This is a genomic window from Nocardia sp. JW2, from assembly GCF_051843015.1.
Lineage (GTDB): Bacteria > Actinomycetota > Actinomycetes > Mycobacteriales > Mycobacteriaceae > Nocardia > Nocardia coubleae.
Map to the genome: position 1 here is coordinate 1 of NZ_JBPXLK010000018.1, position 56,873 is coordinate 56,873.

Sequence of the window (56,873 nt, forward strand, 5' to 3'; positions counted from 1 at the left end):
GCCCCCCCCCCACCACCGTCGGCTCAGGCGCTCGCCAGAATGAAGTCGGCGGCCTGCTCGCCGATGAAGATCGCCGGCGCGTTGGTGTGCCCACGGATGATCAACGGCATCACCGAGGCGTCGGCCACGCGCAGACCCTCGACACCGCGCACCTTCAGATCCGGGCCGACGACGCTGGCCGCGTCGGTGCCCATCCGGCAGGTGCCGACCGGGTGGTACAGGGTGTGCGAGAACTTCTCGATGGTCAGCGCGATCGTCGCCTCGAGATCATCGGGTGCCTGCGGCGGGTAGATCAGCGGCCCGAGTGTGCTCTTGAGCGCCGGCTGGCCCGCGAGCCCGGCGCACACCCGCAGACCGGCGGTCAGCGCGGCCAGGTCGGCGCCGTCGGGGTCGGACAGGTAGCGCGGATCGATCACCGGCTTGGCGGTCGGGTCGGCCGAGGCCAGACCGATCCGGCCACGGCTGCGCGGGCGCAACAGGATGGACCCGAGCACCACACCGTGCTCGGTCGCCTCGACCAGGCCCTCGTGATAGAACGGCGCCGGCGCGTAGATCAGCTCGAGGTCGGGGTGCTCGAGCTCGGGTTCGCTGCGCACGAAGCCGTACGCCTCACCCACATTGGAGGTGAGCATGCCCCGGTGCCGCACCAGATAATTCAGCAGTTCCAGCGGCTTCTCCGCCGTGTACAGCGAATCGGACTCCACGCTGTAGCCGAGCGCGGCGATCAGATGGTCCTGCAGATTGGCGCCGACCTCGGGGGAGTGGGCGACCACGTCGATGCCGTGTTCGGTGAGCTGTTCGCGGTCACCGATGCCCGAAAGCTGCAGCAGCTGCGGGCTGTTCACCGCACCGCCACACAGGATGACCTCCTTGGCGGCGGTCACCACGTGGGTCTGCCCGTCGTGCAGGAACTCGACACCGGTCGCCTTGGTTCCCTCGAACAGCACGCGGGTGGCCAGTGCCTCGGCCCGCACGGTGAGGTTGGCGCGCTTCATCGCGGGCCGCAGGTAGGCGTCGGCGGTGCTCCAGCGCCTGCCGTCGCGCTGGGTCACCATGGTCTGGGTGAAACCTTCGGGCGCCGGACGATTCGCGGCCTCGAGTTTGTGGCCGGCCTGCCGCGCCGCCTCGAGGAAGGCATGGGTGGAGGCGCGCGGGCTGCGCTGCCGCTGCACGTGCAGCGGCCCCTTCGCTCCCTCGTCGGGGAACTGCGCGTCCTGCACGTTCTCGATCTTGCGGAACTGTTCGACGGCCGAGGCGAAGTTCCACTTCTCGCCCGCCAGCAGCCCCCATTCCTCGTAGTCGGCGCGGAAACCGCGCACCCACATCATCGCGTTCATCGACGACGAGCCGCCGAAGGTCTTGCCGCGCGGCCAGTAGATCCGGCGGTCACCGAGCGCGGGCTGCGGTTCGGTGGAGTAGTCCCAATCCCGTTCGCTGCGGAACAGTTTCGAGAACGCCGCCGGAATATGGGCGAACTTGTCGTCGTCGGCGGGCCCCGCCTCCAACAGTACGACCGTGGTGCCCGCGTCGGCGCTGAGCCTGTTCGCGAGCACCGCCCCCGCTGACCCGGAGCCGACGATCACGTAATCCGCGGACGTCCCACCTGCTTGCACTGTCCAACTCCGATCCTGCACTGCATCTGTCGTAGCCAACACGGATACACCCGAGGCCCGCGTGAAAACACCGCGAGCACAGCCTGACTCGGCGTCGGGCCGGGTGCTGCAAGCAGCGTACTGACAGTCGGCGTCTGGTGGGATTCAGTAGGTACCGGCCGCCGCGGCACGACCCGCGCGGCGACCGTAGAAACTGCCGTCACCGAGCGATGCCCCGCTGACATAACCGCCCGCGCACAGCCCTGAGGTACACCGACCGGCGGCGAACAGCCCGGGAATCGGTTCCCCGCTCACGTGCAGCACCCGCGAATCCAGATCGGTGCGCAGCCCGCCGAGGGTGAATCCGGCGGTGAAACCGCGCAGATCGAACCCGGCCAGCGAGCCCTCGATCGGGCGCACCCACTCGGGCTTCTTGCCGAGCAGGGGATCGCTGCCGTTGGCGGCGTGCCGGTTGTAGGTGGCGACCGTCGTCTGCAGCGCCTGCTCGGGCACACCCATTTCGGCCTCGAGTTCGGCGACCGTCTCGGCGACCCACTTGGGCGGGAACCGGAAGAACGGGGTCGAACTCTCGGTGGCGAGGGCCTCCTCGAGGGATCGTTCGTCGAGGATCAGGAAGGCCTCGTTCTCCTGCCGCAACAGGGTGGCCTGGCCGATCCGGCCGGGATAGGTGTCCTCGGCGATGTAGCGCTGCCCGCGCCCGTTGACGAGGATGCCGCGCGCCATCATCTGCGGGTCACCGAAGATCGCGACCTCGCTGGCGTCCATATGGGCCAGTTCGGCGCCCAGCGCCTGCGCCAACCGGATGCCGATGCCGTCGTGCTCTTCGATGGCCGCGCCGGGGCGGCCGCTCAGCTGCGGGGTGTAGCGATCGATCATCTCGGTGTCGTAAGCGAAACTGCCGGTCGCCAGGACCACACCGCGGGCAGCCCGGACCGTGACCGGCTTACCGAACCGGGTCGCGAGGAGGCCGACCACCCTGTCGTCGGCGTCGACGATCAGCCGCCGGATGCGCGTGTCGTATTCGACGGCGACACCGAGCTCGGCGACGGTGTCGGCCAGTGGCTTCATCAGCATGTAGCCGCCGCTGCGTTCGCCGATCTTCTTGTCCGCCAGCTGCGGAACATGCCCGCGCGGTGCGGGTTTGGCGATGTCGAGGAACGGCGCCGCGTTCTCGCCGCCGGAATACATCAGGCCCTCGTCGTGCGGCGGCTCCCAGCCCGGCTCGCCCCAGAACTCCTCCTTGAACGGCACACCGCAGTCCACGAGCCAGTCGTAGTGTTCGACACTGCCTGCGCAGTAGTCGGCGATCTTGGCGGCATCGACGCCGGGGCCGAGCGCGGCGGTGAGGAAGGTGGCCATGTTCTCGGGGGTGTCGTCGAAGCCGAGCGCACGCTGCAGCGCCGTCCCGCCGCCGAGGTAGACGAAGCCGCCCGCCAGCGCGGCGGCCCCACCCCAGCCGCCGGTGCGTTCCAGGATCAGTACCTTCGCACCCGCGCGCGCGGCTTCGATGGCGGCACACACTCCCGCGATGCCGTAGCCGGCGACGACCACGTCGACCTCGAAATCCCACTGGTCGACGGTGTTCTCGCGCAGCGGCCGGACGGTGTCGGTACGCGGGCTGTTGTCGGTCACGGCTGCCTCCGGTGGTGGGTGTGTACCGAAATGGTGCCGCGTGGAGGCCAACAAAACAAGAACGTGTTACAGAATTCCCGTCCAGCGGGACACGGATTTCGGCTCGCGGCTCCGGTACGGTGGCGATCGAACCCACGTCGAGAAGAATCTGGTGGTGCACACGTGAGCGCGAACATTCGGGACATCGCGGTAGAGACCCTGGCCGGCGAGCCGACCACGCTGGGCGAACTGGCGGGCGACAAGGCCGTGCTGCTGGTGAACGTGGCCTCGAAATGCGGGCTGACCCCGCAGTACAGCGGCCTGGTCGACCTGCAGAAGAACTACGGCGAGCGCGGTTTCACCGTGATCGGTGTGCCGTGCAACCAGTTCATGGGCCAGGAACCCGGCAGCGCCGAGGAGATCCAGGAATTCTGCTCGGTCACCTACGGTGTCGACTTCCCGCTGCTGGCGAAGACCTCGGTGAACGGCGACGACCGGCACCCGCTGTACCAGGTGCTCACCGAGACCCCCGACGCCGAGGGCGCGGCCGGGGACGTGCAGTGGAACTTCGAGAAGTTCCTCATCGCCCGCGACGGCGCGGTGGCCGCGCGGTTCCGTCCGCGCACCACGCCGGACGACCCCGAGGTCGTGCGGGCCGTCGAAGCCCAGCTCTGAATTACTGCGCGTTGGCGAGCAGCGCGTACTGCGCTGCCGCCTGCTTGCGCACGGCCCCCGCTTCCGGCCCGCTCACGAACCCGCCGTAGTTCCGGTAACTCACGTAGCAGCGGGCCACCGCCGGTGTGTTGCCGGACGCCCGGCGTTCGGCGCAATACGCACCGGGCACCGCGTCCGGCCCCGGGATCTCGCGCGCCGCGTCGCTGAGCGTGTCGCGCCAGGTCGTGCCGAAGGCGTCCGCGCCCGCCTGGTCGCGGAAGCGGAACAGGGTGGTGGTGTAGGAGTGGGCGACGCTGTCGACGCCACCCCGATCCCAAGCGGCGGCCAGTTCGGCCGGTTCGCTCGCCCGGTAGTGCCTGCTCGCGCGGCCGGTCCACGCCGCGTATTCGCGTGAGGAGATGGCGATGCGCTGGTTCGGCGGACCGGGAACCAGGGTGCGGCGCAACAGGTCGTCCGGGTCGCGGGGCAGATGGGCGAGCTGTTCGGGCGCGGTCGGGGTGAACTGATCGAGCAACGGCACCTGCGCGTCGAGGACCTGGGCGACCCGGCGGGCCAGCGCGTCCACATCGGGGGCCGGGTGCTGCAGGAACAAGCTGACCACGATCTCACCGTGCGCGAAGAGCGCGCCGATCGTCTTGATGCCCGGCCGCCAATGTGCGTGGGCGCCGGGGTATCCCGGAATCGACACCGGCCGGTTGTCCGGGCTCACCGCGAAATCGGTCGCGGCCAGATCGCGTGCGGCATCGGCGGCCGTGCTCTCCCCGGGGAATCGCATCAGGACCACCCGGGTCACCTTCGCGTCGGTGTCGATGGCGGGGACATTCTTGTCGAAGGCCCGGCTGCCCTGGGCGATGTCGAACGCGACGATCATCCGATGTCGTTCCAGCGTGGGCAGATTGACGTTCGAGGCGGCCGAGGTGTCGACCACGCGGCGCGGGGTGTCGAGCACGTCGGTGCCCCAGTTGTAGGTGAGCGCCGGATCGAGATCCTGCGGAAACACCACCGCGCCGCCCATCCGCAACCCTTCGAGGATCGGGCCGTCCGCCGCGGTGCGACCGATCTCCACGTCGGCGGGCACGGTCGTGTAGCTGCCCACGTCGAGGTTGCGCACGTCGAGTTCGCCGGGTGTGGCGGTGCCGGAGACGGTCGTGCAGCCGGCGAGCAGGGTGGCGAGCGCCCCGAGGGCGACGCGTGTTGTCACAGTGGTGCGGTGGCGAGCCATTGCTCGATCATCTCCTGATGGGTGTGCCCTGGCCAGTACACCTGCAACAACACGCTCGAATGGGGTGTGGCCTCGAACTGCACCAGCAGCCACGGCCCGTCGGACCCGGTGAACTTCCGCACGGTCACCGGCCTGCCGTACCGCGACCGCAGCTGTTCGTTCGCGCCGCTCGGCAGGGAGGCGACATACCGGTCAGCCGTCGCGGCGTCGGGGTAGGCGAGTACCTGCACCTCCAGTTTCTCCCGGTCGGTGCAGTTGAACCCGTTGTCCCACAAGGCATCTGGATTCTTCGTCGCGAAACTGCACCGCAGGTCCCGATACCCGGTGCTGTCCGGACCGGCCGGGAGCAGATCGGGGAACAGGGCGATGATGGGGCGACCTGCCGCCCAGGAGTCCGTCGTGGTTGTCGTCGGCGCGGCGGTGGTGGTGCTGGGGGGTGTGGTGGTGCCGGTGGTGTCGCGGGATGACCAGAGGATTCCGGCGACGACGGCGGCGACCACCGCGAATGCCGCGGCGGACCATCCGACGAGCGCTCGCCTGGATGTGCCGGGAGACGCACTCGAGCCGGTCGGCAGGGGGGAGTGCTGTGCGTCGACAAACCGGGAGGGTGTGGTGGGCACGGGGAGATGCGGTGCGGCATTTCCGCCGAGCGGTGTACCGCTGAAACGGGGATGCTTTTGTGCACTGGGATCGGTTGACGGGGCGACACCACGACTGAGTGCTGCTTGTGCGGCGTCGACCATCTCGGTACAGGTGGCGAACCGCTGTCCAGGATCCTTGGCCAGCGCCTTGGCGAACACGGAATCCATCGCAGGCGGCAGGCCCGGCGCCCGTTCGGTAACCCTCGGCACCGGCTGCATCAAGTGTGCGCCGATCAGTGCGCCCGCCGTAGTCGCGGTGTAGGGCGGCTGTCCGGTCAGCAGGTGGAACAGCGTGCAGGCGAGGGAATACTGGTCCGCGCGTGGACCGGCCGGCCGCCCGTCGAGGTGCTCTGGTGCGGCGTAACGCAGAGTCGCCACCACCGCGCCGGTCTGGGTGAGCGCGGTGGCCTCGTCGACCGCCTTGGCGATACCGAAGTCCGTGAGCAACACCTGCTGCGTTCCCGGAATGCCTTCGCGCAGCAGGATATTCGCCGGTTTCACATCACGGTGCAACAATCCCGCCGCGTGCGCGTAGTCGAGTGCCGCCGCCGTCGACCGGGCGATGTGCAGCGCGTGTTCCGGCGCCACCGGCCCCGCCCGCAATGCGGTTTCCGCGTCGGACCCCGCCACGTACTGCATCGCGATCCACAACCGCCCGCCGTCGCTGCCCCGGTCGTGCACGGCGACGATATTCGCGTGGTCGAGCCGCCCCGCGAGTTCCGCCTCCCGCTCGAACCGCCCCCGGAACACCGGATCAGCCGCGAACGAGGAATGCAGCAATTTCAGCGCGACCAGGCGCGGCAACCGGGGGTGCCCGGCCGCGTAGACACTGCCCATCCCACCCGACCCGAGCACCCGCTCGATCCGATAACCGGCGAACATGTCCCCGGCCCTGAGCTCGTGCATGCCTGCAAACCTAGCTCAGGGACCGCCGTCCTGGAGCCCGCCGCCCAGCCCCCGATTACCGCGCCGTCGAGATACGTTCCCTACCAAGCGAATAGATCCTCTAGGCTGATTCCGGAAAGGCACCCGTCCGAAATCACGGAGGAATCCGATGTCGCACGCTTCTGCCGCTTACCCCAGCTCCGTGCCCGTCGGAGTCGACACGACTCGGGCGAGTATCGCTCGCGTGTACGACGCCGCCCTCAACGGCAAGGACAACTACGAGGTCGACCGCGCCGTGCTGGCCCAGGTCCGCACCGTCGCCCCGCAGGTCAACGATCTGGCCTGGGCCAACCGCGATTTCCTCATCCGCGTGTGCCGCTTCCTCGCCAGAATGGGTGTCGACCAATACCTCGATCTCGGATCGGGATTACCCACGGCGGAAAACACCCATCAGGTCGTGCAGCGGGTGAATCCCGAATCGCGCGTGGTCTACGTCGACAACGACCCGTCGGTGCTGGCGCACGGGAAAGCGCTGCTGGCGAGCAACAGCCGCACCCACATCGCCGAGGCCGACATCTTCGCGCCCCTCGATGTCCTCGGCAACGAGATCGTGCGCACCGAGTTCGACTTCACCCGCCCGATCGCCCTGTTCCAGATCGGCACCCTGCACCACTACCTCGGCGAAGACGCCCCCACCCTGATGCAGACCTACATCGACGCCCTCCCGGCCGGCTCCTTCATCGCCATCGCCCACTTCCACGACCCCGAAACCCCCGACTACAGCGAACTGGCCAAGAAGATGGAAGAGAAGTTCATCCACAGCCCCATGGGCAGCGGCCGCTTCCGCACCCGCACCGAAATCCAGGCCATGTTCGGCACCACCACCCTGATCGAACCCGGCCTCGTCCGCTGCGACGACTGGTGGCCCGACGGCCCCCACCTCACCCCCCTCTCCGACGTCCGCCACTGCATCCTCGGCGGGGTCGGCCAGAAGCGCTAGCGAGGTGTTCCTCGCATTCAGGCACGCGGTTGAAAACTCGACTCTCGGGTCAGGACTTTCAAACATCCGCTCATGCCGCGACCCGTGCGTTCACGAGGGTCGGGATCGGCTTATGCCCGACACTGCTGTCCGATGGCGGCGCAAGCGCTGAGGTCCCACGCTTCGGGGTGCATTGGTTCACTGACGTGACCGTAGCGGTCCGGTCCGATTGATTCGGGTCGCCATCGGTGCGGGGCGACCAACCCGGGGGTGTGTAGGTGGTAGCCGGTGAGCATCAACGCGATGTCATGATGCGTGCGTGGGTGGTATGCGATCCCGACTGCGCGCAGGGCCTGCGCGGCCGATGTGATGTCGTGTCGAAAACGTCGGCGGTGATGTGGGTGAGCACCAGCCATGTCCGCGCCGGTAGCGCGTGGACCAACGCCGCGATCATCGACGGCGCGTCCTCGATGAGTTCGGCAGTGCCGGACAGTATCAACGCTATCGGCGCCGACATGTCGAAGGTCGTGGCAATGGCCTCGACTACGGCGGTGGTGTCGGTGAGGTCGACTTCCGCGGTGCGGGCGCGGTGCCCCGCCATCAGGGCGCGGGCGTGGTTGGCCGCGAGCTGGTCGTTGTCGATGTAGAGCGTGCGCGCGCTGCTGGTGTGATCTTCTGCGATGTCGTGGATATTCGGGGTATGTGGGAACCCGCACCCGAGCTCGGCGAACTGGGTGACCCGGTGGTGGTTCAGGAGATGGGTGACGGCGCGGCGGGCGAATCGGCGGGATTCGGTGATCGCGGGCGTGATCTTGTTGGCCAAGTTTTTCGGCGACCACGTCATCGACGGGGTAGTAGTCCTTACCGCCGAGCAAGGCGGAGTGAACGCGAGCGCTGTTGGGGCTGGACGGGTCCAACATGACGCGCTGTGGGCGGTCTGTTGTGCTCACTTGTTGTCGCTTCCTCCTGCGCGGTCGGCAAGTTTGGGCCCCGGAGATTGCGGCATTACCGGGGATTCGATTCCGGGGCCGCCTTCGTGCTGCCAGCCGGGTGAGTGTCGTGTGGTCTCACCGGGGCGGCGCGAAGGCCATTCGATCGGTCGGTGTTTCGGTGCGGTCGTGCAGGTCAGGGCAGTAGATACAAGCGTTCGTTCGGAAGCCGCGGAAGCCCGGTGCAGCGGCCGGAGACGACAGCGACGGTGCAAGACCGGCGGACGGCGATGTCTTGAACAAGCACGAAGGCGGCGGTCAGACAAGCCACGAAATCTATTCGTACACTGGCGAACTGGACCGTAAGCCGGATATCGGGCTCATGAGGGTGTGGCGACCTGCCGCCGGTGTTCATCGGGGGTGCCGCCCGGGTAGGCACGCACGAGCACATTCGATCACAACCGCTCCGGACGGCCGGAAGGCGCTGATAGCCGGTGAGACCCATGTGCGGACCACCAGTGCGTCCGGCACCGGGGACGGCAAGGCGATGTCACCTTCACGGATCACGACCACACGCGCGGTCCAGAGCTGGGCGATCTCGGCGGGGTCGCCGGTAGGTCGGATATCCGATCGCACGAGGAACGTCCACATTCCCGCCCGCGGGTGGCCGATGATCGGCAACGGTGTGACCCCACGGATATCGAGTGCGGTTTTCACTCGTCGTGCCAGATCGGCAGGCATCATCACTGCGCCGACCATTCCTGCTCGCATCGTTATCCGGCCCGTCTCGGGGTCGACGACGGTCGGCAGCGAGCACACGCGCCGATAGAACTCACATCGCGCGCGAGGCGTCTCAACGAATGATGCAGGACCAGAGCGCATTTGGCTCATGAGTGATCAGCCGCCGCGTCGGTGGGCGGGGTGGCCGCCCCGGTTGGCATGGCTCCCTCGGCCGGGCTCGGCGCAGTAGCGACCCATCCGGCTTCCCGCATCGCCTCGAGCAACGCCACAAGGTCGGCCAAAGCTGGTCGACGGCCGGGAGTTGGGGGAGCGAGGCTGCTCATCGGATCACCTGCCGTTCTGGGCGGCGTTTCCCGGCCGAAATCTGCCACTCCCCGCGCCGGTTGCGGAAAGCGTCGCCTTTGTCCCGCAGAGTGTTCAGTACGCGGACGACACGCCACTTCGGCGCGTTCAGGTTGTGAGTGATCGTGTCGGCGGTCAACATCCCGCCCGGCTGAAGCAAAGCGAAAATCTCGGTTTCGAGAGTGTCAGTCATCGGTCCATATCGGTGCCGGAAGCGCCTGAAAAATCCAGGCATAAGGTCAGTGCTGCCGATGCTGGTGGGCTGCTGCATACGTGTCCTCCTTGCGGCCGATGTGTCGTTCGGATTCGGCCAACAGACGGGATGTCGGCCATATGACTTCGGTCGTTGGCGCCAACTCGGAGTCAACTTTGTCGGCCCGGTCGGTATGGTGTCGACGCCTGCACTGTCTTATCCGCACCGTGCTTGAATGATCTGGTTTCTTCTATGGCTCATCTCCGCTACGATCAGCGCAAACCGCCGCAGTATGACGAGGGGTATAGCGTGGGGACAGTGCTCAAGGCTTTACTTCAGCAACGACACATCCAGACAGTTTCCGCATTCAACCGCGAGTACGACGCGGCAGCCTCGAAGATCGACTCATCCGCCATCGGAGCCGGACCGAAGAAGGCGCAGTTCTATCGATGGCTGTCGGGAAATATCTCGACCCTGCCGTATCCGCATCATTGCCGAGTACTTCAGGAGATGTTTCCCGGGTGGAGCATCGAAGAGTTGTTCTCTGTTTACACGGAGGGCACCGATCTGCCCCCACATAAGATGACGGTCGCACCACCATCCAGTTCCGGCGCTCGCCAAATCTCTGACATCGAGAGCGTCTTTGCGCGGCGCGCCGACTTCTTGAAAGCGATCCCACCGCAAGAGCTGTTCCGTGAAGCCCGCACGATTGATCTCGTCGGCCTGTCTTTGAACATCCTTTGTCAACAGTGCTCGGATACCGAAATGCGACGAATGATGCTGAATGGAACCACGATACGCTGCTTGTTCCTCGATCCGAACGGGTCGAATATCACCGAAAGAGAACATGAGGAAGGTCATGCATCAGGCGCGTTGGTGAATCTGACGAGACTCAACATTCATATGTTGCAGCGAGTTCAGTCCAGTGGGACAACCGAGACGGGCGGTGGGATCGAGATCCGCGTCTACGATGCACCGGTACGCTTCAATTTGTGTATTATCGACTCGGAAATATGCGTGATGCAGCCATACCTGCCTTTCGCTCGTGGCCTTGAATCGCCTACATTTGTGTCCAAGAAGAAGGGGGTCGAAGGAACCTTCCAGACTTTCGCAACAGTATTCGAGGAAATGTGGAGAAAGGGAACGGAACCCGCAATTGAGTACAACCAGGGAGTCACTGCTTGATATCGCACGCCGTGCAGTCTCCGGCGGTGTGTCGATTCTGGAGTCGAAAAGGGTGGGTTCGGTTTCGTCGAAAGGTGACCGCGACTTTGTTACGGATGTCGACGTAGCGATACAGGAGCACATTCGCCGGTTTCTCGCTGTAGAAGCTCCGCACATAGCATTCCTCGGCGAAGAGGGCGACCACCAGCATCACCGTTTGGATGAGACAGCCTTCTGGGCTCTCGATCCCATAGACGGAACGTCGAACTACATTCATGGAATACCACTCTTTGGCATATCCCTTGCACTGTTCGAAAATCATGAGCCGACGATCGGTGTTATCAGCATGCCCACGTTGCAACGCGAATATTATGCGGCTTCGGGAATGGGCGCCTACCGGAATGGCAAACGTATCCACGTCGGGACGTCATCACGACTCTCGAAATCGATCATTTCGATCGGCGACTATGCCGTAGGGCAGGATGCGGCACAGCGAAACCGTCCACGACTTTCACTGACGGCGCTACTGGCCGCTCGCGCCGAGCGGATCAGGATGTTCGGATCGGCCGCCTTCGACCTCGCCTGTGTGGCCGACGGCAGCACAGACGGATGCGTCATTCTGTCGAACAATCCGTGGGACATCGCCGCAGGCGCGGTCATCGTGCGCGAGAGCGGTGGCGTGGTCTACGACTCAGACGGCAGCGCACATAATTCGAGTTCACGTCACACGATCGCGGGGAACGACCTGACAGCAAAGGAACTCGTCGCATTGGTGGGGCAAGCACACGCCGAAGCGGGCTGACAATCGTCGGGGTTGTCGGTTGCCCAGGTAGTCCTGTGCTTACGCAGCCCTTGTCTCTTTGGCGATGACAGCTGGGGAGGGTAGTCGACGGCTGGGCCGCCCGCGAGTGTGCGCTACTGGGGGAGTGGGTTCGCGGCGCACGAAGCGGCTGACGCCCGTTCTCGGCTGCGCGGTTCTGGCGCATATGGCCTTTATCCCGTCGAAGCCGAGGTCGAAACGCGGTTCGGCGACACTGTCTATTCACCTCACGAATACGCCCCCGCCGGGCATTGAGGAATCCGGCGAAGGGCGCCTCGATGACGCGTCGCGCATGCGGTAGGCTGCGGAGACCACCTGTGTGGTTGCCAGGCGATTCGCTGCGCAGCACAGCCGCTGCGTCGGAAGAGAGTAGATGTGAAGGGCACCGAGGGCAGATCCAGTGCCGAGGGCGCGGCCTCGAAAGTCGTCCGGCTGCCCAGACGACCACGGCACAGCCCGCAGGACCTCGATGATCCGCGTCGTCGCCCCTGGTACTCACCGCCCGTCTACGATCCGGCGCCTACCCGCCCGGTGACCCGTGCGGAATTGCAAGCCGAAACCGGAACGTGGTCGGCCGACGCGGAGTCGCAGCATCCCGTCGACGGCAGCCCCGCACACGAGGCCGATGTCATCGACCTCGCGGCGTCGCGGCGCAAGCGGTCGGGGGATTCGGCGCGCGGTACCCGGCCGAAGATGATGCCGCGTCGCGTCGGGTCCGGCGAGGGGAAACAAACCGTCGCCGACACCTCACCTCTGCCGAGAACTGATCGGTAACAGCCCGCGGAGCATTCGCGTTCCGCCTGGGGCTCCAGCGAAGCCGTTCGAGCCCGAAATCGTTAGCACAACTAGATAACTCACGGAAATGCAATCCTCGGGTACGATCACCGCGGGGGAGCGCGAGATGTCCGATGGTCTGCTTAGTATGTCGCAGGCGACGGCAGCTTCGGCTGCCTCACCAAGCGAATTACGACCATCTCCAGGGGATGAACCTTGATCGACATCACACCGCACCGCACCCCGCGTCGCCGGTCCGCCGTGACCGCGGTCGTCGCGGCCGCCGCACTGTGCGCCGCCCTCGTCACCGGCTGCTCGACCGACGACTCGACCACCACCGCGGCTCCGCCGACCGGCGCACTGCCCGACGGCGCGCAGATCGTGAAGGAGTCGGCCAAGACCACCCAGACCCTGCGCACCGTCCACCTGAACATCGACGTGAAGAACCTGCCTGACCTGCCGGTGGAAACCGTCTCGGCCGACGTCACCAACGAGACCCAGGGCACGGGTGCCGCGATGGGTGAGGCGAAGGTCAAGATCAAGCCTGAAGACCCGTTCACCGAGGCGAAATTCCTTGTGGTGGACAAGGTTCTCTACACCGAGGTCAGCGGTCGCTACGTGCCCGCCGGTCCGGCCGAGAAGGTCTACGATCCGGGCGTCATCCTGGACAAGGACAAGGGCATCGCGAACGTGATCGCCAACATCCAGAACCCCAAGGCCGAGGCCCGCGAGGTCATCGACGGCATCAACACCGTCAAGGTCAGCGGCACCATCGACGCCGCGGTGATCGACCCGATCGTGCCCCGCATCGGCCAGAACGCCGGCACCATGCCGATCACCGTGTGGATCCAGGACGTCGCCCCGCCCGCCTCGGATTCGACCAAGCCCTCGGAGGCCGCCTCCACCGGTGACGGCCCGAATCTCGTTCGCGCCGTGGTGAAGAAGGACCAGGGCGAGGTCACCGTCGGCCTGTCCAACTGGGCCAAGCCGGTGAACATCGTCAAGCCCGCAGGCTGATCCTCACCCGCACACGCACCCGACAGCCCACACCGGTCCGGGATCGCGGAATCCGGCACATCGTGCCGCTCCGCCGACCCGGACCGGTGTGTCGTTGGGTCGGCCGATAAGAGAACTTTCAGCGAGATGCAAGGCGCCGCAAGGACTATACGTGTCGGGACGCTGGTCGGCAGGCACACGCATCGACCGCCGTTCGGACACGAAGGAAGCACTGATGACGATCGATGATCGACCTGATGAACAGGAGCGCGAGCTCCCGCCACCACCCGGCCCCGGAGGGCGACCGCCCGTCAACAACGTGTGGGTGTATAACGGCAAAGCCTACGACCTGAGCGAGTGGATCTCCAAGCATCCGGGCGGTGAATTCTTCATCGGCCGAACGAAAAACCGCGACATCACCTCGATCATCGGTTCCTACCATCGTGATCCGGAAAAAATCGCGCGGATGATCGAGCGTTACAGCCTCAATCGTAATGCCACGCCCGAGGACATCCACCCGAAGAACAATGCCCCGGACTTCCTCTTCAAAGAGGGTTTCAACAGCTGGGACGACACCCCGAAGTACAAGTTCGACGACAAGAACGACCTGCTGCACGCGGTGAAGGCCCGGATCAAGGAACCGGAGCTGGCCGCGCGGTTGAAGCGCATGGATCGCCTGTTCGACATCGTGGTCGCGTTCCTGATCTTCGCCTACTTCGCGGTGCAGGGCCTGCGGCTCTACGACACCAGCTGGATGCCGTTGCCGGTCTTCGTGATCGCGATGGTGCTGCTGCGCAGTTCGCTGGCCGGCTTCGGCCACTACGCGATCCACCGCGCGCAGAAGGGCTGGAACAAGTACGCGGTGAACGCCTTCGACATGAACTATGTCGCACTGTCTTTCGTCACCGCCGACGGCCACGCCCTGCTGCACCATCCGCACACCCAGAGTGAAGTCGACATCAAGAAGAACGTCTTCACCATGATGATGCAGGTCCCGCGCCTGTACCGGGTGCCGATCCACACCGTGCACAAGTTCGGGCATCTGTTGACGGGCATGATCATTCGCCTGCTCGATGTCTGCCGGCTCACCCGCAAGGTCGGCATCAAGGACATGTACGGCACCTGGCGTGGGGCGCTGCCGCACTTCATCGGATCGTTCGGCATGCGGTTCCTGCTGGTCGCCGAGTTCGTGGCCTTCGCCGTCGCGGGCGACTTGCTCGCCTGGGCACTGCAGTTCGTGATCACCCTGTGGATCAGCACCTTCATGGTCGTCGCGAGCCACGACTTCGAGGTGCCGACCGAGGAACTGCACACCGAGACCGAGGACTGGGGTGTCAACCAGCTCGAGCAGGCCTACGACCTGACCGTGGTGGGCAACAAGTACGTCGACTGCTTCCTGTCGGCGGGCTTGAGCTCGCACCGCGTCCACCACGTTCTTCCGTTCCAGCGCAGCGGTTTCGCCAATATCGCCACCGAGAACGTGGTGCGTGAGGAAGCCGCGAAGTTCGGGGTGGAATGGCTGCCCGCGAAGAGCTTCTTCGGTGATCGACTTCCCAAGCTGTGCCGGACCTACCTGCTCGCGCCCTCGGACGAGGCCAAGCAGAACCGGTGGGGACTGGTGCGTGAACACTGCGCACCCACAGCGCTGAAGACCTGCGTCACCTACACGGTGCAGGGCTTCACCGGCATCGGAACCGTCTGACCCGGCCGCCGCCACGTCTTCTCTGTCTCGAAAGGAATTGTGCCCGTGTCTGTTTCCATTGATGAAGGTGTGCGTCGACCACACGGTCCGCTGAAGACGGCCGACGTCGATCGCGGGCACGATCTGCTACCGCCGACGCCGCCCACGACCGTCGGTGTGATCGAGGCCGTGGCGACGGGCTCGCCGCGGCGAGTGGTCGAGCAGGCCGTCAACGCCGGACGCGTGGCCGAACTGTTCTCCGATCCCGTTCAGCGGCAGCGCATTCCACGGATCTACGAGAAGACCAGGATCGACACCCGACATCTGGCGATCGATCCACTCGCACCCGATTTCCTCGAGTTCAGCAGGCGCCCCGGCACCATCCGGGAGCGGATGAATCTGTTCTTCGAGCACGCCGCACCGCTCGCGGTGGACGTGGCCCGCCGGGCGGTGGCCGGTTTGGCGAACCCGGCCGAGGAGATCGGTCAGCTGATCTTCGTGACCAGCACCGGGTTCATCGCCCCGGGCGTCGATGTCGCGGTCGTCAAGGAACTCGGCCTCTCGCCGACCGTCAACCGGATGATCGTGAACTTCATGGGCTGCGCCGCCGCGATGAACGGCATCCGGACCGCAGTCGACTTCGTGCGGGCGCATCCGGACAAGAAGTCGATGGTGCTGTGCATCGAATTGAGCTCGGTGAACGCCGTTTTCGACGACGACGTCAACGACGTGATCACCCACAGCCTCTTCGGCGACGGGTGCGGCGCGGTGGTGATCGGCGCCAACCAGGTGCACCAGCCGCTGGCGCCCGGCAGTGTCGTGATCCGCGACAGCTTCAGCCACCTGTTCGACGACGCCGAAGACGGCATCGTGCTCGGAGTGAAGGACGCGGGCATCACCTGCGAGCTGGCGGCGAGCTTGCCCGACTACATCTACCGCGGTGTCGACCCGGTGGTCACGCAGGTGCTGGCGCGCAACGGTCTCGACAAGGACGATGTCGACCTGTGGGCGATCCACCCCGGTGGTCCGCGCATCATCGAGGAATCGGCCCGGTCGTTGGGTATCGCGCCCGAGTCGGCCGCGCCGAGCTGGGCTGTGCTCGCCGAGCACGGCAACATGCTGAGTGTGTCGCTGATCTTCGTGCTCGAACGCATGATCGGCGAATCCGATTCGGCGGCACCTATTTCCACCGGCGTGGCGTTCTCGTTCGCGCCCGGTGTCACCCTCGAGGGCATCGTGTTCGATGTCATCCGCAGCTGAGAGTCCATCATGCAATTGCTCCGTTTTCTCGCCGCGCTGTCGCCGGCCAGGATCGCGGCCGTGGTGGTCGCGGGCCTGATCTGCGGCGCCGCCAACACCTATCTGGTGACGTTGATCAACGCGGCGGTCTCGCCGAAACCGCCGCCGGACGACCTGATCACCCGGTTCGTGCTGACCGGCCTGGTGATCCTGGTCAGTGGCGTGCTCTCGCAGGTGCTGCTGATCCGGCTGTCGCAGGACGCCATCTACCGGTTGCGCAGCGATCTGAGCTCCGGGATCGTCGCCGCTCCACTGGAACACCTGGAACGGCTCGGCATGCATCGCCTGATGGCGACGCTCACCGAGGACGTGCGTTCGCTGTCGCAGGCGGTCACCGCCATTCCGGCGATCTGCGTCGACGTGGCGACCATCGTGGGTTGCTTCGTGTTCCTGGCAGTGGTGTCGGGGCCGATCTTCGCGGTCACCGTGGCCGGTACCCTCGTCGGGATCGCCTGTGTCGAAATGGTTCTCAAGCGGGTGCGCGGGATCTACCGTGAGGCTCGGGAGAACGAGGACGCGCTGCTGCGCTCCTTCCAGGCCGTCACGCTCGGCATCAAGGAACTCAAACTGCACCGTGGCCGCCGCCGCGACTTCATGGACCGGCATCTGCTCGGTTCGGCGGGCACCCTGCGCGACCAGAACACCGACGCCGGGTCGAAGTTCTCCTACGCACAGGGTTTCGGTCAGGCGTTGCAGCTGGCCACCATGGCGCTGATCCTGTTCGTCCTCGCCGCGGCGCTCGACCTGCCGCGCGAGACGATGTTCGGGTACGTACTGGTGACCACGTTCCTGGCGATGCCGATGCAGAACTTCATGCACCGCATTCCCGATCTGCTGCGCGGTGACGTGGCGCTGGCCAAGATCCGGGCGATGAACCTGTCGATGACGACGATGCACAACGAGGACGAACTGCCCTACGTCGAGCGTCCGCCGGCGGGACAGGCCAAGCTCGAACTGTCGGACGTGACCTACGTGTACCGCTCCGAAGCGCCGTCGCCGGTGCCACCGCCGCCCGGCACACACCCGGGCGGGATGCCGGCGCATCCGCCGCGTCCCGGTATTCCGCCGCGCGGGGCCAACGGGCATCCCGGTGGTCCGCATCCGGCGCATCCCGGCGCGCGGCCCTCGGCCGGTCCCGATGTGAACGGCAAGAACTGGGTCGACCACGGCGCCACCGATGTGCGGCCGGTGCCCTTGGGTCCGCCGCTCGAGCTCGACGAGTCCGGTGAGGGCGGGTTCCGGCTCGGGCCGATCGACCTGGTCTTCGAACCGGGCCAGATCACCTTCATCGTCGGCGGTAACGGCAGCGGGAAGTCGACGCTGGCCAAGATCATCACCGGTCTGTATGTGCCGCGCACGGGGTCGTTGTCGCTCAACGGGGAGAGGATCGACCACGACAACATCGAATGGTTCCGGCAGAACTCGTCCGCGGTGTTCACCGATTTCCATCTGTTCGAGGACTACCTGGGCTTCGACCGGCCGGGGATCGACGCCGAGGTGCGGCGGTATCTCGAGGAGCTGCAGATCGCGCACAAGGTGAGTGTGGAGGGCGGGCGCCTGTCGACCGTCGACCTGTCCCAGGGGCAGCGCAAACGCCTCGCCCTGCTCACCGCGCTGCTCGAGGACCGGCAGATCTATGTGTTCGACGAGTGGGCCGCCGATCAGGAGCCGAGGTTCCGTGAGGTGTTCTACCGGGAGATCCTCACCGATCTGAAACAGCGCGGGAAGACCGTCATCGTGATCACCCACGACGACCGGTACTTCGACTGCGCCGATCAACTGGTGAAGCTCGACTTCGGGTTGGTCGCGGCGTAATCGCCTGTGCCCCGGTCGATTCGTCGATCGGGGCACAATTGTGTCCGGGGTTCAGGCGATCTCGCGGTGCGCGGTGACGACCCGTCGCATGGGCGGGCGGTCGACCAGGCTGACCTCCGAAGGTGTTCGGCGCCAGCCGGTTTCGCAGGGCAGGAACTGGACCAGGCCGATGCCGGAGTCGCGGATGCCGAGGCGGTCGAGCAAGGTGGCGACCACCTGACGGCTCATCACCGCCAGTTCGTGGGTAGGGCGGTTGCGGTGCACGCGGATGCCGAGGTCGACCTGGGCGATGGCGGACAGACCGTGGCGCTGCCAGCAGTCGAGCAGGATCCCGATCTCGGCGCCGTATCCGCCGGCCAGGGGGACATCACCGAGGAAGGCCCGGGTGACGGCGTATTCGCCGCCCAGGGGTTGCACGATCTCGGCCAGCGCGGGTGCCAGCGCGGTGAGCAGCGGCCGCGCGACCAGCTGGGTCACACGGCCGCCGCCGTCGGCGTCCAGTTGCGCGCCGGTGGTGATCGGCCGCCGGTAGAAGCCCTTCACCAGCGTGATGCCGGGTTCGGTGAGCAGCGGGGTCAGCAGGGCAGGCACGAACAGCGGATCGGGTGCCACGAGGTCGGCGTCGAGGTACACCAGCAGGTCGCCGGTCGCCACCGCGAGCGACCGCCACACCACCTCGCCCTTGCCGGGCCTGGGCGGCACTCCCGGCATCGCCTCTTCGAGGGTGTAGGCGGCGGCGCCCGCCGCCCGCGCCCGGGCGACGGTGCGGTCGGTCGAGCCGGCGTCGAGCACGATCAGTTCGTCGATCAGACCACCGAGCAGTGGTCGCACCGACGCCACGACCCCGGCTACGGTGTCCTCGTCGTCCAGGGCGGGGACAACCACCGAGACCCGGCGACCCGACTTGCGGTCGATGAGCTCACGGACGTCCATATCGATCAGTGAACGTCAACGACCGAGCGCCTGCCAGCGATGCGGCGACATCTTGTGACCGGAGCCAACGGCGAGGTCGGAGTAGCTGGTGAAACGGACAGCGCGGCGCGGCGGACCGGTACGGTTGGACTGTTCGCCGTCGACGGCGACGACCGGCGAGTGGAGGAGCGGACGTCATGAGTGCGACGGTGGTCGAAGTGGCGAAGGGATCGAAGACCGATCTCACCGACGGACGCTACACCGTCCGCCTGGATCTCGACGGTCCCGCGGGCGCGGTCGACGTGTCCGCGGTCCTGGTGACCGCCGACGGGAAGGTGCGCTCCGACGCCGACTTCGTCTTCTTCAACAACCCGTCCGCTCCCGGTGTCCAGCTCGAATCGGATGCTGTTGTCTCCGTCGACCTTTCGGCGATTCCGGCCGAGATCCACCGGGTGGTCATCGCGGGAAGTACCGAGGCACAGGGCATCCGGTTCGGTGAGGTGACGGGGCTGCGGGTGTCGGTGACCGGCAGCGGGCAGGCGCTGAGCTTCACGCCCGCCGGACTCGATTCCGAGACCGTCCTGCAGGCGGTCGCACTGTACCGCCGGGGGAGTGGGTGGCGGCTGGACGCGATCGGCCAGGGTTACAGCGCCGGTCTCGCGGCCTTCGCGACCGAGCACGGAATCACGGTCGACGACGAGGTCGTGGAGGAGTCCGCGCCTGCGCTCGCCACACCGCAACCTGTTGCGGCGCAGCAGAACCCGACCATCGATCTGCGCAAGGTCGATGTGGTGCTCACCAAGGACTCGCCGGACAAGCGAGCCACCATCGACCTCCGCAAGGGCGGTGCGGGCCACGTTCTCACCGTCGGCCTCGAATGGGACGGTCGCGGCGCGAAATACGACAGCAACGGCAAGCCGACCGAATTCGGCACCGGCGACCTGGACGTGTACTTCTTCTGCCGCAACGAACTCACCGGCGACTATGTCGTAATCAGCGGTGAGAAGGGCCACCAAGGCGATCTGAACGTCTGGCCGCACATCCACCACCAGGGCGACAGCCGTGGTCCCGGGGCCGGTGGCCTGCCCGCCACCGAACAGGTGGTAGTCCGTCCCACCGAGAACGGTGACCTGCTGCTCAATGTGTACCAGTCCGTCGACAACGGTGCGGGTGCCATCGATACCTTCGGCCGCCCGCGAGTTCGGGTGCGCTACGGGCGCCCCGGGCCCGACGGACTGCCCGGGCCCGACGCGGATCAGATCACCGTCGTCATCGGCAACGGCAAGAACTCCTTCTGGGCGACCGTCGCCCACATCGACGTCCGCGACGGCATCCTCACCGTCGACGGAACCACCAGGTACAGCCGGGCTTTCAGCGAACGCATGCCTGTCCTCGACACCGAGGGCACCTGGGTTCGCGCCGCCAAGAACGGACCCGTCGGCCGCAGCAAATCCAGCAACGGCCTGGGCCTCAGCCGCTACGAAGGTCAGTGCCCCGCACCGCGCTGAGCTGTCCGGTGGTTCCGCCGGAGGCTTCCACGCGGGCGGGCCGTCGGCGTTTTCGCTGGTGAGTCGTAGGCTTGGGCCATGGCATCCGACACCGAATCATCGTTCGATATCAAGCCCCGCTCGCGCGATGTCACCGACGGGCTCGAGAAGACCGCCGCACGCGGCATGCTCCGCGCGGTCGGCATGGGGGACGAGGACTGGGTGAAGCCCCAGATCGGGGTGGCGTCGAGCTGGAACGAGATCACCCCGTGCAACCTGTCGCTCGACCGGCTGGCCGACGCCGTGAAGGAAGGCGTGCACGCGGGCGGTGGGTACCCGCTCGAATTCGGGACCATCTCGGTGTCCGACGGTATCTCGATGGGCCATGAGGGCATGCACTTCTCGCTGGTCAGCCGCGAGATCATCGCGGATTCCGTCGAGACGGTCATGATGGCCGAACGTCTCGACGGGTCGGTGCTGCTCGCCGGGTGCGACAAGAGCCTGCCCGGCATGCTGATGGCGGCCGCCCGACTCGACCTGGCCAGCGTGTTCCTCTATGCGGGATCGACGCTGCCGGGCAATCTCGACGGCAAGGACGTCACCATCATCGACGCCTTCGAAGCCGTCGGCGCCTGCATCAAGGGACTCATCAGCCGCGAAGAGGTCGACCGCATCGAGCGCGCGATCTGCCCGGGCGAAGGCGCGTGCGGCGGCATGTACACCGCCAACACGATGGCCTCGGCGGCCGAAGCGCTCGGCATGAGCCTGCCGGGGTCGGCGGCGCCGCCCGCCCCCGACCGCCGCCGCGACGTCTTCGCGCACCGGTCCGGGGAGGCCGTCGTCGAGTTGCTGCGCAAGGGGATCACCGCGCGCGACATCATGACCATGCCTGCCTTCGAGAACGCCATCACGGTGGTCATGGCGCTCGGCGGGTCGACCAATGCGGTGCTGCACCTGCTGGCGATCGCCCGCGAGGCCGGGGTGGACCTCACTCTCGCCGACTTCAACCGGGTCGGTGACAAGGTGCCGCATCTGGCCGACCTGAAACCGTTCGGCCGCTACGTGATGACCGATGTGGACCGGGTCGGCGGTATCCCCGTGGTGATGAAGGCGCTGCTCGACGCGGGTCTGCTGCACGGTGACGTCATGACCGTCACCGGCAAGACCATGGCCGAGAACCTCGCCGACATCGAACTCGGCCTCGACGGCGACGTCATCCGGCCGCTCGACCGGCCTATCCACCGATCCGGCGGGCTCACCATCCTGCACGGCACGCTGGCGCCCGAAGGGGCGGTGGTGAAGAGCGCGGGCTTCGACTCCGATGTGTTCGCCGGGACGGCACGGGTGTTCGACGGGGAACGCGCCGCGATGGACGCGCTGGAGAACGGCAGCATCGTGGCCGGTGATGTGGTGGTCATCCGCAACGAAGGTCCCAAGGGTGGCCCGGGGATGCGCGAGATGCTCGCCATCACCGGGGCGATCAAGGGCGCGGGCCTCGGCAAGGATGTCCTGTTGCTCACCGACGGCCGATTCTCCGGTGGCACAACGGGTTTGTGTGTCGGGCATGTCGCGCCGGAGGCGGTCGACGGCGGCCCGATCGCATTCGTCCGCGACGGCGACCCGATCGTCCTCGATGTCGCCAACCGGCGCCTCGATGTGGAAATCGACCCGGCCGACCTCGCCGCCCGCAAGGTCGGCTGGGAACCCGCTGCTCCCAAGTACACCTCCGGTGTCCTCGCCAAGTACCGCAAGCTGGTGAGCTCGGCGGCCCATGGAGCCGTCACGGGATGACGCCGGACGAGGTTCGCCTGCTGGCGCTGGGATTCGAGGGCGCGACCGAGCGAGACCATCACGGTCGGCCCTCATTTCGCAGGCGAACCATTTTCGCGACTCTGCCCGACGACGAACACCTGCGTGTGATGCGCCCCGAGGCAGGCATTCGTGAGGCGGTCGCGGAATCACCCGCCTGGTGCGCCGAGTCGTGGTGGGGCAGAAAGCTCGCCGCGGTGCAGGTGACCCTGGCGGACGCCGCACCCGAACTCGTCGCCGAAATGCTGGGTGACGCGTGGGACGCGGCCGGCTGACCTGCGATCAGCTGATCGGGAGGTTTCAGCGCGCGCCGACGATGCGCAACGCCATGTTCGCGTAGCCCTCGGCGATGTCTTCGGGGCTCCAGTCGCCGCCGTCGCGGTACCAGCGGGCGATGTCGATGCCGAGGGAGAGCAGGGCGACCGCGGCCATGCGCGTGTCGGGCACGTCGAACGCGCCGGTGGCGACTCCGCGTTCGACGAGGTCGCGGATCTCCTGGTCGATCTGGCGGCGCAGGCCGCGGATCTCCGCGTAGTGCTCGGGGGTGAGCGCGGAGAGTTCGTAGTTCACGATCCGGGCCCGGGTGTGGCCGCGCACATGGTGTGCCGCGAAGTCGTGGACCACGGTGCGCAGGGCGAGCGTCGGGTCCTCGGTCGACCGGATGGCGGCGCGGACCAGCTCGAGTGACTGCTCGTGCCCCGCGCGCGAGATCACGTACAGCAGTTCCTCTTTCGACTTGTGATGCACATACACCGCCGCCGGGCTCATACCGGCGGCCGACGCGATATCGCGCGTGGTCGTACCGTTGAAGCCTTTTTCGGCGAACGCGTCGATGGCTGCCTCTAGGAGGCGTGCACGGGTGGCATCGCCTCGGGGCTCGATGGTCTCGGTCATTTCCGCGCCATTATCTCGTCTCGGAGGATCGCGGCCGGTGCCGGGCCATGTGACGTGGCCGACACCTTTCGGCCTGTCATCAGGGTCGGCGCCCGAGTCGCCGAGAGTAGCGGCCTGGGGGGCGGTGCCCGACCGTTTTCCCATCCTCGCACCGGGTAGGCGGTGTACGAGGAAAGGAGGACCCCATGCATGAGCCGAAGGAACCGTCCGGTGACCGCTACGACCCCACCCAGGACCCGGATGCCGACCCGGACATGATCCAGCCACCCGACCGCCTCACCCCGCAGCCCAGTCAGGCAGAAGGAGAGGACGACGAGTCACCGTCCGAACGCGGTGGATAAGCTGTCGGACAAGAGTATTCGCGCTCAGGATCGCGAGGGGACGGGGGACTGTGATCGGCCGCCCCCTGCTCTACATCGATTCGTGTGTGAATCATCGCGGTGAAAGGCGAAGAGTTGAGCGTGGATCTCGAGGGTGCGATACGGGCGCTACACGATGACCTGGCCGCCTGGCTCGGGACCGAGGCGCCGGACTCGGTTTTCGACCGTTTCGCGGAGGCGCAGGATGCCTCGTTCTCCATGGTGACCACCACCGGACAGGTCCTGAACCGCGACGAATTGCTGGCCGGGCTGCGATCGGCGCGTAACGCCCAGCCGGGGTTGCGTATCACCATCAGCGAGATCGAAGTGCTGTCAGCGGACGATGCCATGACGGTCGTGCGTTTCCTCGAATCGCACGACCATGCCGGTGTGGTCTCCCGGCGCCGGGTGCTCGCGGTTCTACGTCCGGAGCCCGACGCGGTGCGCTGGTGGGCCCTTCAGGAAACCGACGTACCCGACTGACCCGCCCAGAGGCACAGCCCACGGGCTCACGTAAGCACACCTTCATGTAGGTTGAAGCTGTCGACTTGCTGAGCTACTCTACGCGCATGCGAAAACCTACTACAGGGCGTAGTAATTACGGTGCCACCACGGGTTTCTCGCGGCGAGCCCTGATCGGTGGGGCCGTCACGGTGGCCGGTGCGGCGACGGCGGGCGCGGTGATCGGGCGGGGTGCCGCGCCGGATTCCGCCGGTGCGGCGGTCGAGCCTTTCCGCGGCGAACACCAGGCGGGGATCGCGACGAGTCCGCAATCGCACGCACTGTTCCTTGCCTGCGATGTGGCGCGTCCGGACCGGGGCGCGCTGCGTGAACTGCTGACCGAATGGACCACGGTGTCGGCCGCGCTCACGGCGGGCCGATCGATGCCCGAACCGCCACGCGCCCAACCGGATACGACCGCTGAGACCGATTTCGCGACCGGACTCGAGCCTGCCCGCCTGACGATGACCTTCGGTCTCGGCGCCGCCGTGTTCGACGAGCGGTTCGGCCTCGCCGACCGCCGTCCTCGCCACCTCGGCGCACTACCGGCCTTCGACGGCGACGCCCTGAACCCCGCCTGGTGTGGTGGTGATCTGCTGGTGCAGATCTGCGCCGACGACTCCCAACTGGTCAGCCACGCTTTTCGGGCCTTGCGAGCGCGCATGCCCGGCCTGGCCCGGATGCGCTGGACTCAGCACGGCTTCCTCGGTCTCCCCGGCGACGGCGGTACCCCGCGCAATGCTTTCGGCTTCAAAGACGGCACCGCCAACCCGCGAACCGGCACAACCGATTTCGATACAACGGTGTGGGTCGACTCGCCCGCCGAACCCGGCTGGTTCCATGGAGGTACGTACTTGGTCTTCCGCAAGATCCGGATGAAAACCGCCGAGTGGGACCAACTTCCGGTCGCCCAGCAGAACCAGATCATCGGCCGGCGGCGTGGTGACGGTGCCCCGCTCGGTGGCGCATCAGAATTCGACACCGTCGACCTGGCCGCGCGGGACGAACGCGGTGACCTCGCGATCGCGGACAACGCGCATGTGCGGTTGGTGCACGGCATTCCGATGCTGCGCCGCGGGTACAACTACGACTACGGATTGCTGGTCGCCAACGCCGGCGGCTCGCCCGATCCGACACCTGCCCAACCGCATTCGCACGCACCGGGTACGCCGGAACACAGTCACGGCGGCCACGGCCAACTCGATGTCGGACTGCTGTTCGCCGCCTATCAGAACAACCCGCCCGAGCAATTCGTGAAGGCGCAGCGGGCCATGGCGACCGACCGGCTCAACCCGCTCGTCCAGCACACCGGCAGTGGATTCTTCGCCATGCCGCCGGGTGCGGCGCCGGGGGAGTCCGTCGCCGCGGCCCTGCTCGCTTGAGCGCTCGGGTCAGTCCTGCCAACCGCTCGAGTTCATGAGGTCGTCCCAGTTCGGCAACGGAACCTGCGGATGATGCAGGCGCACGAGCTCGGCCCCCAGGCTGGCCGGAAACGCCTTCCTTGGGTCCGCGAGGATCTGCTCCTCCATGATGGTGGTGATCGCGGGGGTTCCGCCGAGCCGCGGGTAGGCGGCATGGACGACGTCGGCGTAGCCGGGTGGCAGATCACCCGGTCCGCCACCGATATCGATGCCGATGCCCGTAACCGCGATCCAGATCTCGGCCGGCCTGCGCCTGCGGAAGACCGGTGAGTCGCTGAAGCCGGAGGTGTGCGCGGCGATCGCGTCCCACACTGTCTCGACCCGGCTGTCGGTGATGCCGTGGCGCTCGAGGAACTCGGCCGCGAAATCCGCGCCGTCGACCTCGAATCGTTGGTTTCCGTTGGCGATCTCGCCCAGCCCGATGTCGTGTAGTGCGCAGATCAGGTACATGGTCTCGTCGTCGTAGTCGACGCCGGCCCGCAGGCCGTTCGTCGCAGCGACGGCACGGGCGAACAGATACCCACGCAAGCTGTGATTGCGCACCGGCGCCGCCACGGCGGTGTCGATCAGTTCACGCGCTGCCTGGGCGACGGGTGTGGTCGGGAAGACCAGCGCGCCGGGCCGGGCCGACGCGATCGCGTGCGACGCGGCGAGGGCTGCCCCGGTCAACGCGGCGGCGCCGAGGGCGCTACGACGAGTGATGTCCATGAGTACTCCGATCCTGATGACCTTCAATGCATTTGAAGGTTATCAGGATTCCTTCAATTAGGTTGAAGGAGTGGCCGTCTGGTTCCACCATGGACGAGCGTGAAGGACATCGGGTGCACCGCCACTGCCGGACCGGCCTGCGCGCTGATCCGGCGATAGGGTGCACACGGCGTTCGTTCTTGTCGGAGTCCGGTAGGACCGTTGTGAGGAGTGATGCGCGTGCGGATCGATCTGACCGGGAAGACGGCGTTGGTCACCGGCTCCACCCAGGGCATCGGGGCGGCCACCTGCAGATCGCCAGCGATTCCGCCGTGGTCACTCCCGCCGAGATGATCCACTACGGTGTGTCCAAGACGGCGCTGCTCGCCGTGACCCGCGGCTTCGCCAAAGACGCCGCGGGGACCGGGGTCACGGTGAATTCGGTGATCGCCGGACCCACGCACACCGGTGGCGTGGAGGAATTCGTGTACCAGCTGGTCGACCGGTCGTTGCCGTGGGAGCAGGCGCAGCGGGAGTTCATGCGCGTGCATCGCCCGCAGTCGCTGATCCAGCGGCTGATCGAACCGTCGGAAATCGCGAACATGGTCGTCTACCTGAGTTCGCCGCTGGCGTCGGCGACCACCGCCGGAGCCCTGCGCGTCGACGGTGGCTACGTCGACTCGATCCTGCCGTAACGCCCCTGCCAGGCGGCGAGCCAGCCGATCTCCATGGCCGCGTCGAGGAGGTAGGTCTTGCGGATCGTGCCCTTCGGGACGTAGATCAGGTCGATCGCCAGCAACCAGCCCGCGGTGGTGAGACCGAGCCTGCGCGCGCTCGCCAGGCCCGCGGGTGTGCGCGCTGCCGTGAGCTGCACGAGGCCGTTGCCCGCGAGCAGTCCGGCGACGGTGAACTGCAACCAGCGGTCGTACTTCGAGCCGAAGATCGCCTCGAAGCTGCGCCTGCTGACGAGCGGCCATACGCCACCCACGACATTGAAAGCGCCGTGCGCGCGGGCCAGGGTCGCGGCCTGATTCGGCCGGGACGGACGGTCGTCGGTGGACATCGCACTCCTCACCGAGAAGGGCTTGGCGTGAGTCGCTTACCCCGGCGGAGCGCCCGAAAACGCCTGGTGACGGCACAAAACAGGCGGGCCGGCGCCAGGGAGTGGGTGGTGCGGGTAGTGCGGTGCCGGCCCGCCTGCACACTATTCGTGCGTGGGGAAGTCGTGGATGGGTGCAGCCTCCTGCACCACCCGGCGCGGCGACGCGTACGGGCATCTCATCGCAGGGTGAGTGGGGTCGCCGCGTCGATGTGCGTCAGCTTCTGCGGGTTGCGCACGTAGTAGATGCCGGTGATCCGGTCGTCCTCGACGCGGACGGCGAGCACACCGTCGCGCTCGCCGTCGATGGACACCGCCAGCGCGGGCCCACCGTTGACCAGCGTCGGCTCGACGACGAGGTCGACAGCGTGTTTGGTGAGGCCGCCGACGATGAAACGCGACACCTTGTCGGCGCCGACGACCGGGCGCGGGTTGGCCTGCTTGATTCCGCCCCCGTCGCTGACGGCAACCACGTCCGGTGCGAGGACATCGAGCAATCCCTGCAGGTCACGGGTTTCCAGCGCCCGTTGGAACGCTTCGATCGTGGCCTCGGCCTGCTGTGCGCTCACCGTGCGCCGCGGCCTGCGTTCCTCCACGTGCCGGCGGGCGCGACTGGCGATCTGGTGCACGGCGGCGGGCGACTTGTCGACCGCCGCCGCGATCTCGGCGTAGCTGATGCCGAACGCCTCGTGCAGTACGAAAACCGCGCGTTCGGTCGGGGTCAGCGTCTCGAGCACCAGCATCAATCCCATCGACACGCTGTCGGCGAGTTCGACATCGGCGGCGACGTCCGGTGCGGTGAGCAGTGGTTCCGGCAGCCACGAACCGACATAGGACTCCCGTCGCCGCTTGAGCGAGCGCAACCGGTTCAGCGCCTGGCGGGTGGTGATGCGCACCAGATACGCGCGCCGGTCCGCCACCTCGTCCAGGTCGGCCTTCACCCACCGCAGCCAGGTCTCCTGCAGCACGTCCTCGGCGTCGGCCGCCGAGCCGAGCATCTCGTAGGCCACCGTGAACAGCAGATTGCGATGCTGCACAAAGGTTTCCGTCGCGTCGACGGGAGTGGTCATCGTCGGTTCTCCTGTCCGTGGCTCAGGCTGTGGTGATCGCGGCGCGGCGGTCGCGCAACACCTGCGGGCGGTGTTTGCCGTCCTTCGGCCAGGAGTGCGAACCGGGCTTGTTCGCCTCGGTGACCAGATGCTTCACGCTGGCCGCGCACGAGAACTCCTTGAGCGCGCGACCGGCCGGGCCGGTGAAGTAGAGGCCCATCGCGGTGTCGTCCTTGTGGCCGAGCTGGAAGATGCCCGCTCGGCGGCCGAAGCTGATGCACATCGCCTGGAAAGCCAGGTCGATCGAGGTGGGTTCGGTCCCGTCGATGCGATGCGCGATGGTGTCGGCGGCGTGCGCGCCGAGGCAACCGGCCACATAGGCGCTCATCCGGAACGGCAGGTCCGAGGGTGCCGACGAGTCACCGGCCGCGACGATCCGGTCGTCGTCGACGCTGGTCAGGGTCTCGTCGGTGAGCAGCCGCCCGGCGGTATCGGTGCGCAGGCCACTGTGTGCCGCCAGTGGCGGTATGCCGAAACCCGCTGCCCAGATGGTGATCTCGCTGGGCAGGGTGGTTCCGGTCGCCAGGTGCACCGATGTCTTCGTCACCTCGGTGACGACCGATTCGGGGCCTTCGAGTAGCCCGACGCCCAGTTTCGTCAGGTACTTACGGGCGGTTCGCCGGGCTCGGGGGTGCAGGTATGGGCCGAGCGTGCCGCCGCAAACGAGGGTGACCGAACGTCCCTGTTCGGCGAGTTCGGTCGCGGTCTCGATCCCGGTGGGGCCGCCGCCGACGACGGTCACCGGCGCCGACATCGCCCGGTCGAACAGGATCGACCGCAACCGCTGCGCTGCCTCCAAAGTGGCGACCGGATAGGCGAATTCGGCCGCACCGGGCACCTGTGGTTCGGGGGTGCCGCTACCGAGGGCATAGACGAGGTAGTCGAAGTCGAGGTCCGCGCCGTCGGCGAGGGCGACGCGGCGGGCAGCCGTATCGATCCCGGTGACGCTGTCGACGACCAGCGAGACACCCTCGGCCAGTACGTCGCGGTAATCCACGATCGCGTCGTGGGTTCCGCCGACCAGCTGATGCAGGCGCAGCCGGGGCACGAAGACGGGGCGCGGATTGATCACGGTGATCCGCACGTCCTGGCGGGCGCTGAGCCGATTGGCCGCCATCACCCCGGCGTATCCGCCGCCGATCACGACCACGTGGTTGGTGTTCATGGTGTCTCCTTCGCTCCGAGGGGTTCGAGCACAAGACACCGCGCGGGCGAGAATCCTGACACGATGTGACTCAGATCATCAGCTGGTCTACCAGGCTTCGATGAGCGGGCTGTCGTGGTCGGTGCGCGGCCACCACTGGGCGAAACGGGCCAACCGGGCGGGGTTGGCGATGGCGCGCAGGCCCGCGATCCGGTCGTCGCGTATCTCCATGATCGCGACGCTGAGGACCCGGTCGTCGAGCGTGAACACGAGGGCGGGGCAGCCGTTGACCAGGGCGGCGTGGAAATCGGGTAGGCGACCGTCGAGGTGTCGCCTGATCGTGTCGGGCCGGAAGCCCGCCCGCATGGCGATCGCCAGCCGGGACGGGCCGATGAAACGAACGAGCTTGCGTGCGGTGCCGCCCAAGCCGTCGGAAGTGCCCGTGGCATCAGCGGTGAGCAGGGCGACGAGCTGTTCGGTCCGCCCCGACGACGCGGCCGCGACGAACGCCTCCACGATGCGTCGCGCCGCCGCGTGATCGGTGCCGGTTCCGTTGCGGGCGGCGGTGATCCGGCGCTTGGCGCGATGCGCGTGCTGCTGACTGGCCGATTCGCTGATGCCGAGAATGTCGGCGATCTCGGCATGGCTGTAGGAGAACGCTTCGCGCAGAACATAAACCGCGCGTTCCACCGGGGTGAGCTGTTCGAGCAGCATGAGCACCGCCAACGTCACCGACTCCCGTTGTTCGGCGGTGTCGGCGGGCCCGAGCATGGGGTCGCCCTCGAGCAGCGGCTCGGGCATCCACGCACCGACCGCCCGTTCTCGACGCACCTTCGCCGAGCGCAGACGGTCCAGAGCCAGGTTGGTGACGATCTTGGTGAGCCAGGCCTCGGGCACCTCGACGTGGTCGCGATCCGCGACCTGCCACCGCAGAAAAGCGTCCTGCACCGTGTCCTCGGCATCGGCGGCCGACCCGAGCAGGCGGTACGCGAGCGAGGCCAACCGGTTGCGGTTGGCCTCGAAACGCGCGACGGTCGCGGTGTCCATGAGCACGACTCTAGGCGGCGAGAACCCCGCGCGACGGTGCGCCCGCAGCCGCACGATAGTGGTGATCGAGCTTGCCGAATGTCGGGCGGCTGATCGCCCAGCCGCTGGTCCCCACGATGGCCGACTTCACCCAGGCGGCCGGCCTGCCACACAGCGCGCCCGGCTTGGCACGGGCATCGCCGTCGACGAACTGGAAGATCGCGTCCTTGCGGCCGAGGCTCACATGGTTACCGACGTAGCTCAGCGAGGTGCGCTTGACCGCGCGTCCGGTGAGTTCGCCGATGATCGTCGCCGTGGCCTGCTGTCCGGTGAACCCGGCCGACGCGCACGACATCGGCAGCGGACGACCGTTCCCGCCGATGACGAACCCGCTGTCGCCCGCGACGAACACGTCCGGATGCGATACCGACCGCAGCTCGCGATCCGCGGTGATCTGCCCGTTGGGTTCCACCGCGAGTCCACTGGCGGCGGCGATCGGGTGTACCGCGAATCCGGCCGCCCACACCGTCGCGTCGGAGACGAAGGCGGTGCCGTCCGCCGCGAACACCGCGCTCTGTTCGACTCGCTCGACCGTGGTGTGTTCGTGCACGGCGATGCCGAGCCGGTCGAAGGCTCGCAGCAGATGCCTGCGCGCTTTCGGCCCGAGCCAACCGCCCACCTCGCCGCTGGTGGCGAGAGTGACCCGCAGGCCGGGACGGGCCTCGGCGATCTCTGTCGCGGCTTCGATCGCGGTAAGGTTTCCGCCGACGACCAGCACGTCGCCGTGTCTGCCCAAGTCGTCGAGGCGGGCGCGTAGCCGCAGCGCCGAGGGGCGTCCGGCCACGTTGTAGGCGTGTTCGGCGACGCCGGGGACACCGTGGTCGGCGATGGTGCTGCCGAGCGTGTAGAGCAGGGTGTCGTAGCCCAGGTGGTCGCCGTCGTCGAGGGTGACCCGACGCCGATCGACGTCGAGGGCGGTCACCCTGGCCACCCGCAACCGGATGCCGGTGCCGGCGAAGACCTCGGCCAGCGGGCGATGCGGCAGATCGTGTCCGGCGGCGAGCTGATGCAGCCGCAACCGCTCCACGAAGTCCGGTTCGGCATTGACGACGGTGATCTCGAAGTCGTCGCCGTGCAGCTGGCGGGCGAGGAAACCGGCGCTGAAGGCCCCGGCGTATCCGGCCCCGAGAACAACGATGCGGTGCTTCATGATTCGCTCCTGTCTGGTTCGCGTACACCCTGAACGAGACAGCTACCGAATTCCTGACAGCCCGATCGAGTGAACTGGACCACACGCTGATCGAGCGCTTAGTGTTCCCCTATGTCACACCTGGACGGCGAGCCGACAGTTCTCATCTACGGCGCCTACGGATACACCGGTGAACTCGTTGTCGCCGAAGCACTCTCGCGCGGACTACGGCCGCTCATCTCGGGTCGCTCGGCCGAGCGGGTCGGTGAAGTCGCCGCCCGGCACGGTCTGACCGCCCGCCCGTTCGACCTCGCCGACACTGACAATGCCGCCGCGCAACTCGCCGATGTCGACACCGTGCTGCACTGCGCCGGACCGTTCGTCCACACCTACGAACCGATGCTCGCGGCCTGCCTGGCCAGTGGAACCAACTACCTCGACGTGACCGGCGAGACGCAGGTATTCGCCGCGATCTACGCCCGTCACGACGACGCGGTGCGTGCCGGGATCATTGTGATCCCCGGCGTCGGGTTCGACATCGTCCCGACCGATCATCTCGTCGCCCGCCTGGTCGGTGCGGTATCCGACGCGGTCGGTGCCGACGTGGCGATGATCAGCCGTGGTGGATTCAGCCGGGGCACGTTGCGCACCGCGGTCGACGGCATCGCCCGCGGCAACCTCGTGCGTTCCGGCGGTGAACTGGTCGCGGTGCCGCACGCGCACCGCGCCCTGACGATCGATGTGGGCCGAGGTCGTCCGGTCGGTGTCGCCAGTACGCCCCTGGGCGATGTGTGCAGCGCGGGCCACGGCTACGGGCTCACCGAGGTGGCCACGTTCACCGCCGTGCCGTTGTCGCCGGTGGTGCGGGCATTGAGCACGCCGCTGCGGTTCGTCACCGCCAGCGGGGCCGGTCGTGCCGTGACCGACCTGGTGATCGACCGGATTCCGGTTCCCGATCAGGCAACCCGCGACGCCACCCGCAGCACCGGTTGGGCCCGCGTCTACCGCGCCGACGGCAGCGGACTTTCGCTCGCCGTCGACGTGTCCAACACCTACGCCTTCACCGCGCGTTCGATGGTGCATGCGGCGATCACCCTGCACGCCCGGCCTGCTCCACCCGGCGCGCACACCCCCGCGAACGCGCTCGGCGCCGACTTCCTGCTGTCGATCCCCGGTGGGGACATCAGCTGGCCCTTCCCGGAGCCACGGCCCGCCTGAGCGGCGATTGAGGACGCCGACCCAGGGTAAGCGCGCCGTGTCAGGAAGGCAGGTGACCCCATGACCTCGATGGATCCCGACCCGCGCAATACCCCCGACCTCGAGCCGGGTGGGGGCGTACCGCCCGGCTCCACCCCGCCGGAATCGCCGCAGACCTCCGGTTTGTCGGCGCCGGAACCGAGCACCCGCCACCACTTCCCGCTCACCGGGATCGCTGCCGTGGTCGTCACGCTGGTGCTCGTCGCCGTGTTCGCGGCCGTGATCGTCGGGGTGATCGCCGCGATGTAGACACCGCGACGCGCGGAAATCCCGCAGGTCGCGGGATTCGTGCGCCAGACTGTGCGCATGCCGACATTTGCCAGGGTGTTGCACACAGTTGTGGCCGGGGCGCTGGTCGTCGCGGCTGGTCACGGCGTCGCGGGCGCCGCACCGTCCGGGAGCGCCGAGGCGCCGTGGGCGGGCGGACCCGAGGGCGTGCAGGCCGCGGGAGCGGCGCTCGCCGACGGATTCACCGGCACGGTGCTGTGGGGGCGTGAGGCGAACACACCGGTCCCGATCGCGAGTATCGCGAAGGTGATGACCGCCGTGGTCGCGATCAGCACCGGTGACCTCGAACGCCCGGTCACCGTGCCCGCCGAGGCGGGCGCCTACTGCGCCCAGCACAACGGCAGCACCGCCGGACTCACTGCGGGAGAGGTGCTCACCGCCCGCCAGCTTCTCTACGCGCTGCTGCTGCCCTCGGGTTGCGATGCCGCCTATGCCATCGCCGAGTCCTTCGGTCCCGGCCAGGCCGGTTTCATCGGCCGCATGAACGACGCCGCCCGGGTGATGGGCCTGGGCGCCACCCAGTTCACCGATCCCAGCGGCTTGCCCAACCCCACGGACAATTCCACGCACTCCACCCCGGCCGCGCTCGTCGCGCTCGGTGTGCGCGCGATGGCACTGCCCGCGTTCCGCGAGATCGTCGCCGCACGTGACCACCACGTCCCCGCCGACCACGACAATCGTGAACACCATTGGGAGACAACGAACAAACTGCTGCACGAATACCCCGGTGCCATCGGCCTGAAGACCGGCAACACCAACGCGGCCGGGCACTGCCTACTGTTCGAGACGGTGCGCGCGGGCATCCCGCTGATCGGGGTCGTGCTGCACAGTTCCGACACGAGCAGCGCGGTCGCCCGCGAAGACGCCACCCGGATCCTGAACTGGGCCTACGACCCCGTCCTGAGTGTGTTGGAGCCCATCGGCGTGCGCTGAGGGCCGAGCGAGGGTCGGCGCGGTCGCGCGATCGCCAGTAACCTTTGCCCGTGATCACGTTGGGTAAAGGCGCGGCTAGGCCGAAGACGGCATTGGCCGCGGTCGTGGCGGTGGTGTTCGTAACCTTCCTCGATACGACGGTGGTGAGTGTCGCGCTCGGCGCGATCCGGACCGAACTCGGCACCGATGTGACACTGCTGCAGTGGGTGGTCAACTCCTACACGGTGGTCTTCGCCGGGCTGATGCTCGCCGGCGGATCGCTCGGTGACCGGTTCGGGCGCAAGAAGGTGATGATCGCCGGGTTGGTGATCTTCTGTGCGGGATCAGTGGTTTCGGCGATGGCGAGCACCGTCGGGATGCTCATCGCCGGGCGGGCGATCATGGGGCTCGGTGCGGCGGCCTCGGAGCCGGGGACCCTGTCGGTGCTGCGCCACGTCTTCCCCGACGACCGGGCCCGCGCGAAGGCGATCGGTGTGTGGGCCGCGGTATCGGGTCTTGCCTTGGCGGCCGGGCCGGTGCTCGGCGGTGTGCTCGTGCACGCGTACGGGTGGCGGTCGATCTTCTGGTTCAACCTGGTGATCGGCGCGGTGGCGCTCGTCGCGGCGCTGTGGTCGGTACCGGAGAGTTCCGATCCGAGCCCCGAACCCATCGACTGGGCGGGTGCCGTGCTCGGTGCCACCGCTTTCGGTGCGGTGATCTACGCCGCGACCGTCGGTCAGGACCGTGGGTACACATCACCGTCGGTGCTGGGTTTCTTCGCGCTCGGTGCGGTGGCGCTGGTGGCGTTCGTCTTCGTCGAAACCCGCGCTCGCGCACCGATGCTGGACCTGAAGTACCTGCGGATGCCCGTGGTGCGCAGTGCGCTCGTCGTCGCGTTCGCCGTGTATTTCGGGATCTTCTCGATCTTCTTCTTCACCGCGATGTATCTGCAGGTGACGCAGTCGTATTCGGCCGCGCGCACGGCCGCGATCTTCGCGCCGATGGCCGGGACCATCGTGATCGGGTCGCTGGCCGCCGGGTACTGGGTGTCGCGCCGGGGTGCCCGCGTGCCGATGATCCTCGGCTGCGTGGTCGGTGCCGGTGGCATTCTGCTCACCCGTCAGGCGATGAGCGGAACACTGCACGATCCGACGATCGCGGCGGCAATGGCGGTGGCGGGCATCGGATTCGGGATCGCCGTGGTTCCGTTGACGTCGGCGGTGATGACGGGCGTGCCACCGCAGCACTCGGGAATGGCTGCGGCCGTGACGAATACGATGCGCCAGGTCGGATCCGCGTTCGGGGTGGCGATCCTCGGCGCGGTCGTGAGCTCGTTCCTGTCCGCGGACCTCAAGGCCAAGATGACCGAGCTGGGCGTGCCCACCACCCTGCAGCCCGATGCCGTGCAGGCCGTGGAACGCGGCCGCCTGCCCGAGGGTGCCAACCCGTTCAAGTACCTGCCCTACATCAGGGATGTCATGGACGCGGGCAAGGTGGCCTTCCACCAAGGCCTCGACGCGGCCCTGCTCGCCTCGGCGATCCTCATCCTCGCCGCCGCGGCCTTCACCGCCGTCGACGAACGACCCCGCAAACGACAGCAGCTGGCCGAGACCGTCTGAGCACATCACCGGTGGGAATGGGCGCCAACCCCTAGTCCCCCTAACTCCGTGCCGAGGCACCCCCAATCCTCGCGCCGACCCATGACCTGCGCATATCCCTCCCATACAGTGGTCTCAGACCCGGTCGCACCGCATCATTCCCCGCCCCGAAAGGACGAGGCCATGACCGCCCACCGAGCTCCGAGCACCCCTCTCCAGCGCAACTTCGGCCAGATGCGCCGCGCCCTGCCCACCCCTTGGACAGCCGCCCTGTCCGATCGCCCCGCTCCCGGCACAACAACCCGCGCCCGCCCGGTGCTCCGTATCCACGCGCTCGAGGGCTGACCCCTCAGAGGAACGAGTCGTCCATCTGAGCGGTGAGGGGCCCCGCTGTATCACCGGTATTGCGAACACCCGCAGGCTCGATCAACATCGCGTGCACCTCACCGTCCGCAACCGGACAGTGCTCGACCCCTCGCGGCACCACGAACATCTGCCCCGGCCGCAGCACGACGTCACCGTCTCGCATCCGAATAGTCAGTTCGCCCGCGACGACGAAGAACAGCTCATCGGTCTCGTCGTGTTTGTGCCACACGAACTCACCCTCGAGCTTCACCAGCTTGATCTCATAATCGTTGACTCGTGCGACCACTTTCGGCGACCACCGCTCCGAAAACGCCGACAGCGTGGACGCGAGATCGACTACTTTGTTCGCCATACACAGATCCTGGCACTCGACAGACCTGGATACGCACCGGATCTCTACATTCTCCACATGTTTTCGGCGGATCGGCCGGATAGGTTTCCGGTGTGCGCGAGTCGAAACGGGTGTGGGTGTGGCCAGGGGTGGGTGTCGGCGTCATGGTCGCGGCGGTGGTGGTGAGCCTGCATTCTGGGTGGGTTGTGACGGCGCTGTGGATTCTGGCGTTGCCGTTGCTCGCCGCCTTCTGGTTGGCGGTGGTGGTTGTCGCGGTGACCGCTGTGTGGCGCACAGCGAGGGGTGGACGGCGATGGCCGCAGGTTGTCACCGGGCTCACGGCCGTCGTGAGTATCGGTGTGCCGGTGATGTTCTACCTCTGGCCCGAAGTGCGGGTGTGGACGCGGTTTCAGCTCGAGCGCCCCGCGTTCGACGCGGCGGTGGCCAGGGATCTGAGTGTGCGTGACTACTACGGGACCGACCTGCCCACGCAGCTGTGCTGGGTGTCGGCCAATTGCAAGGTGGCCGTGGTGCGGACCGTCGACGATCACACGGCGCGTTTTGTGCCCGATTATGTCGGGATTCCCGACGGCGCAGTCGGTTACGCGCATCTGGACGGTGAACCACCCGCCGAGCCGTTCGAGGTGTTCGGGGATCAGCTGTGTCCGGTCATCGAATTGGGCGACGGGTGGTGGTGGCTGGGGCCCTGCGGATAACGGCTCAGCCGAAGAAGGAACTGCGCACGGGGCCGGGGGAGCGGACGGGGGTGCGGGGGCCGAGGAGCCAGGTGTCGGCGGTTGTGGCGACGAAGGTGGTGAAGGCGGGGTCGAGGTCGGGTGGGGTTTCGCCGTCTCCGGCGTCGGGGGTGGGGTCGGCGGCCGCGATCTCGGCGGCGATCTCCGACTCGGGGCGGTCGTCGGCGGGGACCGGTTCGAGGCCGTTCTCGCCGACCCGCTGGGTGGGTGCCCAGGGCGCGATGACGGTCTGGTGGAGCAGGCCGCTGATGTCGGCTGTGACCGGCGGAGGCTGGGTCCAGCAGGTGGCGTGTTCGAACAGGATCTGACCGGGGGCGCGCTCGTGCAGGGTGACGATGAGGTCGGGGTCGACGGTGCGCAGGTCGTAGGCGACGACGAGGGTGTCGGGGGTGCCGGGCTCGTACTCCTGGGTGGGTAGATCGAGGACGCGGGCCGTGGCGAGACCGATGATGCGGTCCGCCCGATCGGGGAGCAGCGACACCGTCCGTGGCGCACGGCCGGCCGCCGACAGCGCGAGAGCCACGCGGTGGATGCTGTATCGGCACAGGGCGGCGTTGTCGCCCAGATAGGCCCAGCGCCCGGTCATTCCGGCATCGAAGCCGTACGGCGACATCGTCGCCAGGTAGCCGCCGGTCAGGGTAAACTGCCAGCCGCGCAGATCCCGATGGTCCAGGGTGCTCACGGCGGCCGCACGATCGGCGCGAATCAGCATTCGGCTTACCCGATCACGGGCGAACACCCAGTCGTCGTCGGGTTCGGGCAGGTCGGCGAACTCGGCGCGGGCAGTCGCCGGATCACCCGCCAGGATCGAGTTGTACACCAGCAGATAGTGTTCCGCCCATTCGCGTGGGTTAGAGGCGTATCGCCCCAATACCTCGACGGCTTCGGCATGACGGTGTTCGTCTTCCAGCGCGGCGACCAGCTCCGCGAGGGCCTGGCGCACAGTGGAATCCACCCGCAACGCTTCGTGCAGAACCGGCACCGCGGCGAACGACAGGCCGTACTCCACACAGTCGTAGCCGAGCATCGTGAGCGCGCGTGCATCGGTGGCGTCGGGGAGTGCCGCCCGCGCGCTGCTCGCCAGCGGCTCCAGCTCGGCGGCGTCGGCCAGCTCGATCAGGAAGGTCACGAGTTCGGGGAGCGGAAGCTGCTCGGCGACCGGCCGCAGCGAACGCACGGACCCGCCGAGATCCCCCTGGGCGAGCAACGCACGAGCTTCGTTCAATTCGATTGTCATCGCCACCATCCTGGGTGAGAAGCGGGCCGGCGGCAACTGAGGAATTCTCAGAACCCGGCGGCTGTCAACCGGCAATCCGCTTCCAGCAGCATCCATGCGCTCAACTGGATCGAGAGGTCCTGGGGCGGTTCGGCCGCCGAGTCGCCGAGCCGGCTCAGCCCGGCAGGCAGGGCGACGGGCCGGGACCAGTCCGCTCCGAACAGAGGCAGCCCGTCCACCTCGGCGCGATGCGCCCACGCCGCCCGTGCGGACGCATGCACGATCCCCGCCGCGGTCGTATCACCGAGCGCCAGTGCGGTTTCGGTGAGATAGCGCGCGAGAATACCCATGAACAATCCGGAGTCGTCATCGGTGGCACCGCTGATCACGCCGTTGTCGGTGAGGAGTTCGGCGACGGCACGCACCAGCTCCCGTGCTCGCTCGCGATACACGGGTTCGCCTGTCCGCAAAAACAATTCGGTATCGAGGCCGATCGCGACACCCTGGCAGTAGGTGTGCACCGTGCGGTCCATCGAGCCGCCCGGCTCGTGCACACCGTCGAGAACCAGCCCGCTGGCGGCATCACGCAGCCGGGTGTGCAGGAACTCCGCGAGCCGCACGGCGCGGGGAAGATCACCGAGCCGAGCCAGGGCGATACCTGTGGGCCCGATCGCAGGTGTGTTGTAGAAGTCGTCGCCGGAGCGCCACGGCACCGCGCCGAGCACCGGATTCCAGTCGTCCACCACCGCGGAGCGCAGGTCGCCGAGCGCGTCGTCGAACCGCACGTCGAGCAACCGTCGCGCGCGTTCGAGCGCGATCAGCAACCACGCCATGTCGTCGTAGTACCGGTTCGTCCACCCGGTGACATTGCGGGTGCGGATGCCGCGGGCCAGCGCGACCACCCGGTCGACCCGCTCGGTTGTGCGGGCGCGATGGGCGGCGTCGACCGCACAATCGACCAGGTGGGCCTGCCACCAATAGCACCAGCGGCCGAACGACTGATCGGTGAGCGACGCGGGCCAGACCAGCGTGCCGAGCTGCCGCTGCGGCAGCCCCCACAGCGACCGCACATGCCGGACGACGATCGCCTCCTCGGCCAGATCCGCCCGCCGTCCGCACTCCCCGGGCATCGCCGCGATACCGCGCGTGATCGCCGCCGTCCTGGTCGGCTGGGCCAGGGCGGTGAGCGCCACCGCCGCGCCCGCACCCCACAGCACCCGGCGTCGGCTGATCCCGTCGCCCCGCCGTTCCACTCGACTCCCTTGCTGGACATCATCTCCGGGCCCGGCACCGTATCGCCGCTGTCCGGCGTCGGCATGGCGCGCAGCTGAACCGCGCGGGTAGCGCACGAATCGATCGGTTGAACACGGTGAAAGCCCGTCTCGGGAGGTACCGATACGCGACACGAGAAATGTTCAGCCGCAAGATGTCTCACCATTTTCCCGCCACGGCGGTTACGGTGGTGCGGTGGCAGGGACGAGATGTCCCACCGGCCCGCTGATCGTGCGGGTGCTCGAAGGCCACGGCGTCGAAGAAACATCAAGCGGTACCGAGCTCGACCACGCGGATACACCGGCGTATCCGTGCGGTTCGGCGGCGGTGGCGCGTTGATGTCGTTGGGGTAGCCAGGATGTGACGAGCACGATGCTGACAAGTAGCCGACGGCAGCACTTTTCGTGTCGAAGTCATGTCTTCGCACGAGTCTTCCCCAAAAACGTCCGCGATGCGGTAACTTAGCGGCTGCTTTGCCAATGATTGTCTGTGTGAAAGGAATTGGATTCATGGGATTCGAGGCCACGGGAGCGATCGGCGACCACTACAACGAGGCCGGTGGCGCGTCGAGCCCCCTCGGTGAGCCGATCTCGGCCGAACTGGACGCCCCGGGCGGCGGCAAGTACCAGGAGTTCACCGGCGGCGTCATCTACTTCAACCTCCCCACCGGAGCCAAGACCGTCTACGGCGCGATCCGTCAGGCGTGGGAGGCCGAGGGTGGCGCGGGTGGCCGTCTCGGCTACCCGACCTCCGACGAGCAGGACATCGAGGGTGGCAAGATCAGCCACTTCGAGAACGGTTCGATCAGCTACTCGATCGCCGACGACGCGGTGACGATCAACGCCTAGCGTGTGATCTTCACAGGTGGGCACCGATCCGACGGGTCGGTGCCCATCGGCATGTCCGGGGCACTGAATGCCCGGTGCGTGCGTATTCGGTCCGGCGCGGGGTACACGCCACCCACCTCTGTTGTCGATGATGGGAGGCGTCATGGTGAATGTCGACGAGAAAGGCGCGGCCGGGCGCGGCGGTAAGCTGCACATCCCGCGCAGTCGCGGCGCGCTGGGCGGTCTGGCGGTGCTGCTGCTCGGTATCTGGGGCGCACTCATACCGTTCATCGGTCCGTACTTCGATTTCGCCTACACCCCGGACGAACCGTGGGTCTGGACGACGGCGCGCGGCTGGCTGCAGGTGCTGCCCGGCGTGGTCGCCATCGTGGGCGGCCTGCTCATGCTGATGAGCCGCAATCGGGTGGTCGCGAGCTTCGGCGCGTGGCTCGGTGTCGCGGCGGGCGCGTGGTTCGTGATCGGACCGTTCCTGGCCGCCTGGTTCCGGCTCGGGGACATGGGTGAACCCGTGGCCGGCTCGGACGTCAAGCGCGCACTGTTGCAGCTGACGTTCTTCTACGGGCTCGGCGCGCTGATCCTGTTCTTCGCCGCGAGCTCGCTGGGCAGGCTGTCGGTGCGCAGCACCCGTGACATCGCCTTCGCCGAGCGCACCCGCGTCGTCGGTGACGATCGAGCACGCGTGGTGGAGGACGAAGTCGCACCCACCGAGGGAGCGCACACCCGAGGGTTCGGAACGCGCGGAATCCGGCACCGCCCGGTGTGAGCGGTCAGGCGGTCTTGACCGTGACCACCGTGTCGGCGCTGGGGTAGTCGAGGACGCGCAGCCGCCCCGTGACCAGGTCGACGGTGTCGGCGACCACGCGACCGGCGCGCCGCGCGTCATCGGCGAAGCTGGTGCTCACCACCCGGTAGCTGCGCTTGGCGGTGAGCACGATGTCACCGGCGCGCAGGTGACCGGCGGACCGGGGTGCTCCCTCGGCGTCCTCGGCCGCGCCGGTTCCCCTGATGAGCTCGATCAACTTCAGCACTGTGTTCTCCCAGTATGTGAAAACGCCGTCTGACGCCCCGCGCGCCGGTCGGCGAGCGGTATCCAGCTCTCTGTACCCCGAATCGTGATGGTTGAACCCTCCGATTCCGGGCACTCCTGGCCATTCGGCGGGCCCAGGCGCGAGGCTTCCAGGAACCTCCCAGGTCAGACGCAGGTCTGCGCCAGTTTCGCCGGTCACTGTCGGTGTCATGACCGACACAGAGACCGCCACCTGGGCGGCAACCGTGGCCGAGGTGATCACCGCCCCCGGGGTGGACGTGGTCGTCCCGGTGCACAACGAGGAAAACGACCTGGCCGACTGCGTGCGCAGGCTGCACGCCTTCCTGCGTGACGGGTTCCCGTTCAGCGCACGCATCACCATCGCCGACAACGCTTCCACCGACAACACGCTGTTGATCGCCGAACATCTGGCCGCCGAACTCGACGGCGTGCGGGTGGTGCACCTGGACCGCAAGGGCCGGGGGCGGGCCCTGCACTCGGTGTGGAGCAGCTCCGATGCCCAGGTGGTCGCCTACATGGATGTCGACCTGTCGACCGATCTCAATGCCCTGTTGCCGCTCGTCGCGCCGCTGATGTCGGGGCATTCCGATATCGCGATCGGTTCCCGGCTCGCCACGTCGGCGCGGGTGGTGCGCGGGCCCAAACGGGAGCTGATCTCGCGCAGCTACAACCTGCTGCTGCGCACCTGCCTGCAGGTGCGGTTCTCGGATGCTCAATGCGGCTTCAAGGCGATGCGTACCGAGGTGGCCCGCGAGCTGCTGCCATTGGTACGCGATCGCGAGTGGTTCTTCGACACCGAGGTGCTCGTGCTGGCCGAGCGGGCGGGGCTGCGCATCCACGAGGTGCCCGTCGACTGGATCGATGATCCCGACAGCCGCGTCGACATCGTCGACACCGCGCGCAAGGATCTGCTGGGGATGTGGCGGGTCGGCCGGGAGATGGTGAGCGGGCGCCTGCCGGTCGCAGAGCTGCGGGCCGCGATCGGGCGAGAACCGCTGGTCCCTGGTGTGCCGGTGGGCATGGTCGGGCAGTTGGTGCGTTTCGCCGTTGTCGGTGTGCTGTCGACGCTGGCCTATGGGGTGCTGTACCTGCTGATGCAACCGGCCGTCGGCGCGCAGGCGGCGAATCTTCTCGCCCTGCTGGTGACGGCGGTGGCGAACACCGCGACCAACCGCGCCTTCACCTTCGGCATCCGTGGCCCGGAAAGACTTGCGGCGCACCATGTTCAGGGACTACTGATCTTCCTGTTCGGTCTGCTGATCACCAGCGGGTCGTTGTTCGCGCTGCATCGGTGGGCGGCGGGCGCGTCGGTCCAGGTCGAGCTGGCTGTACTTGTCGTCGCGAATTGCGTTGCCACGCTTGCGCGTTTCGTCGGGCTCCGCTGGGTGTTTCGTGGTGCGGGTGATCGCCGATGACCGCGCTGATGACGAAGCCGGCGGCCGAACCGGTAGCCGACACCCCGCTGACCCGACCACGATGGGAATTTCCGGCTCTAGCCGTGCTGCTGATCGGTACCGCGGCGGCCTACCTGTGCAACCTGACCGCCAACGGCTGGGCCAACTCGTTCTACGCGGCCGCCGTGCAGGCCGGCTCCGTGTCGTGGAAGGCGTTCTTCTTCGGATCGTCGGACGCGGCGAACGCGATCACGGTCGACAAGACACCGGCCGCACTGTGGCCGATGGAATTGTCGGCGCGAATATTCGGATTCAGCAGCTGGAGCATGCTGGCACCACAGGTGCTGCTCGGCCTCGCGTCGGTGGCGCTGTTGTGGGCGACGGTTCGCCGCTACCACGGTGCGGCAGCCGGTCTGCTCGCCGGTCTCGCCCTTGCCCTGACTCCGGTGGCCGCGTTGATGTTCCGCTTCAACAACCCCGACGCACTGCTGGTGTTCCTGATGATCGCCGCGGTCTGGGCCATGTTGCGGGCCACCGAATCCGGGCGTTGGCGCTGGCTGGTGCTGTGCGGGCTGTTCATGGGATTCGGCTTCCTGGCCAAGCAGCTGCAGGTGTTGCTCGTTCTCCCGGCGCTGGCCCTGGTGTACCTGTTCGCGGGGCCGCCGAAGCTGGGCACCCGGCTGCTGCAACTGTTCGCCGCCGGTGCGGCGATGGTGGTGGGTGCGGGTTGGTGGGTGCTGATCGCGCAGCTGTGGCCGGTCGGCTCGAGACCGTATTTCGGTGGCTCCCAGAACAATTCGATCATCGAGCTGACCCTCGGCTACAACGGCCTCGGTCGGCTCAGCGGTGACGAGACGGGCAGCGTCGGTCCCGGTGGTGAACTTCCCGCCGGTGGCAACGGAATGTGGGGGCAGACCGGCATCACCCGCTTGTTCGACTCCGCTCAGGGCGGGCAGATCGCGTGGCTGCTGCCTGCCGCACTGATTCTCGCCATCGTGGCACTGGTCTTCTACGGCCGTGTACCGCGCACCGATCTGCGACGGGCATCGGTAATGCTGTGGGGCGGTTGGCTGCTCGTGACCGGTCTGGTCTTCAGCTTCATGAAGGGGATCTTCCACCAGTACTACACGGTCGCCCTCGCGCCTGCGGTCGCCGCGCTCACCGCGCTCGGCGCGGTCCTGCTCTGGCAGCATCGCGACCGGATGACGGCTCGCATATGCGCCGCCGCGACGATGGGCGTGACCACGGCCACGGCCTGGGTATTGCTCTCGCGCACCAGCGATTTCGTGCCCTGGCTGCGATGGGTGACTCTGGTCGGCGGGCTCGGCGCGGCGCTCTTGCTGCTGTTGCCACCCGCACCGAAACGGTCGGCGTTCGCGGCGCTGCTCGCCGGGACCGTCGCACTGAGCGGGCCCGCCGCCTACACCGCCGAGACCGTCGCCTCGGTCAATGCAGGGTCCATTCCCAGCGCGGGCCCGGAAGTCCGGGGCGGACGGGGTATGCCAGGACCCGGTGGCGAAATGCCGGACGGGCGAGGCGGAATGGGAGGTCGCGACAACGCGCCGATGGGCGGCACAGTGCCCGCGGGTGGAGCTCCCGGCAACGGTTCCGGTCGGGGCGGTGCGCCGAGCGGGACGGCCGAGACAACTGCGCCCGACGGGGGTGCTGGTGGAAGTGGTGGGCCGAACGGCGGCGCCGGCGGCGGCTTCCTCGGCGGCGCGAACCAGGTGAGCGACAAGATGATCGCGCTGCTCACCGACGACGCGGTCGACTACACCTGGATCGCGGCCGCCACCGGCTCGAACTCGGCCGCCACCTACCAACTGGCCACCGAACTGCCGGTGATGTCGCTGGGCGGGTTCAACGGCAGCGACCCGTTCCCGACGCTCGCTCAGTTCCAGCAGTACGTGGCCGACGGCCGGATCCACTACTTCATCGCGGGCGGCGGTCCAGGGGCGCGGGGCGACGATGCGATCGCCACCTGGGTCGCGGCGAACTTCACCGCCGTGCAAGTCGACGGCGTCACCGTCTACGACCTGACCAGCTGAACGGCGTTCACAGGAAACGCCCAGTTTCCTTCCAGGTCCGTGTGCGGTGAGCCAGCCATGCTGAATCCATGACCGCCGAACCACCCGAAGCCCGCATCCTCGTCGTCGACGACGAGCCGATGATCGTCGAGCTGCTGAGCACCAGCCTGCGATTCCAGGGTTTCGAGGTGGCGACGGCCGCTGACGGTGCGGCCGCGCTCGACACCGCACGCCGCTTCCGCCCCGATGCCCTGGTCGTGGACGTGATGATGCCGGGCATGGACGGCTTCACCCTGCTGCGCAGGTTGCGTGCCGACGGCGTCCAGGCACCCGTGCTGTTCCTGACCGCCCGCGACCAGACCGAGGCCAAACTGACCGGTCTCGGTCTCGGCGCCGACGACTACGTGACCAAACCGTTCAGTCTCGAGGAGGTGATCGCCCGCATCCGGGTGATCCTGCGCCGTGCGGGCACGGTCGCTCCGCAACGGAATCCCCGGTTGCGCGTCGCCGACATCGAGCTCGACGACGAGAGCCACGAAGTGTGGAAGGCGGGGGAGCCGGTGAGCTTGTCGCCGACCGAATTCACGCTCCTGCGCTACTTCATGGTGAACGTGGGCAAGGTGCTGAGCAAGCCGATGATCCTGGACCACGTGTGGCACTACGACTTCGGCGGTGACGCGAACATCGTCGAGTCGTATGTGTCGTATCTGCGGCGCAAGATCGACACCACCGAACCCAAACTCATCCATACGCTGCGCAGCGTCGGATACGTGCTGCGGGAACCGAGGTGAGCGTCTCGGCTCGGGTCGCACGGCGTTTCGCCGCTGTGCCGCTGCGTGTCGGCCTGGTGGTCGTGCTGCTCGCGCTCGCGACGGTGGTGCTCACCGCGGTGGGGGTGGTGGTCACCTCGGTGATGTCGAACTCGCTCACCGACCGGGTCGACGAACAGCTGATCGATGCCGCGCGAACCTGGGCGCAACCGAGAGCGATGAAGCAGGTCACCGACTCGGCGGGCAACACACGCTGGGTGCCCGCCGACGCACCGGATGTCGTGCCGATGGAAGGGGAGCAGCCGCGCCGGTTCGCCGAGATCCGCACCGGGCCCGACGGCGAGGTCTATCTCGAGTCGCCCGGCGCCACCGACGGCTCGTCCGGACTGCCGGACGTCACCGGTGACGCGCGGGGCCCGCGCACGGTGGGCTCCCGCAGCGGTCCCGACACCGACTGGCGGGTGCTGACCACCACGAACGGCCACGGCTCGGTCACTGTCGGGCTGTCGCTGTCGGAAACCCGGCAGACGATCACGGGCCTGCTTCTGGTGCAGGTCGTCGCGGGCGTCGCCGCGTTGCTGCTGCTCGGCGTCGTCGGCTATCTGGTGGTGCAGTGGAGCCTTCGCCCGTTGCGTGCGGTGGAGGAGACAGCGGCCGCCATCGCCGACGGTGATCTGCACCGCCGTGTTCCGGTGCGCGGTGTCGACACCGAGGTCGATCATCTCGCCCGCTCACTGAACGTGATGCTCACCCGGATCCAGGACGGCGTCGCCGCGACCGAGGCCTCCGAGGCGGCGGCGCGGCGTTCCGAGGCGAGGATGCGTGAGTTCGTCGCCGACGCCAGCCACGAATTGCGCACCCCGCTCACCACCATCCGGGGATTCGCCGAGCTGTACCGGCACGGGCACCGCACCGACCCCGAGACCCTGTTCGGCCGGATCGAGGCCGAGTCCATCCGGATGGGTGGCCTGGTCGGTGACCTGCTGATGCTGGCCGATCTCGACGCCAACCGGCCCCTCGAGCGGGCGCCCGTCGACCTGCTCGCCCTGGCGCGCGACGCGGTGGGCGATGCCCACGCCCGCGACGCCGGACAGCCCGTCGCCCGCGCGATCGAACTGGAAGTCGTCGGTGACGGAGCCATGGTCGTGATCGGGGACGAGGCAAGACTGCGACAGGTCATGGCGAACCTGCTGGGCAATGCGCTCACGCATACTCCGCCCGGAACCCCGGTCACCGTGCGTCTGCGCCCCGGTGACGACGAGGTCGCCATCGACGTCGTCGACGAGGGGCCCGGGCTGCCGGCCGAGGCCGCGTCGCGCGTGTTCGAACGGTTCTATCGCACCGACGACTCGCGCACACGGTCCAGCGGGGGCTCAGGTCTCGGGCTGTCGATCGTCGCGGCGCTGGTGGCGGCCCACGGTGGGCGCGTCGGTGTCGAAAGCACGTCCGGTCGGGGCGCCACGTTCACCGTGGTGCTGCCCCGCGACATGCGCTGACTACGCCGTGACCGGCGCAGGCTCCCGGTGCACCGCCCGACGGCTGACGAGCGCGCCGAACAGCGTGGCCAGGGGCGTCATGAGCACGGCGTACACGGCGGCGGGCACCGCGATGCGCGCACTGTCGAGGACGGTGATCGCCAGGGTGATGGCGATCGCGCTGTTGTGCACGCCGACCTCCATCGACGACGCGATCGCCTGCGGCGGGCTCACCCCGAACGCGAGCGGCACCAGGTAACCGGTGGTGAGGCTGATGACGCAGAACACCATGGTGATCGCGCCGACATCGAGGAAGTAGCCGCCGATCGCCGCCCGGTCCGCGATCATGGTGACCGCCACGATCACCGCGAGAATCAGCACCGACGCGATGCGCACCGGCAGGTCCATCCGGGCCGCGAACCCCGGCGCCCGCCGCCGCACCTGCATACCGATCAGGACCGGAATCAGCACGATCGCGATCACCTGCACGGTCTTGCCGAACTGCAGCCCCAACTGGCCCGTCTCGTTCTCGGCGAACTGGTGGACGGCCAGGTTCGTGACCAGTGGGACGGTCACCACACACAGCATCGAATTGACCGCGGTGAGCGTCACATTCAGTGCCACGTCACCACGGAACAGGTGACTGAACAGATTCGCGGTCGCTCCGCCCGGCGAGGCGGCGAGCAGCATCATCCCCACCGCGAGCAACGGCTCGAGGTCGAACAGCATCACCAACCCGAACGCCACCGCGGGCAACACGATCACCTGACACACCAGGGCCACCGCGACGGCCTTCGGCGCCCGCGCGACCCGCGTGAAATCGGCCCCGGTCAGCGACAGGCCGAGCCCGAACATGATGACGGCCAGCGCCGGCGGCAGAGCCGTGGAAAGAAACGAGGAGTTCATGCACCACCGATCGTCGCGGAAACCCCCACCTTATGCGGCAACAGCTTTCGCCACACCGCTGTTGGAGCGAACCCGGGTCCGGGCAGCGATGTGGCGAAAACTCGTCAGCAGCCTCAGGCGGCGAGGGCGTGGGAGTCGCGCGGCCACCGTTGATGTGCTGCGTCGATGACGTAGAGATGGGTGTGCTGGTAGAGCCGATCGGTGATGCGAACGGCGTCGGCCAGGCGCGCGGGGTCGATGGTTCCGATCTCGTGCAGGTGGGTGATCTCGGCCGGGTCGTGGCGGGGCCAGGACCGCAGCGCGACCGTGGTACCGAGGGCGGCCAGCCCGAGCAGCACCAACCAGGTGGTCGTGAAACCGGCTGCGGTGGTGAGCCATCCCGCGATCGGATAGGTGAGCAACCACGCCAGGTGCGACAGCGAGAACTGCGCGGCGAACAACGCGGCCCGGTCGGCCGGTTGCGAGGACCGCCGCAGAATCTGCCCGGTCGGGGTCAGGACGGCGGCAGTGCCCGCCCCGATCACGGCCCACACGGCGCCCGCCGCGATCCAGCGCCACTGTCCCGCCGCGGCGTTCGACAGCGCGACGGCCCCGCCGAGCCCGGTCATCAGGGTGGCCGCACCGCTCAGCATCACCGGCCGGGGACCGACCCGGTCGAGCACCCGCGGCAACGACAGCGCAACCACCATGGTGCCGAAACCGTTGGCGGCCAGCAGGATCGCGACACCGGTCTGCGAACCGCCGAGCGTGTCGCGCACATAGTTGACGGTGTTGACCATGATGACCGACCCCGCCGCCGCGACCACCAGGTTCAACCCGAGCAGCCCACGCAGCCGAGGTGTCGCGGCGAAGATCCGCATCCCCACCGCGATCCGCTGCCGGAAACTGCCACCGGTGGTCGCCCCCGCGTCGGGAATCCTGGTGGACACCACGAGGACGGCCGAGACCACGAAGCCGATGGCGGTGCCGACGAACAGCCAGTGGAAGCTGATCAGGGTGAGTGCCGCCGCCGCGAGCATCGGGCTCAGCAGCGTCTCCATGGTCGCGGCCAGCTGGGCCGCCGACAGCGCCCGGGTGTAGTCGCGTTCGTCGGGCAGGATGTCGGGGATCACCGCCTGATACGTGGGAGTGAAGGCCGCCGAGGCGGTCTGCAGCACGGCGATGAGTACGTAGATGTGCCAGATCTGGTCGATGAAGGGCAGCGCGAGCACCACGGCACCGCGCACCGCGTTGAGCGAGACGAGGAAGAGCCTGCGCGGGAACCGATCGGCATAGGCCGCGACGATCGGGGCGACGGTGACGTACACCAGCATCTTGATGGTGAGCGCGGTGCCGAGCACGGCGCCTGCGTCGGCGCCCGCCAGTTCGTAGGCGAGCAGACCCAGTGCGACCGTGGTCAACCCGGTGCCGAACAGCGCCGTCATCTGGGCGGTGAACAGCCGGAGATAGTCGCGGTTGGCGAACAGCGAGGTGATCATGCTCTGAAGGTACGACTTCGGGACCCGAAAGTAAACCCCTAGGGGGTACAGGTATCGAATCTGTGGATTCGAGCCCGATAGCTCCCTGACCGGGTGCGATAGGGGATACTTCGCAGGTGACGTTGAGTGAAGAATCAGCACCGGACGCGGTCACCGCGATCAGCCAGGTGATCGGCGCCGAGGCCTGCTCGGGCATCGGTTCGTTCCAGTTCTGGTTTGCCGACGGGCGCTGGGAATGGTCCGACGAGCTCGCCGAGATCTACGGCTACGGCCCCGGAGAGGTGGAGCCGACCACCGAGCTGCTGCTGTCCCACAAGCACCCCGACGACCAGCAGGATCTCGGCACCGCGATCACCTGCGCCATCGACGCGGGCGAACCGGTCTGCGGCAGGCACCGCATCATCGACACCCGGGGCGCGGAGCACGAGGTGATCATCGTCGGCGACCACCTCACCGACGACGACGGCACGGTGATCGGCACCACCGGCTACTACATCGACGTCACCCAGCGTCTGGAAGAGGAACGCAAGGAGACCCTCGACGAGACCCTGCCCGAACTGATCGAGGCGCGCGCCGCCATCGAACAGGCCAAGGGTGTACTCGTCCTCATGTACGGCGTCGGCCCCGACCAGGCGTTCAAAGTGCTGCGCTGGCGCTCCCAGGAGACGAATACCAAACTCCGCGACCTCGCAGCCCAGCTGGTCGAAGACGCCCGCGGCCTCGAACCCCAGGTGCCCGGTTGCCGGACGCGTTTCGACCACCTGCTGCTGACCGCGCACGAACGGGTCGATCAGGCCTGATCCGGTAGCGGAATCCGGCTGTATACCAGACTTTTTCGGGTTCCCGGCGAGCCGTCGCCGCGTCGCCACGCAGTGCTAGTGTGCGAATCGTCGGCGCCCTCTGTGCCGCGTTGATCGATGGGAGTAATCGGTATGGGTGTCAGTTTGTCCAAGGGTGGCAACGTCTCGCTGACCAAGGCGGCGCCGAACCTCACCGCCGTGGCGGTCGGTCTCGGCTGGGATCTGCGGACCACCACCGGCACGGACTTCGACCTCGACGCCAGCGCCATCGCGCTCGGCGCCGACAAGAAGGTCGTGTCCGACAAGCACTTCGTGTTCTTCAATAACCTGAAGTCCCCCGAAGGCGCGATCGAGCACATCGGTGACAACCGCACCGGTGAGGGCGAGGGCGATGACGAGGTCGTCAACGTCGACCTGGCCAACACCCCGCCGACCATCGAGAGCATCGTCTTCCCGGTCTCGATCTACGACGGCCTCACCCGCAACCAGTCCTTCGGCCAGGTCCGCAACGCCTACATCCGCGTAGTCGACCAGGCCAACGGCGAGGAACTGGCCCGCTACGACCTGTCCGAAGACGCCTCGACCGAAACCGCCATGGTCTTCGGTGAGCTGTACCGCAACGGCGCCGAATGGAAGTTCCGCGCCATCGGCCAGGGCTACGCCTCCGGCCTCGAGGGCATCGCCCGCGATTTCGGCGTCAACCTCTGATTCCTCCCGCACCGGGGCCGCACGGCGCGGCCCCGGGCGGTTGATCGGGTAGTGCGCTACGCGCGCGCAGGTGGTGTCGCCGCCGCACGCTGAAGCGCATGACCATCGAGAACTCTTTCACCCATACCGAGGCCACCGGCGAATTCCGCTCGGGCCCGGAGGCAGGCGCCACCCCGATCGGCAGTGTCGCACACGGTGTGCGCGAACTGCGCTACGCCGCGGTCGATGAGCTGGCCGTCTTCGAGGGCGACATCGTTCTCGGCACCCTCGCCGAGATCGATGAACGCCGCAGACTCGAAGGCATCGTCGTCACCGGCGGATTCTTCCGCTGGCCGGGCGCGGTGGTGCCATTCGAGATCGATCCGGGTCTGCCCGCCCCGCACCGCGTGCACAACGCGGTCGCGCAGTGGCACGAGCGAACCAGGATCCGCTTCGTCCCACGCACCGCGCAGCACCCGGACTTCGTACGATTCGTCCCGAGCACCGCGAGCCGGTCCGCGGTGGGCAGGCAGGGCGGTCGGCAGACGATCGAGCTCGCCGACACGGCGCCGGTGGGCACCGTCGTGCACGAGATGGCCCACGCGCTCGGGCTCTGGCACGAACAGAGCCGACAGGACCGCGACGCCTTCGTCGAGGTGCGCCTCACGCATGTCGACCCCGCGCACCGCCACAATTTCGCCCAGCACATCACCGACGGTGACGATGTCGGCGGCTATGACTTCGGCTCCATCATGCATTACCCCCCAACGGCTTTCAGCGTCGACGGCAGCCCGACCATCGTCGCGCGCGTGCCGTTGCCGCCCGGAACCGGTATGGGCCAGCGCACCGCGCTTTCACCGGGCGACGTCGCGGCCGTCCACGCCATCTATCCCGGCTGAGCCGCAGGCGCGCGGAATTCGAGTGGTGCACTACTCGTGTCCATCACCACCTTCGGCGCCCACGCTGACAACACCAGCACACACTCCCCGGGCGAGGTGACCCCCATGGATACCGAGAGCGAACGCACCGACGCATGGCGCGAACAGATGGACGCCGCATCGCGGCGGTTCGCCGACACTGCCGAGCAACGCGAAGAGGTGGAGCGCAGACGTGCCGCCACCGAGTCGGTGGTCGTCGACACGAAAGAGCAGATCGTTGCCCGCGCCGACCGATTGCTCGTCACCGGGGAGGTGCCCGCCACCGCGGTGATCGAGCTGGGCAGGCACGACCCCGTCGACAGCATCGGCTCCCTCGAGCGGGTGATCGGCTTCGCCAACGAGTTGCAGGCGGTGAACTTCCTGACTCGTGGTGCCCGCGCGGCGCAGGCGGTCGCCCGGATCTCGCTGAACGACAACGGCCGCCAGATCCCCATCGGCACCGGGTCGATGGTGTCGCCGCAGCTGTTGCTCACCAACAACCACGTGCTACCCACGGTGGCGGATGCCGCGTCGGTGGTGGTCGAGTTCGGGGCCGAGGTGACGGTGAACAACGTGCCCGGCCCGACGGTGCACTACCGGCTGGCGCCCGAGGATCTGTTCGTCACGAGTGAGCACCTGGACTACACCCTGGTGCGGGTCGCGCCGAACGCCGACGGTTCGTTCGCGGGTGGGGAGTTCGGCTGGAACAAGTTGATCGCCGAGCCGGGCAAGATCGTGATCGGTGAGGCGATGAACGTCGTCGGGCATCCGTCGGGCAGGCTCAAGGAGATCTCGATCCGGGACAACCGACTCGACCTGCAGCTCGAGCATTTCCTGCACTACCACTCCGACACCGAACCGGGTAACTCCGGTTCGCCGGTCTTCAACGACCAGTGGGAGATCGTCGCCCTGCATCACGCCGGGGTGCCGAAGAAGGACGACAAGGGCCGAGTGCTGCGCAAGGACGGCAAGCTGTGGCAGCGCGGTGACGGTGACGACGCCATCGAGTGGATCGCCAACGAGGGCACCCGGGTGAGCGTGCTGCTGCGCGACCTGGGCTCACGCAGCTTCGATCCAGCCCAGCGCGCCCTCCTCGACGAGCTCGGCCCCACTGCGGCCCTGCCTGTCGTCGAGACCACGACAAAGGTTGTGCCACAGCCTGTTCCGGTAAGAGAGAGCACCGTGCGTGGGCTGCGCGGACGACCGGTCGGCGCGGGCGGCCGCAGCGTGCTGTTCCTGCACGGCCGCGGTCAGCAGGGGCGTGACCCGGCCGAACTGCGCCGCACCTGGACCGCGGGCTTGAACAAGGGGCTCACTCTGGCCGGCCTCGGCCCGATCGACCCCGCCGACGTCTACTTCCCGTTCTACGGTGACCGCCTCGTCGAAAGCATGGATACCCGCGAAGCCGTCGACACCGGCCCCGCCCTCTACGAAGACCTGGTGGCCGAGGCCGCCCACCGGGCGGGCATGCCGACCGACCTGCCCGCCGACCCGCAGACCCGCGAACTGTTCGGCGGTTTCGGTGCGGTGCTGCTGGACCGCTTGCACGACCAGCTCGGCTGGATCGCCGCCCGCAGCGGACTCGATTCGGCTCTCATCGGCGCCATCTTCAAGGACGTCGCCGCCTACCTCGACGACGAACGGGTCCGTAAGGGCGTGCTCGACGCGGTGGTGGCCGACGTGCCGAGCGGCGGCGAGCTGATCCTGGTGAGCCACAGCCTCGGCACCGTGGTCGCCCTCGATCTGCTCACCCAGCTGCCCCAGGAAGTGACAGTGCGCATGCTGGTCACCGCGGGCAGCCCGCTCGGTCTCGACGGGGTGTACCGCAAACTGCTCACCGGTGGGGCGAACCGGCCCGAGCGCGTCGGTGAGTGGCTCAACACCTGGTACGCGGGTGACCCCATCGCCATCGGCTGCCCGCTGAGCCAGGCCTGGGGTGCCGGGCTGCGTGAGATTCCGGTCGAGAACCCGAAGGAACGCGCGCACGACATCGCCGAATATCTCGCGCACGCCGCCGTCGCCGCCACCATCGGTGGCGCGCTGTCCGCATAAATCCCACGAAGGCAGGTGCACCATGACACTCGAACTCGGCGACCACGTCTGGTACTGGAACGGCCGGATATCGACCGACAAGAACATTCCACGGGCGCAATGGTTTCCCGGCACGAACCCACACGATCCCACCGACTACGGCGGGCACGGCAAGGAGATCTTCCACTACGTGATCCATGCCGACGAAATCGCCCGTGGCCGACCACATATGCGCAATCACGAGGGCAGTTTCGCCTGGCTGAACAACAATCCCGGCAATATCACCGGCGTGCCGGGCGGCCCCGACTACGGTCAGTATCCCGGCAAGTTCAACTGGCACAATTTCCTGGTCTTCCCCTCGTGGGGCGCCGGCTATTTCGCGATCGCGCAGCTGCTGCGATCGGCGTCGTATCGCGATCTGTCGATCCTCGACGGGTTCGCCCGCTACGCCCCCGCCTCCGACGGCAACGATCCCGCCACCTACGCCCATGCGGTCGCGAACGCGCTCGGCATCTCCGTCGGCACGCGCCTCGGTGATCTCGACGACGACCAGATGCGGGTGGTGCAGGACAAGATCCAGGAGATCGAGGGCGCGGTGCCCGGTGCCAGCCTGGCCTGGGATTCGGAGGAGGTGCCGCCCGAGATCGTCGCCGAGCTGCCCGCGTCCCGGCGGGTCCGGCGTCCGCGTGCGGTTGCGCGCGGGGCGTTCACCGTCGACATCTCCGCACCCGTCGACCCCTCCGGGTACACCCAGGCGCACGGCGGCCCCCATCAGGGCGGGCACCAGGGGCCGCACTGGTACATCGAGTACGGCATGGATCTCGGTGGTCTGGCGGGCACGCCGGTGTTCGCCGCGTTCGACGGCCACATCACCCGCTTCACCCCGCACGACGCCGCCACCGACAGCGGAAAGGTCTACGGCGCACAGATTTTCCTGCGCGCACCCAACGACATGATGGGCTGCTTCTATACCCATCTCACCGATGTGCCTGCGGGACTCGGAGTGGGTTCGACGGTATCGCGCGGCGACTTCCTCGGCACGGTGCTCGGATTCGGCGGAATTCCGCCGCATCTGCATCTCGCGCTGGTGGAGATCATCGGTGGTGCGCCCGGCGGCCAGTATGTCGGCGTCGACCTGTACCAGACCTTTCTCGCGCTCGAGACTTCCGAGCCGGGGTCGGTGGTGACGGTGACTTTCTCCCAGGACGGATCGGCGCCGGGCGAGGGTATGAGGGCCGGGCCCGCCGAATCCGTGCCGGTCGGCTAGCGCACGGGTCTGCGAAGGGACGACCGATGCGCTACGTGCTGCTGATCCGCCCCGAGGATCACCTGGTGCTCGGGGTGAGCTGGACCGGATGCGTCCCCGACGGCACCGGCATGCTCACCGCCGGGGACAACGCCCGGCTCACCGTGCTGTTCCCGCCGCAACACGTGGGGGAGGAGTGCTCGCCACCGTTCTCGGACGCACCACTGGTGCTGGCGGCGGGGACGACCGGGGCGTCGGTACCCGGTTGGCGCGGGGTGCTCGCCGGTCCGAGCCGGATCGTCGTGGGGGTGCCATCGGGGCAACGAATCCCCTTGACTGTCCAGGGGATTCTGGATGCGGTGGCCACCGTGCCCTTGGTCGTCGACCTGGGCGCAACCGCCATAGAGATTCCCTGGCGCACCGTCCTCGTGCCTGGTGGCAGGATGGCGCGAGAGGTTTCGCGCAGCCGTGCGACCCCAGCTGATGGGGCGCTACCCAGTGCGGGGTCACTGCCGGAAACCTCCCCGACCGCTCCCGACGGAGGGAGCGCCGGGCTCGCCGGTCGTGGCCCGAGTAGGTCCGGTGACGACTCGGTCGTCTGCAGACACACCGGTGCCACCGCGCCGAACGGAGTGCGTGGGCTCTGGCGCACCAGGCTGGTAGCCGCGGAAGCAGCAGAGGCAGTGACTCTTTCGGATGCCCGGTTGTCGGTGCGCGTGGTCGACCACGACATCGCGAACACCCTCGATCCCGACTTCGGGCCCGACAACTCTCTCGGCACCCCGCGCGCGACGCGCACCCGCCTGGTGGACGAGACCGCGACCAGCCCAGCCGACGCCTCTCGCCTGGAGCTGAGCTCCCTCGGTGCCACCCTGCACGTCAAGGGCACCTGGGCGGCGTTCGAATGGGAGCAGCGCGCGGTGCTCGGCCGGGACATGCTGGTGCGCACCCGATTCGAAGGAGCGCTGTACCCGCTGGGGCATCGTGCCGAGTACCTCGAGATCGTGACCAGGGAGTTCGACGCGTCGACCGGTGGGGCGGCGGTGCTGCGGCGGATCGGGGTGCTCACCGTTCTCGAACCGGTACGTCACCCGCCCGACGACCCTGCCCTGCGCCGCCGGTTCCCGCTCGGCGCCGTGGAGATAGCACAGACGACCTTCACCGACCTCGAATCGCCGAATGCCGGGGGCTGGCAGTTCACGGGTCTGCCCGGGGTGGGTGAACAGGCCACGCA

The 56,873-nt window shown here is 67.6% G+C and carries 54 protein-coding genes and 2 pseudogenes (1 of these 56 running past the window's edge); 35 read left to right on the forward strand and 21 right to left on the reverse strand.

The annotated features are described in order from the left end of the window. Window positions 1-23: 23 nt before the first annotated feature. Window positions 24-1,613, reverse strand: coding sequence for a GMC family oxidoreductase (locus tag ACSVDM_RS22260; protein ID WP_067489457.1), 1,590 nt, complete (start codon window positions 1,611-1,613; stop codon window positions 24-26). A 144-nt stretch (window positions 1,614-1,757) separates the two neighbouring features. Next, window positions 1,758-3,245, reverse strand: a complete 1,488-nt coding sequence (locus ACSVDM_RS22265) for an FAD-dependent oxidoreductase (protein WP_439267523.1) — start codon at window positions 3,243-3,245, stop codon at window positions 1,758-1,760. A gap of 162 nt (window positions 3,246-3,407) precedes the next feature. Here ACSVDM_RS22265 and ACSVDM_RS22270 point away from each other — a divergent pair, with 162 nt between their 5' ends. Then, window positions 3,408-3,899, forward strand: a complete 492-nt coding sequence (locus ACSVDM_RS22270; RefSeq protein WP_245655313.1) for a glutathione peroxidase — start codon at window positions 3,408-3,410, stop codon at window positions 3,897-3,899. Window position 3,900: 1 nt separating this feature from the next. Here ACSVDM_RS22270 and ACSVDM_RS22275 read toward each other — a convergent pair whose 3' ends face one another. Both ACSVDM_RS22275 and ACSVDM_RS22280 read right to left on the reverse strand, forming a co-directional pair. Beyond that, the gene (locus ACSVDM_RS22275) at window positions 3,901-5,100 is read right to left on the reverse strand and encodes a DUF7373 family lipoprotein (protein WP_439267525.1); all 1,200 of its coding nucleotides are present in this window, start codon (window positions 5,098-5,100) and stop codon (window positions 3,901-3,903) included. Continuing rightward, window positions 5,097-6,668, reverse strand: coding sequence for a serine/threonine-protein kinase (locus ACSVDM_RS22280; protein WP_439267527.1), 1,572 nt, complete (start codon window positions 6,666-6,668; stop codon window positions 5,097-5,099). The genes ACSVDM_RS22275 and ACSVDM_RS22280 overlap by 4 nt, the downstream gene beginning before the upstream one ends. A gap of 148 nt (window positions 6,669-6,816) precedes the next feature. Between ACSVDM_RS22280 and ACSVDM_RS22285 the strand changes: the two genes are divergently transcribed. Beyond that, window positions 6,817-7,647: an SAM-dependent methyltransferase gene (locus tag ACSVDM_RS22285; protein ID WP_067638727.1), complete on the forward strand. Its 831-nt coding sequence runs from the start codon at window positions 6,817-6,819 to the stop codon at window positions 7,645-7,647. Window positions 7,648-7,921: 274 nt separating this feature from the next. Here the strand turns inward: ACSVDM_RS22285 and ACSVDM_RS22290 are convergent, their stop codons facing one another. The 3 genes and pseudogenes from ACSVDM_RS22290 to ACSVDM_RS22300 form a co-directional block, all read right to left on the reverse strand. After that, entirely contained in the window at window positions 7,922-8,470 is a 549-nt protein-coding gene (locus ACSVDM_RS22290) for an SAM-dependent methyltransferase (protein WP_439267529.1), read from the reverse strand. A 22-nt stretch (window positions 8,471-8,492) separates the two neighbouring features. Continuing rightward, a pseudogene (locus tag ACSVDM_RS22295) lies at window positions 8,493-8,546 on the reverse strand (hypothetical protein); the annotation flags it as partial. Between the two features lie 1,069 nt (window positions 8,547-9,615). Continuing rightward, window positions 9,616-9,909, reverse strand: coding sequence for a hypothetical protein (locus ACSVDM_RS22300; RefSeq protein ID WP_439267531.1), 294 nt, complete (start codon window positions 9,907-9,909; stop codon window positions 9,616-9,618). Between the two features lie 231 nt (window positions 9,910-10,140). Between ACSVDM_RS22300 and ACSVDM_RS22305 the strand changes: the two genes are divergently transcribed. The 7 genes from ACSVDM_RS22305 (at window position 10,141) to ACSVDM_RS22335 (ending at window position 18,380) form a co-directional block, all read left to right on the forward strand. Beyond that, window positions 10,141-11,016, forward strand: coding sequence for a DUF5919 domain-containing protein (locus tag ACSVDM_RS22305; protein WP_439267533.1), 876 nt, complete (start codon window positions 10,141-10,143; stop codon window positions 11,014-11,016). Between the two features lie 28 nt (window positions 11,017-11,044). Further along, window positions 11,045-11,797, forward strand: coding sequence for an inositol monophosphatase family protein (locus ACSVDM_RS22310; protein ID WP_439267535.1), 753 nt, complete (start codon window positions 11,045-11,047; stop codon window positions 11,795-11,797). Between the two features lie 393 nt (window positions 11,798-12,190). Next, window positions 12,191-12,589: a hypothetical protein gene (locus ACSVDM_RS22315; protein WP_067638695.1), complete on the forward strand. Its 399-nt coding sequence runs from the start codon at window positions 12,191-12,193 to the stop codon at window positions 12,587-12,589. Between the two features lie 225 nt (window positions 12,590-12,814). Next, complete coding sequence (locus ACSVDM_RS22320) at window positions 12,815-13,606, forward strand: LppX_LprAFG lipoprotein (RefSeq protein ID WP_439267705.1); 792 nt, start codon at window positions 12,815-12,817, stop codon at window positions 13,604-13,606. A 214-nt stretch (window positions 13,607-13,820) separates the two neighbouring features. Continuing rightward, window positions 13,821-15,287, forward strand: coding sequence for a fatty acid desaturase (locus ACSVDM_RS22325; protein WP_439267537.1), 1,467 nt, complete (start codon window positions 13,821-13,823; stop codon window positions 15,285-15,287). Between the two features lie 69 nt (window positions 15,288-15,356). Beyond that, the gene (locus tag ACSVDM_RS22330; RefSeq protein WP_439267707.1) at window positions 15,357-16,526 is read left to right on the forward strand and encodes a type III polyketide synthase; all 1,170 of its coding nucleotides are present in this window, start codon (window positions 15,357-15,359) and stop codon (window positions 16,524-16,526) included. 9 nt (window positions 16,527-16,535) lie between these two features. Next, window positions 16,536-18,380, forward strand: coding sequence for an ATP-binding cassette domain-containing protein (locus ACSVDM_RS22335; protein ID WP_439267539.1), 1,845 nt, complete (start codon window positions 16,536-16,538; stop codon window positions 18,378-18,380). A 51-nt stretch (window positions 18,381-18,431) separates the two neighbouring features. Here the strand turns inward: ACSVDM_RS22335 and ACSVDM_RS22340 are convergent, their stop codons facing one another. Beyond that, on the reverse strand, window positions 18,432-19,313 hold the full coding sequence (locus ACSVDM_RS22340) for a glucosyl-3-phosphoglycerate synthase (RefSeq protein WP_439267541.1): 882 nt from the start codon (window positions 19,311-19,313) through the stop codon (window positions 18,432-18,434). 176 nt (window positions 19,314-19,489) lie between these two features. Here ACSVDM_RS22340 and ACSVDM_RS22345 point away from each other — a divergent pair, with 176 nt between their 5' ends. The 3 genes from ACSVDM_RS22345 to ACSVDM_RS22355 all read left to right on the forward strand — a co-directional run bounded on the left by ACSVDM_RS22345 (window position 19,490) and on the right by ACSVDM_RS22355 (window position 22,863). Beyond that, complete coding sequence (locus tag ACSVDM_RS22345; RefSeq protein WP_439267543.1) at window positions 19,490-20,800, forward strand: TerD family protein; 1,311 nt, start codon at window positions 19,490-19,492, stop codon at window positions 20,798-20,800. A gap of 78 nt (window positions 20,801-20,878) precedes the next feature. Next, complete coding sequence (ilvD, locus tag ACSVDM_RS22350; RefSeq protein ID WP_439267545.1) at window positions 20,879-22,570, forward strand: dihydroxy-acid dehydratase; 1,692 nt, start codon at window positions 20,879-20,881, stop codon at window positions 22,568-22,570. Beyond that, on the forward strand, window positions 22,567-22,863 hold the full coding sequence (locus ACSVDM_RS22355) for an MmcQ/YjbR family DNA-binding protein (protein ID WP_439267547.1): 297 nt from the start codon (window positions 22,567-22,569) through the stop codon (window positions 22,861-22,863). The genes ilvD and ACSVDM_RS22355 overlap by 4 nt, the downstream gene beginning before the upstream one ends. A 25-nt stretch (window positions 22,864-22,888) precedes the next feature. Here the strand turns inward: ACSVDM_RS22355 and ACSVDM_RS22360 are convergent, their stop codons facing one another. Continuing rightward, window positions 22,889-23,482, reverse strand: coding sequence for a TetR/AcrR family transcriptional regulator (locus ACSVDM_RS22360; RefSeq protein ID WP_067638681.1), 594 nt, complete (start codon window positions 23,480-23,482; stop codon window positions 22,889-22,891). A gap of 185 nt (window positions 23,483-23,667) precedes the next feature. Between ACSVDM_RS22360 and ACSVDM_RS22365 the strand changes: the two genes are divergently transcribed. The 3 genes from ACSVDM_RS22365 to ACSVDM_RS22375 all read left to right on the forward strand — a co-directional run bounded on the left by ACSVDM_RS22365 (window position 23,668) and on the right by ACSVDM_RS22375 (window position 25,724). Beyond that, on the forward strand, window positions 23,668-23,823 hold the full coding sequence (locus tag ACSVDM_RS22365) for a hypothetical protein (protein WP_166655796.1): 156 nt from the start codon (window positions 23,668-23,670) through the stop codon (window positions 23,821-23,823). Between the two features lie 120 nt (window positions 23,824-23,943). Continuing rightward, entirely contained in the window at window positions 23,944-24,324 is a 381-nt protein-coding gene (locus tag ACSVDM_RS22370) for a DUF4440 domain-containing protein (protein ID WP_439267709.1), read from the forward strand. A gap of 86 nt (window positions 24,325-24,410) precedes the next feature. Beyond that, window positions 24,411-25,724, forward strand: coding sequence for a Dyp-type peroxidase (locus ACSVDM_RS22375; RefSeq protein WP_439267550.1), 1,314 nt, complete (start codon window positions 24,411-24,413; stop codon window positions 25,722-25,724). 9 nt (window positions 25,725-25,733) lie between these two features. On the opposite strand, the gene ACSVDM_RS22380 is transcribed toward ACSVDM_RS22375, so the two are convergent. Then, the gene (locus ACSVDM_RS22380; protein WP_439267552.1) at window positions 25,734-26,471 is read right to left on the reverse strand and encodes an HD domain-containing protein; all 738 of its coding nucleotides are present in this window, start codon (window positions 26,469-26,471) and stop codon (window positions 25,734-25,736) included. 278 nt (window positions 26,472-26,749) lie between these two features. Between ACSVDM_RS22380 and ACSVDM_RS22385 the strand changes: the two are divergent. Continuing rightward, window positions 26,750-27,145: pseudogene (locus ACSVDM_RS22385) on the forward strand (SDR family NAD(P)-dependent oxidoreductase); the annotation flags it as partial. Here the strand turns inward: ACSVDM_RS22385 and ACSVDM_RS22390 are convergent. The 5 genes from ACSVDM_RS22390 to ACSVDM_RS22410 form a co-directional block, all read right to left on the reverse strand. Then, on the reverse strand, window positions 27,121-27,513 hold the full coding sequence (locus tag ACSVDM_RS22390) for a hypothetical protein (protein ID WP_439267554.1): 393 nt from the start codon (window positions 27,511-27,513) through the stop codon (window positions 27,121-27,123). The pseudogene ACSVDM_RS22385 and the gene ACSVDM_RS22390 overlap by 25 nt on opposite strands. A 215-nt stretch (window positions 27,514-27,728) precedes the next feature. Next, entirely contained in the window at window positions 27,729-28,619 is an 891-nt protein-coding gene (locus ACSVDM_RS22395; protein ID WP_357143823.1) for an RNA polymerase sigma-70 factor, read from the reverse strand. Between the two features lie 22 nt (window positions 28,620-28,641). Continuing rightward, on the reverse strand, window positions 28,642-29,823 hold the full coding sequence (locus tag ACSVDM_RS22400) for an NAD(P)/FAD-dependent oxidoreductase (RefSeq protein WP_439267556.1): 1,182 nt from the start codon (window positions 29,821-29,823) through the stop codon (window positions 28,642-28,644). 87 nt (window positions 29,824-29,910) lie between these two features. Continuing rightward, entirely contained in the window at window positions 29,911-30,849 is a 939-nt protein-coding gene (locus ACSVDM_RS22405) for a sigma-70 family RNA polymerase sigma factor (protein ID WP_439267558.1), read from the reverse strand. Between the two features lie 10 nt (window positions 30,850-30,859). Then, window positions 30,860-32,038, reverse strand: coding sequence for an NAD(P)/FAD-dependent oxidoreductase (locus ACSVDM_RS22410; protein WP_439267560.1), 1,179 nt, complete (start codon window positions 32,036-32,038; stop codon window positions 30,860-30,862). Window positions 32,039-32,149: 111 nt separating this feature from the next. Here ACSVDM_RS22410 and ACSVDM_RS22415 point away from each other — a divergent pair, with 111 nt between their 5' ends. The 5 genes from ACSVDM_RS22415 to ACSVDM_RS22435 all read left to right on the forward strand — a co-directional run bounded on the left by ACSVDM_RS22415 (window position 32,150) and on the right by ACSVDM_RS22435 (window position 36,417). Then, entirely contained in the window at window positions 32,150-33,235 is a 1,086-nt protein-coding gene (locus ACSVDM_RS22415) for a saccharopine dehydrogenase family protein (RefSeq protein ID WP_439267562.1), read from the forward strand. Between the two features lie 60 nt (window positions 33,236-33,295). Then, window positions 33,296-33,523 carry a DUF6480 family protein gene (locus tag ACSVDM_RS22420; RefSeq protein ID WP_067638667.1) on the forward strand — a complete coding sequence of 76 codons (228 nt, stop codon included), beginning with the start codon at window positions 33,296-33,298 and terminating at the stop codon, window positions 33,521-33,523. Window positions 33,524-33,598: 75 nt separating this feature from the next. Beyond that, a complete protein-coding gene (locus ACSVDM_RS22425; protein WP_181697110.1) occupies window positions 33,599-34,495 on the forward strand; it encodes a D-alanyl-D-alanine carboxypeptidase family protein in 897 nt (298 codons plus the stop codon). 50 nt (window positions 34,496-34,545) lie between these two features. Then, window positions 34,546-36,093: an MFS transporter gene (locus ACSVDM_RS22430; RefSeq protein ID WP_439267565.1), complete on the forward strand. Its 1,548-nt coding sequence runs from the start codon at window positions 34,546-34,548 to the stop codon at window positions 36,091-36,093. Between the two features lie 162 nt (window positions 36,094-36,255). Beyond that, window positions 36,256-36,417: a hypothetical protein gene (locus ACSVDM_RS22435; protein WP_181697111.1), complete on the forward strand. Its 162-nt coding sequence runs from the start codon at window positions 36,256-36,258 to the stop codon at window positions 36,415-36,417. A gap of 4 nt (window positions 36,418-36,421) precedes the next feature. Here ACSVDM_RS22435 and ACSVDM_RS22440 read toward each other — a convergent pair whose 3' ends face one another. Continuing rightward, window positions 36,422-36,790, reverse strand: coding sequence for a cupin domain-containing protein (locus ACSVDM_RS22440; RefSeq protein ID WP_439267567.1), 369 nt, complete (start codon window positions 36,788-36,790; stop codon window positions 36,422-36,424). A 92-nt stretch (window positions 36,791-36,882) separates the two neighbouring features. On the opposite strand from ACSVDM_RS22440, the gene ACSVDM_RS22445 reads away from it, so the two are divergent. After that, window positions 36,883-37,485, forward strand: coding sequence for a hypothetical protein (locus ACSVDM_RS22445; RefSeq protein WP_439267569.1), 603 nt, complete (start codon window positions 36,883-36,885; stop codon window positions 37,483-37,485). A gap of 4 nt (window positions 37,486-37,489) precedes the next feature. Here ACSVDM_RS22445 and ACSVDM_RS22450 read toward each other — a convergent pair whose 3' ends face one another. After that, window positions 37,490-38,761 (reverse strand): tetratricopeptide repeat protein, encoded by a 1,272-nt coding sequence (locus ACSVDM_RS22450; protein WP_439267571.1) that lies wholly within the window; start codon window positions 38,759-38,761, stop codon window positions 37,490-37,492. Between the two features lie 47 nt (window positions 38,762-38,808). After that, complete coding sequence (locus ACSVDM_RS22455; RefSeq protein WP_439267573.1) at window positions 38,809-39,993, reverse strand: glycoside hydrolase family 76 protein; 1,185 nt, start codon at window positions 39,991-39,993, stop codon at window positions 38,809-38,811. Window positions 39,994-40,207: 214 nt separating this feature from the next. Between ACSVDM_RS22455 and ACSVDM_RS22460 the strand changes: the two genes are divergently transcribed. The 3 genes from ACSVDM_RS22460 to ACSVDM_RS22470 all read left to right on the forward strand — a co-directional run bounded on the left by ACSVDM_RS22460 (window position 40,208) and on the right by ACSVDM_RS22470 (window position 41,623). Beyond that, window positions 40,208-40,351 (forward strand): hypothetical protein, encoded by a 144-nt coding sequence (locus ACSVDM_RS22460; protein WP_439267575.1) that lies wholly within the window; start codon window positions 40,208-40,210, stop codon window positions 40,349-40,351. A gap of 170 nt (window positions 40,352-40,521) precedes the next feature. Further along, entirely contained in the window at window positions 40,522-40,860 is a 339-nt protein-coding gene (locus ACSVDM_RS22465; protein ID WP_439267577.1) for an LGFP repeat-containing protein, read from the forward strand. A 142-nt stretch (window positions 40,861-41,002) separates the two neighbouring features. Then, window positions 41,003-41,623, forward strand: a complete 621-nt coding sequence (locus tag ACSVDM_RS22470; RefSeq protein ID WP_439267579.1) for a hypothetical protein — start codon at window positions 41,003-41,005, stop codon at window positions 41,621-41,623. Between the two features lie 4 nt (window positions 41,624-41,627). Here ACSVDM_RS22470 and ACSVDM_RS22475 read toward each other — a convergent pair whose 3' ends face one another. Further along, window positions 41,628-41,888 carry a hypothetical protein gene (locus tag ACSVDM_RS22475; protein WP_181697118.1) on the reverse strand — a complete coding sequence of 87 codons (261 nt, stop codon included), beginning with the start codon at window positions 41,886-41,888 and terminating at the stop codon, window positions 41,628-41,630. A gap of 208 nt (window positions 41,889-42,096) precedes the next feature. On the opposite strand from ACSVDM_RS22475, the gene ACSVDM_RS22480 reads away from it, so the two are divergent. From ACSVDM_RS22480 to ACSVDM_RS22495, 4 genes are all read left to right on the forward strand, one after another. Further along, complete coding sequence (locus tag ACSVDM_RS22480) at window positions 42,097-43,323, forward strand: glycosyltransferase (protein WP_439267581.1); 1,227 nt, start codon at window positions 42,097-42,099, stop codon at window positions 43,321-43,323. After that, window positions 43,320-45,350 (forward strand): glycosyltransferase family 39 protein, encoded by a 2,031-nt coding sequence (locus ACSVDM_RS22485; RefSeq protein WP_439267583.1) that lies wholly within the window; start codon window positions 43,320-43,322, stop codon window positions 45,348-45,350. Before ACSVDM_RS22480 ends, ACSVDM_RS22485 begins: the two co-directional genes overlap by 4 nt. Before the next feature lie 68 nt (window positions 45,351-45,418). Next, the gene (locus ACSVDM_RS22490; protein ID WP_439267585.1) at window positions 45,419-46,120 is read left to right on the forward strand and encodes a response regulator transcription factor; all 702 of its coding nucleotides are present in this window, start codon (window positions 45,419-45,421) and stop codon (window positions 46,118-46,120) included. Then, the gene (locus tag ACSVDM_RS22495) at window positions 46,117-47,595 is read left to right on the forward strand and encodes a sensor histidine kinase (RefSeq protein ID WP_439267587.1); all 1,479 of its coding nucleotides are present in this window, start codon (window positions 46,117-46,119) and stop codon (window positions 47,593-47,595) included. The genes ACSVDM_RS22490 and ACSVDM_RS22495 overlap by 4 nt, the downstream gene beginning before the upstream one ends. Here the strand turns inward: ACSVDM_RS22495 and ACSVDM_RS22500 are convergent, their stop codons facing one another. Together ACSVDM_RS22500 and ACSVDM_RS22505 are read right to left on the reverse strand one after the other, a co-directional pair. Continuing rightward, window positions 47,596-48,480, reverse strand: coding sequence for a bile acid:sodium symporter family protein (locus ACSVDM_RS22500; RefSeq protein ID WP_067638648.1), 885 nt, complete (start codon window positions 48,478-48,480; stop codon window positions 47,596-47,598). A gap of 113 nt (window positions 48,481-48,593) precedes the next feature. After that, complete coding sequence (locus tag ACSVDM_RS22505) at window positions 48,594-49,958, reverse strand: MFS transporter (RefSeq protein ID WP_439267589.1); 1,365 nt, start codon at window positions 49,956-49,958, stop codon at window positions 48,594-48,596. 116 nt (window positions 49,959-50,074) lie between these two features. Between ACSVDM_RS22505 and ACSVDM_RS22510 the strand changes: the two genes are divergently transcribed. From ACSVDM_RS22510 to ACSVDM_RS22535, 6 genes are all read left to right on the forward strand, one after another. Next, window positions 50,075-50,758 carry a PAS and ANTAR domain-containing protein gene (locus tag ACSVDM_RS22510; protein WP_439267591.1) on the forward strand — a complete coding sequence of 228 codons (684 nt, stop codon included), beginning with the start codon at window positions 50,075-50,077 and terminating at the stop codon, window positions 50,756-50,758. A gap of 132 nt (window positions 50,759-50,890) precedes the next feature. Beyond that, window positions 50,891-51,466: a TerD family protein gene (locus ACSVDM_RS22515; RefSeq protein WP_067489596.1), complete on the forward strand. Its 576-nt coding sequence runs from the start codon at window positions 50,891-50,893 to the stop codon at window positions 51,464-51,466. A gap of 98 nt (window positions 51,467-51,564) precedes the next feature. Next, window positions 51,565-52,344 (forward strand): M12 family metallopeptidase, encoded by a 780-nt coding sequence (locus ACSVDM_RS22520; RefSeq protein ID WP_439267593.1) that lies wholly within the window; start codon window positions 51,565-51,567, stop codon window positions 52,342-52,344. Window positions 52,345-52,449: 105 nt separating this feature from the next. After that, window positions 52,450-54,414 carry a trypsin-like peptidase domain-containing protein gene (locus ACSVDM_RS22525; protein ID WP_439267595.1) on the forward strand — a complete coding sequence of 655 codons (1,965 nt, stop codon included), beginning with the start codon at window positions 52,450-52,452 and terminating at the stop codon, window positions 54,412-54,414. Between the two features lie 22 nt (window positions 54,415-54,436). Continuing rightward, complete coding sequence (locus tag ACSVDM_RS22530) at window positions 54,437-55,660, forward strand: peptidoglycan DD-metalloendopeptidase family protein (RefSeq protein WP_439267597.1); 1,224 nt, start codon at window positions 54,437-54,439, stop codon at window positions 55,658-55,660. Window positions 55,661-55,686: 26 nt separating this feature from the next. Next, window positions 55,687-56,873, forward strand: the 5' portion of a protein-coding gene (locus tag ACSVDM_RS22535) for a hypothetical protein (RefSeq protein WP_439267599.1). 1,684 nt of this gene lie beyond the right edge of the window; the window shows 1,187 of its 2,871 coding nt (coding positions 1-1,187); it begins with the start codon at window positions 55,687-55,689; the stop codon falls past the right edge of the window.

Coding starts and splice junctions, on each gene's coding strand:
- ACSVDM_RS22520 (WP_439267593.1), top strand. CDS start 51,565: ATGACCATCGAGAACTCTTTCACCCATACCGAGGCCACCGGCGAATTC.
- ACSVDM_RS22360 (WP_067638681.1), bottom strand. CDS start 23,482: ATGACCGAGACCATCGAGCCCCGAGGCGATGCCACCCGTGCACGCCTC.
- ACSVDM_RS22435 (WP_181697111.1), top strand. CDS start 36,256: ATGACCGCCCACCGAGCTCCGAGCACCCCTCTCCAGCGCAACTTCGGC.
- ACSVDM_RS22280 (WP_439267527.1), bottom strand. CDS start 6,668: ATGCACGAGCTCAGGGCCGGGGACATGTTCGCCGGTTATCGGATCGAG.
- ACSVDM_RS22490 (WP_439267585.1), top strand. CDS start 45,419: ATGACCGCCGAACCACCCGAAGCCCGCATCCTCGTCGTCGACGACGAG.
- ACSVDM_RS22485 (WP_439267583.1), top strand. CDS start 43,320: ATGACCGCGCTGATGACGAAGCCGGCGGCCGAACCGGTAGCCGACACC.
- ACSVDM_RS22440 (WP_439267567.1), bottom strand. CDS start 36,790: ATGGCGAACAAAGTAGTCGATCTCGCGTCCACGCTGTCGGCGTTTTCG.
- ACSVDM_RS22505 (WP_439267589.1), bottom strand. CDS start 49,958: ATGATCACCTCGCTGTTCGCCAACCGCGACTATCTCCGGCTGTTCACC.
- ACSVDM_RS22290 (WP_439267529.1), bottom strand. CDS start 8,470: ATGACGTGGTCGCCGAAAAACTTGGCCAACAAGATCACGCCCGCGATC.
- ACSVDM_RS22530 (WP_439267597.1), top strand. CDS start 54,437: ATGACACTCGAACTCGGCGACCACGTCTGGTACTGGAACGGCCGGATA.
- ACSVDM_RS22400 (WP_439267556.1), bottom strand. CDS start 29,823: ATGAACACCAACCACGTGGTCGTGATCGGCGGCGGATACGCCGGGGTG.
- ACSVDM_RS22335 (WP_439267539.1), top strand. CDS start 16,536: ATGCAATTGCTCCGTTTTCTCGCCGCGCTGTCGCCGGCCAGGATCGCG.
- ACSVDM_RS22380 (WP_439267552.1), bottom strand. CDS start 26,471: ATGGACATCACTCGTCGTAGCGCCCTCGGCGCCGCCGCGTTGACCGGG.
- ACSVDM_RS22465 (WP_439267577.1), top strand. CDS start 40,522: ATGGGATTCGAGGCCACGGGAGCGATCGGCGACCACTACAACGAGGCC.
- ACSVDM_RS22285 (WP_067638727.1), top strand. CDS start 6,817: ATGTCGCACGCTTCTGCCGCTTACCCCAGCTCCGTGCCCGTCGGAGTC.
- ACSVDM_RS22480 (WP_439267581.1), top strand. CDS start 42,097: ATGACCGACACAGAGACCGCCACCTGGGCGGCAACCGTGGCCGAGGTG.
- ACSVDM_RS22500 (WP_067638648.1), bottom strand. CDS start 48,480: ATGAACTCCTCGTTTCTTTCCACGGCTCTGCCGCCGGCGCTGGCCGTC.
- ACSVDM_RS22515 (WP_067489596.1), top strand. CDS start 50,891: ATGGGTGTCAGTTTGTCCAAGGGTGGCAACGTCTCGCTGACCAAGGCG.
- ACSVDM_RS22395 (WP_357143823.1), bottom strand. CDS start 28,619: ATGACCACTCCCGTCGACGCGACGGAAACCTTTGTGCAGCATCGCAAT.
- ACSVDM_RS22300 (WP_439267531.1), bottom strand. CDS start 9,909: ATGCAGCAGCCCACCAGCATCGGCAGCACTGACCTTATGCCTGGATTT.
- ACSVDM_RS22390 (WP_439267554.1), bottom strand. CDS start 27,513: ATGTCCACCGACGACCGTCCGTCCCGGCCGAATCAGGCCGCGACCCTG.
- ACSVDM_RS22355 (WP_439267547.1), top strand. CDS start 22,567: ATGACGCCGGACGAGGTTCGCCTGCTGGCGCTGGGATTCGAGGGCGCG.
- ACSVDM_RS22410 (WP_439267560.1), bottom strand. CDS start 32,038: ATGAAGCACCGCATCGTTGTTCTCGGGGCCGGATACGCCGGGGCCTTC.
- ACSVDM_RS22470 (WP_439267579.1), top strand. CDS start 41,003: ATGGTGAATGTCGACGAGAAAGGCGCGGCCGGGCGCGGCGGTAAGCTG.
- ACSVDM_RS22405 (WP_439267558.1), bottom strand. CDS start 30,849: ATGGACACCGCGACCGTCGCGCGTTTCGAGGCCAACCGCAACCGGTTG.
- ACSVDM_RS22450 (WP_439267571.1), bottom strand. CDS start 38,761: ATGACAATCGAATTGAACGAAGCTCGTGCGTTGCTCGCCCAGGGGGAT.
- ACSVDM_RS22525 (WP_439267595.1), top strand. CDS start 52,450: ATGGATACCGAGAGCGAACGCACCGACGCATGGCGCGAACAGATGGAC.
- ACSVDM_RS22365 (WP_166655796.1), top strand. CDS start 23,668: ATGCATGAGCCGAAGGAACCGTCCGGTGACCGCTACGACCCCACCCAG.
- ilvD (WP_439267545.1), top strand. CDS start 20,879: ATGGCATCCGACACCGAATCATCGTTCGATATCAAGCCCCGCTCGCGC.
- ACSVDM_RS22325 (WP_439267537.1), top strand. CDS start 13,821: ATGACGATCGATGATCGACCTGATGAACAGGAGCGCGAGCTCCCGCCA.
- ACSVDM_RS22420 (WP_067638667.1), top strand. CDS start 33,296: ATGACCTCGATGGATCCCGACCCGCGCAATACCCCCGACCTCGAGCCG.
- ACSVDM_RS22375 (WP_439267550.1), top strand. CDS start 24,411: ATGCGAAAACCTACTACAGGGCGTAGTAATTACGGTGCCACCACGGGT.
- ACSVDM_RS22340 (WP_439267541.1), bottom strand. CDS start 19,313: ATGGACGTCCGTGAGCTCATCGACCGCAAGTCGGGTCGCCGGGTCTCG.
- ACSVDM_RS22345 (WP_439267543.1), top strand. CDS start 19,490: ATGAGTGCGACGGTGGTCGAAGTGGCGAAGGGATCGAAGACCGATCTC.
- ACSVDM_RS22415 (WP_439267562.1), top strand. CDS start 32,150: ATGTCACACCTGGACGGCGAGCCGACAGTTCTCATCTACGGCGCCTAC.